Source organism: Aliisedimentitalea scapharcae, assembly GCF_045277565.1.
Classification (GTDB): Bacteria; Pseudomonadota; Alphaproteobacteria; order Rhodobacterales; family Rhodobacteraceae; genus Aliisedimentitalea; species Aliisedimentitalea scapharcae.
The window spans coordinates 3,447,181-3,504,851 of the sequence record NZ_CP123584.1; the positions used below are offsets into that span (position 1 = coordinate 3,447,181).

A 57,671-nucleotide genomic window follows, 5' to 3' on the forward strand; every position below is an offset into this window, starting at 1 on the left:
CTGGGGTTGGTGGTGGTGGCCTATGTGCTGACCAAGATCCTGCCGATTGCGGGATTGTATGACCATGTGGAATGGCCGGTTGTGGTGTTGTTGGGCTCAATGATCCCGCTGGGGGCGGCTCTGGACAGCTCGGGCGGGACGCAGTTGATTGCCAATGCGTTGATCGGACTGACCCAGGGGTTGCCGGCCTGGGCAGTTCTGACCGTGCTGATGGTGGTGACCATGACCCTGTCGGATGTCTTGAACAACACCGCGACCACTATTGTCGCGGCCCCGGTCGGCATCCAGATGGCGACCACATTGGGCGTGTCCCCCGATCCGTTTCTGATGGCGGTGGCGGTGGCGGCTTCGGCGGCGTTTCTGACCCCGATCGGGCACAAGAACAACACCCTGATCCTGGGCCCCGGAGGGTATCAGTTTGGCGATTACTGGCGTATTGGCCTGCCGCTGGAGGTGCTGATCGTTGCGGTGTCGATCCCGGCCATTCTGGTCTTTTGGCCGATGTAGAACACCGTCTTAATTCAGAATTCGCCGCTTGCGGGTTTCGCTGGGGCTTTCGCCGAACCGCGCGGTGTATTGCGCCGAGAACCGGCTGAGATGTGAAAACCCGGCCGCACCGGCGATGCGGGCGATGGTGTCATGCGGGGGGCTTTCCTGTAACAGGAACCGCGCCAGATTCAGCCGCAACAACCGCAGGTATTCCAACGGCGTCATGCCCAGGCATTGCTTGAACGCCAGTTGCAGGTTGCGCGGCGAGGTCCCCACCGCGCTGGCCACGTCGGTCACGCTGAGCGGATCAGCCAGATGCGCACGCATATGGTCCTGCGCCCGTTTCACATAGGGCGACGGTGATTTCAGCACCGGATGGTCCAGCAGCGGGGCAATATTGCTGGGCTGGGAGTAGATAAGCCCAGCGATCAGTTCATCCTCGACCACGGCCTGGGTCAATTGGTGATCAAGGCCCAGCAATTGACCACGATCCACCGCCGCCACAGCAGATTGGAACAACGTCAACCAGCGGCGCATTTCGTCCCGGCGGCCGTCAATCTGGGGCAGGAACCGCACAGGGGCCGTCAACGCAGTGCCCGAAATCCGTTCGGCCACCCGTGTCAGCTGGTCCCGGTCGATCTGTAACAACAGCTGTTCACAGCCCGCATGCCAGCGCATGGCCGTGTGGCGATCCGGGTTCAGGATTGACGCCACACCCGCGCCGGTCTCGACTTCGTCCAGCCCGTTGCGCACCAGCGCATGGCCGGTCAGCGGCACCTGGATCAAATAAAAAGACCCCAGCTCGCCGGGTTCGATTTCCACATCGGCACCATAGCGGATGTAGTTATAGGACAACGCCTGCCCCTGGGCCCGGTTCTGGCAGGCGTCGAATTGATCCCGCGCCGATTGGCGTTCCAGCCGGTGACCGCAGAAATTGCGCGCCACCAGATCGCGCGCCTGATCCAGATCACCGGTCTGGAATTGGCAATACGCGTTCAAGGGGGCGCTCAATGGGGCTGTCGTCATCTCTGTTCGCATGGTTCGCAGAATGGCCCCCAAACCCCGAATTCACAAAGCGTTTCGTCTTCTTTACCATAAAACATGTGCAGAAAATTTCGCTTTTCGGATATTCGGGGGCCAAATCCCTGCCTAGCCTGATTGAAAAACCAATCCATAAAGGAGAACAGGGAAATGCAAATGGACGCGGGAATCACCGCCACGGACGCCGGAGTAGACGGCAAATCCTGGAATGTGGTCGGTCACATCTACACCCCGAAACTGCACAGCGACAACGCGATGCTGTGGCATGCGGTCATTCCGGCCGACACCTTTGTGCCGCCGCATGTGCACCCGACGCAGGACGAATGGATCTATATGCTGGAGGGCAACATGGAGGTCGACTTCGGCTATGAGAGCGGCAATGTCGTCGCCCACAAGGCCGGACCGGGCGACATGATCCAGATGCCGCGCGGCGTGGCGCATGGGGTGTTCAACCGATCAGGTGCCGAGGCGAAATGCCTGTTCGGCGTGGCCCCGTCGCGCAAGCTGTTTGACCTGTTCATCGCGCTCGATGGTGTGACCGACCCGGCCGAGCTGGTCCGCCTGTCGGCCCTGCACGAGGTCGATTTTCTGCCCCCTCCGGCAGACGCATAAGCCGGGAGAACAACGAAATGGTAAAACGCAAGAACGTCGCCATCATTGGCGGCGGGGTCTCCGGCTTGGCTGCGGCCAAGGCATTTGATGAACGCGGACACCGGGTGTTCGGGTTTGAACGCACCCATGATTTTGGCGGTGTGTGGGAGCTGTCGCGCTCCTACCCCGATGTGCAAACCCAAAGCCCCAAGGATCTGTATTGTTACACCGATCATCCGATGCCGGACGAGTATCCCGAATGGCCCAAGGGGCCACAGGTGCATGCCTATCTGCATTCCTATGCGGCCAAACATGATCTGACCCGGCTGTTCCAGCTGAACACCAACATTCTGTCGATGGACCGTCGTGCCGATGGCCAACCGGGCTGGACCCTGACCATCGACCGGGCGGGCAGTGTCAGCAGCGAAGATTTCGACTTTGTCGCAATTTGCACTGGCCAGTTTTCCGACAAGAACATCATCTCCCACCCCGGTCAGGACGCGTTCATCGCGAACGGCGGTCAGGTGATGCATTCGTCGGAGTACGTCGACAGCGCCATCGCCAAGGGCAAGAATGTGCTCGTGCTGGGTGGGTCGAAATCGGCCACCGATCTGGTGGTGAACGCGGCCAAGAACGGTGCCAAATCCGCCACGATGGTCTATCGCGAAAACGTCTGGCGGGTGCCGTATTTTGTCGGCGGCATCAACTTTAAACGACTGCTGTACATGCGCGCGCAAGAACAGCAGTTCAATCAATGGGGCAAATCCCCGTTCCAGCGGGTGATTGCGGCGGTGTTCAAACCGCTGGTCTGGGCCAACTTTCGTGGGCTCGAAACCCTGCTCAAGGCGCAATTGGGTCTGAAAAAATGGAACATGGTGCCCGACAGCCCGATCGAAAAGGAAGCCTGTTGTTCGCTGCCGATTGTGACACCGGGGCTGTTCGAAGGGTTCCGGGACGGGTCAATCAAACCCATTCAGGGCACGATTGATCACTATGAACCGGGTCACGCGGTGCTGACCACCGGCGACAGGATCCCCTGTGATCTGTCGGTTCTGGCCGTGGGCTGGAAGCTGGGGATTCCCTATCTGGCGCAGGAATACCGCGACAAGTTGATCGAGAGCGACGGCCAGTATCGGGTTTATCGACTGTCGGTGAACCCGGATCTGCCGGATATGGGGTTTGTCGGGTTCAATTCGTCCTTCTGCACCATCCTGTCGGCGGAAATGGTCGCCAATTGGCTGGTGCGCTATGCCGATGGTCAGCTGGCGCAACAGCCCAGCGCCCAGCAGATGAACGAGAATATGGAGATGATGCTGAACTGGCGGCGCAAGGAACGCCCCTCGGCCCAGGTCTATGGTGGGCTGTGTTCGGCACCGTTCCATTTCAAACATTTCGACGAATTGCTGGCCGACATCGGCGCAACGAAACGCAAGCGGGACAATCCGCTGGCCGAGCAATTTTCCTACCCGGATGCCAAATCCTATGGTGAATTCCTGGCCTCGGCCCCGCAATACAGCGCGGCCTGACCGCTTTCCCCCCGCCCAATCCGGTCGGGGGGAAATTTATGCCGCCCAGAGCGCAGGCCAGAGCACAAACCTGAGCACAATGCCCGACCGCATATACCGGCGTTGAGAAGCCAAGACTTGGGATCTGATCTGGAAGAATGGGACGCGAACTCAACACTTCTTGATCCAAGCAGTATCTCGCACAACCCCGACGCAAATGCGCAGGAACAGTCGCTGTGAGCTATGGTTCACAGGATCAGCAAGGGAGAGCCATCAGGTTGTTGGACCCGAAAGGTCGGCGTACTGTGGCCCAGGGCCGCCAACAGGACGCGTTGGACGACCCCCTTGCACTGGGGCGGCAGGTCGGCGGAACAGGTGATGCCTTTCCCGCCGAGATGGGCGACATGACAGCGGTGGAGCATCTGTCCACCATTGCGCTGTCTGACACCACCTACGTGACCGAAGTGACCCTCGGACCGCACCGCTCACCCTATCAATAAGAACCTTTAGCCCTTTAGCCGGCCAACTCTTCCAACACCCGGTCCATCATCGCATCACAGGCCGCCAGCTGGGTTTGCTCCAGATATTCGTCGGGCTTGTGCCCCTGCCCTTCCATCGATCCGGGGCCACAGACCACGGTGGGAATGCCCAGCCCGTCGAAATAGCCAGCCTCGGTGCCATACGGAACTTTGGTCACGTCGTTGCTTTGGGCCAGACGCTGGGCCAGCGAAACAACAGGCGCGTCGCCCGCGACCGACAGACCGGGATAGGCGTTGTATTGGTCCACCTCAATCCGGGCATCCGGAAATTGGCTGCGGTGAGCGGTCGCCACCTGTTCCGCCGCCGATTGGATGCGGCCCAGAATATCGGCTGCCTTGTCAGCGGCCAGATGGCGATATTCGAAATCCACAACCGCCTTGTCCGGCACGATATTCAGCGCCATGCCCCCGGACAGCTTGCCCACATGCACAGTTGAATAAGGAATGTCATAGGCGGCATCGCGCGCGCCGTTGATCATGAAATCCTGCTGCAACGCGCGCAGTTCAGCCACGAAATCCGTGGCCAGATGCAGCGCGTTCACAAACTGTGGGGCCAGCGCAGAATGGCCGTTCTGCCCAAAACAGGTTGCGCGCAGAGCAGCCTTGCCTTTGTGGCCCACGGCGACCTGCATGTCGGTTGGCTCACCCACGAAACAGGCGCGCGGCAGGCCAATCGTGCCGTCGAGCGCGCCGATCATATGTTTGATCCCGACCACGCCAATTTCCTCGTCATAGGAAAAGGCGATTTTCAGCGGCTCTTTCAGATCCCGTCCCGCCGCCCGATCGGCCAGCGCCATGACAGAGGCGACATAGCCCTTCATGTCGGTTGTGCCACGCCCATAGACACGCCCATTGTCGCGGGTCAGGCGGAACGGATCACGGGTCCAGTCCTGTCCTTCGACCGGCACAACATCCGTGTGCGCCGACAACAGAATCCCGCCCGGCCCAGACGGTCCCAGCGCGGCAAAAATCCCGGCCTTTTCGCCGGTGCCATCCGGTACCCGGTGCACGGCAAAGCCGCGCGCGGTCAGAAAATCCTGAATATAGTCGATGATCGCAAGATTGCTGTTGGCACTGACCGTGTTGAAACCGATCAGACGGTCCAAAATTTCAATCGTGTCTGTCATCTTGTCCAAAGCCCACTCAGATTGCCGCCGTTTCCCACTCAATACGAACATTGCGCCCCAGACAAAAGACAGGCCTGCCCAAGCAGTGGTTAGAGGCAGGCTAAGATCTCTGTCAGACGTCGCGACGGCTGCCTTCGGGGCCCATGCGGATGCCCGGCACGCTGTCGCGGGTAATCCGGGACCGACAGTGTTCGATGAACGCTTTGACCGTGCTGGTGCCATCGGCTCCGCGTGCCATGATCAGCCCCATGCACATCGGGCGCACATCGCCGGTCAACGGAATGAACTGCAAGGTGCCCCCATCGGGGGATTGATTGGTCAGGGGCCGCACATTGGCGATGGAATAGCCATAGCCATTGGCGACCAGGCTGCGCATCACCGCCATGTCACGGGTGCGTTCCGCGATTTTGGGTTTGACCCCGGCCTTGGAAAAGAACGACAGGAAGTATTCGCCGCTCATCGGTAGATCCAGCAGCACCATGGGGTGATCGCGCAGTTCTTCGACTGAAACGGCCGGAAGATGCGCGATGGGATGGGTTTCGGCGGCCAGAACATAGGGCGGCAGTTCCACCAGCCGCACAAAATCCAGGTCCGCGGGAATATCCAGATCATAGGTCAGAGCGATGTCCAGCTCGGCCCGGCGGATCTGAGAGAAGATCTCGGTCTGGTTCAATTCGACCTGGTTGATGCGGACATCGGGGTATTGCGCTTCGAATTCACGGCGTACCTTGGGCAGGACAAATTGGGCAAATGTCAGCAGACACCCGATGGACAGCGGCCCCTGCACGTTCCCGGAAATATCCCCGGCAATCGAGTTGAGCATATCCGCCTCGCGCAGGATCTTTTGCGACTGTCCCAAAAGGCGGATCCCGGCCTTGGTCAGCGACAGACCCTGGGCGTGTTTGCGTACAAACAGCGACAGACCGAATTCCTCTTCGAGCTGGGACACGGCGGCAGAGATCGACGGCGACGACACATTCACCTTTTCGCTGGCCGCCGCGATAGAACCGCATTCGCCCACAGCAACGAAATATTCCAATTGTCTTAGGGTATAGCGCAGCGTCATGGCAAAACTATCCTCTGCGCCTGACCGGTTTTCAAGCCTGATAGCGGCTTTGATCAGATTTGGGAATGCCCCCAATGAGGCTGCATCCCGTTCACACAGACCCGTCAGGCCCGCGCCATCGCCCGTCCTGACAACCACAGCGAGGCCAACCCCGAACAGGTGATCACACCCAGCCCAATCAGCCCCAAGGCGTCCGGCAGGTCCGAAAACACAATCCATCCCACCATTGTCGCGGCCAGCAGCTGGCTGTAAACCAACGGGGCCACAACGCTGGCCGGGGTTGTCTTGTTGGCCACCACCAACAGATAGTTTCCCGCAGCTGACCCCAGCGCGCTGACCAGGATCAACCCCGCATCCCCCCAACCGACCCCTGCGGGCCATCCCGTCAGGGCCAGCGGCAGCAGTACGATTGCGCCAACAAACAACTGCGAGAACATCAAAAAGCCGGAACGATATTGCCCAGCCAACCACCGCGTTGCCACCAGAAACGAGCCGTGGAAACACCCTGCTGCCACCGCAAAACCCAGCCCCACGGTCATGCCGAACCCCGGCTTGACCACCAACAGAACACCCGCAAATCCGATCAGCAACAGAACCGCCCGGACCGATGTCACCCGTTCCCCCAACAGCACTGCAGACAGCACAAAGGCAAGGATTGGTCCGACAAAGAACCCGCCGAACACATTGGCAATCGGTTCGGTTCGCAACGCGGTCAGGATCAGGCTGATCCCCCCCACGATCAGGCAGGCCCGCAGGATGATGCGCCAATCCAACAGCTGTGACAGCTCGGCCCGGTGCACCCGAAACGTCGGCAACAACACCACCAGCCCCACGGTAAACCGCGACCAGGCCACAAAAAACGGGCTAAAGCCATTGGCCGTCAACAGCTTTCCAGCTGCATCACCAATGACAATCAGGCTCATCGCGCTCACAACAAGGCCAAGCGCAGGGAGGAGACGGCTGTGCATATTTCCGGTCCCTTTCGCGGATCAACCCAGCCAGTCCTTGCGGGTAACGGCGTCGTTCAATGCCAACAGATCCTCACGCAGCTGATCCCGTGACACCGGGCCACCCAGGCAAACACGCATGGCCTCGGGAGGTGTTCGACCCACGGCAAACGCATCGCTGGGCATGATGCCGATCTGGCGATTGCCCATCCGCCCCATAACTTCGGCGCGGCTGGTGCCATTTGGCAGGGTCAGCCACACATTGAAGGCCTCGGGCGCAGCGTGCAGGTCACATTGTTTCAGGACCGTGGCGGCGATCTCCTGTCGGGCGGCGGCCTCGGACCGGACAAAGGTCTGGATGTGCCCGGCAGTGCCGTCTTCGATCCAGCGGCTGAGCAGCGCCAGGTTCAGTGGCGAAGCCATGACGTTCATGGACCTCAGCGCCTGGGAAAACTGCCCCATCACCCCGGCAACGGGTACGCTGGTATAGGCCAATCGCAGGCCAGCACCAAAACATTTGGACACACCCGCGATATGCCATCCCAGTTCCGGCACCAGCTGTGAAATCGGCTGCGGTGCCTGTGCGGCGACAAACCGATAGGCGTCATCTTCGATCAGCGGCAGCTCATGGGCGCGCAGCACCGCCGCAATCTGTTCGCGCCGCTTTTGCGGGATGGTGGCGGTCGTGGGGTTCTGCAAGATTGGATTCAGATAGAGCGCCACGGGGCGATCCTGACGAATGGCCTGATCCAGCGCATCGGGTAGAATGCCATCCGCATCGCCGGGCAATCCGACCAGCCGCAGCCCCAGCCGCGCCGCGATCGAACGGATACCGGGATAGGTGAGCTCCTCGCACAGGAGGGTCAGCCCCGGTTCGGCCAGCACCGTCAAAATCGCATAGAGGCTGGCATGGGTGCCCGCCGTGACGGCCAGCCGGTCAACATCACAGGTCACACCCTGTGCCTGCATCCAATGCGCTGCAATTTCGCGGTCCTGGACGCTACCGATCACCGATTGATAACGCAGCAAGGCCACCAGATTGGCCGACACATGTGACATCCCCTGCGCCATGCGCGTCAACAGCGCCGGATCATCCGGTTCCGGTGGCATGTTCATCATGGGGTCTTCTTCCTGGGCCCGGCGCGGGTCCGGGGCTTCTGGTACCTCTGGCGGTTCTGCTGCGGCCCGAACAAAGGTGCCCCGTCCGACAAAGCTCTCGATATAACCGCGCCGCACCGCTTCGGCATAGCCCCGCGAGACGGTCGACAAATCAATCCCCAGCCCCTGCGCCACTGCACGTTGTGGCGGCAACCGATCTCCGGCGGCCAGAACCATTTTGTCGATATCGGATTTGATCGCCTCGGCGATTTCCACATAACGCGGGTGACCGGTCGGAACGAGCGTTGGGATCCACTGTTTCATGTCAGCCTCTTGCCTTGTGGGGGTGCCGGACCGGGCCCGACAAAATGGATCATTACGGGGGATTGCGTCACATTGCAATCACTTTGCATTCAATTTGATTGCAATCAATTCTGAAACACTCTAATCGACTGGCAATCCACGGAGACACGCGCCATGACCGATTCCCTTGCCCAGACCACCGAAGAAGACCGCCCCATGAAACCCGCCATCCTGAACGGGTTGCGCCTGAAGTGTCCCAATTGCGGCCAGGGCAAGCTGCTGCACAGCTATCTCAAGGTGAATGACACATGCAGCCACTGCGCCCAGCCGCTGCACCACCAGCGGGCCGATGATGGCCCCGCCTATCTGACCATCCTGCTGGTGGGTCATATCCTGGGGTTTGCGCTGCATTTCGTTTACACCACCTGGCGCCCCGAGCCTTTGACCCTGGCGCTGATCATGACCGCGGTCACTGTCACCGGGGCGCTGGCCCTGCTGCCTCGGATGAAGGGGCTGGTGGTCGCCTATCAATGGGCCAAACGGCTGCACGGCTTCTAACGCTTCTTCAACACAACGCCTCCAGACACGCCCGCCATTAGGTGGGCGTTTTTTCTTGCGCCAGTGCGAAATCGCCCCTAGCTATACATCTGTATAATTAGATTCCCACTTCAGGACCGCGCGCGTGACCTCTGCCCCTCGCAAATTCAACCGCATCACGCCCGATCAGCGCAAACTGGCCCTGATCGAGGCCACATTGGCGTTGGTCGGTGAAAAGGGCGTACAGGGTGCAACTGTGCGGGCCATTGCCGACCGGGCAGATGTCACCCAAGGTTTGATCCGGCATCACTTCTCCTCCAAGGAAGAGCTGATTTCTGCCGCTTATGATCACCACATGACGACGTTGACCACGCTGGCGCAGGCCACGGTCGATCCGACAGCAGACACCGCCCGGAGCAGATTGGCGGGGTTCGTGCGGGCCACGCTGACCCCCCCGGTGGTTGACCAGAGATCGCTGGCGCTGTGGGCTGCATTTCTGAACCGTGTGCAACAGGACGCGGCCATGCGGGCCATACACCAACGCACGTATATGGTGTTTCGCGACCATCTCGAGGGGCTGATCCACGCCGCCCTGACCGAATCCAACCACCCTGCCCCCCAGGATCGGACCCGACGTCTGGCCATCGCTTGTAACGCGGTGCTGGATGGGCTGTGGCTCGAAGGGGGGGCGTTGCCCAACCTGTTTACACCTGATGAACTGTCCGAAATCGGCCTGGCTTCGGTCGGAGCATTGATCAACATTGACCTGAAACAAAAGGCTGAATGAACATGAAAACAGCTGCGATTACAGACCGGTTGGCCGGGCTGGGTGGAGCCAAGTGGAACCTGTACCAAAAGGCACGCGATATGGTGGCCAAAGGGGCTGACATCGTCGAAATGACCATTGGCGAGCCGGATGTCCCCACCCCCGCATCACTGAGCGGTGCGGCGATCACGGCGCTGCAGGCCGGGCGCACCACCTATTCGACAGGCCGGGGGGAAATGGGGCTGCGACAGGCGTTGGCTGACAGTTATTCCGCCAGCCGCGGGCGGGCTTTTGGCCCCGAAAACATCCTGTGCTTCCCCGGCACCCAGACCGCGCTGTATGCGGTGATGATGGGCGTCGCGGACCATGGAGACCAGGTGCTGGTGGGTGATCCGATGTATGCCACCTATGAAGGCGTAATCCGCGCAACGGGGGCCGACATGGTGCCGGTCCCACTGCGCCCCGAGGCCGGTTTCCGGATGCAAGCCGCAGACATTGCCGCCCGCATCACGCCGCGCAGCCGGGCGATCTTTCTCAATACGCCGCATAACCCCACCGGCGCGATCCTGAGCGCGCAGGACATTGCCGACATCGGTGCGCTGGCTTTGGAACATGATCTCTGGATCATCTCGGACGAGGTCTATGAACATCTGGTGTTTGACGGGGCCGGTTTTGCCTCGCCCCTGTCCAATCCGGACCTGGCCGACCGGGTGATTGCGGTGTCGTCGATTTCGAAATCTCACGCCGCGCCAGGGTTTCGCAGCGGCTGGTGTGTGGGACCTGCATCCTTTTGTGATGCGCTGTTGCCAGTGTCGGAAACCATGCTGTTCGGCAATCAGCCGTTCATCGCCGACATGACCGAACAGGCGGTGCGCGCGGGATCCGAGGTCGCCCCGGGCATGCGCGCGCGCTATGCCGCCCGCGCTGCTGCGTTGGCCGACCGGCTGGCGCGCGACACCTGTCTGACCGTGCACCGCCCGGACGCGGGCATGTTTGCGTTGGTCAATGTGGCCGCCACGGGGCTGGATGGCACAGCCTATGGGGCCGATCTGCTCGAGACCGGTGGCGTGGCGGTCATGCCGGGGGTGTCCTTTGGCGCGGGGCTGACCGATTGGGTCCGCGTGGCGCTGACCGTTGATGATGCAAGGTTTGCCACCGCGCTGGACCGCATCGTCGCCCATGCACAGACGCTTCGGACACGCGCGGCGCAGTGAGACGGACCTGGCCGCGCCACCTGGCATCGGCGCTGCCCCACGCCTGAGGCGGCCACAGGTCCCGTCAGCCAGGTTGCCCCCCTGGCATGACGGGTCCGCCCCCAAGTCGACCGGGGTGATACCTGTGACACCTGACGGTTTACTCTGCCACAGCGCAGGCCCCCTGTGGCCGCGCGACCCCGCTGTAGATCGCCAAACCCAATGCGACCGTCGCCAACCCGGCTGCAACCACCAGAGACGTCGAAAACGCATGTGACACATCTGGGACAGCAGCCAGGGAAACATCTCCGGTTCCCAGGACAGTGACAAAAACAGTGGGCATGGCGGATACCCCTGTCATCAGACCCAGGTTGCGCGACAGGCCAAGCAGACCGGAAAGGCGGCCACGCTGATCTGTGTCAGCGTCAACCAGAACGATCGTGTTGTTGGCAGCAAGAAAAAGCTGAAAGGCCGGTGTCAGCATGACAAGCGCCAAGATGTACCCCCCTGCTCCGAACATCCGAGGCAGAAACGCCAGGCACAGCAATCCCAACACCGTCTGCACCAGCCCGATCAGCAGCGCCCGATTTGCACCAATGCGGTCCGTCAATCGCCCCGCCGGAACACCAAAAAGCGCCGCGACAGCAGGGCCAGTTGCCAGCACAAAACCGATGAGCGCCTCGTTCAACCCCAATGAAAACGCCAGAAAGAACGGCCCAACCACAAGCGTCGACATCATGACGGTACCAATCAGCATATTCGTGGCAAAGCCGACGCCGGTTTTTCGATCAGCAAGCAGCTGCATGGATACCAATGGCGCAGATGTTCGCAGTTCGACAATCACGAACAGGATAAACCCTGCGACGGAAGCGGCACACAGCACAATCGGGTGCAGCGGGATACCAGAGACACCGCCGCTCGTCGCCAGCGCAAAGGCCGCAAGCGCAAACACAAGCACAAATGTTCCCGGCACATCCAGGTCCTTGAGCGCAGGCGCACTCCGTTTTGAGTTCCGAGGAATTGCCGTGGCACACAGAACAAGCGCAAGGGCCCCAAACCCTGCGAGCGCCCAAAAGCTCATCCGCCAATCGCCCCAGGCCAGCAACACCCCCCCAAGTGATGGGCCAAGGGCCGTGCCCAGGGCAGAGGTCGTGCCGAGAAGCCCCATCGCCGTGCCCAGCCGGTCTGTCGAGACGTGATCGCGGGCCATCGACATCGGCAACGCAATCAGAACGCCGCCCCCCGCCCCCTGCAGCGCCCGCCCGGCGATCAACACGTTCAAATTCGGCGCAGCCGCACACAGAATTGACGCGCCGACAAAACCAACAAGGCCAGCTGTCAGAACGCGCCGATGACCATAAAGATCGCCCAACCGCCCGGCCGGAACCACGGCAATGGTAGCGAACATGAGATAGATCAAAACCACCCATTTGACGTTTGACACCGTGGCCGAGAAGACCAGAGTCAGTTTGGGAAGCAGGACAGACGCAATACTCACCCCCAGAGAGGCGGCCATTGCCGCTGCGGCAAGCGCAACCAGAATGGAGGTGGATGTCGGGGTCGGCTGGGTTTTGATCATGGTGGTGTCTCTTGTCATAGCTACAGTTGACGACTACCCTGCCACTTCAAGCCAACTTGAGGTCAACCATGGAAGTTCTAGATATTGGTGTTTTGTCGGAACAAAGCGGTGTTCCCCCGTCCACGCTGCGGTATTACGAGGAAATCGGCCTGATTCAATCCGTGGGACGGCGGGGGCTGCGGCGGCAGTTCGAAAGATTGACGGTCACGCAACTCGCCCTGATTTCATTGGGGAAAATGGCCGGATTTTCGCTCGAAGACATCAAGGGCATGTTCGCCAAGGACGGCACCCCGCAATTGCCGCGTGCCGAACTGCACCTTCGCGCAGATATGCTGGAAGAGCAGATTCGCGGCCTGTCCAGACTGCGCGACGCGATGCGACACGTCGCGGATTGTCCGGCAGAAACTCATCTGGACTGCCCAAAATTCCAACACCTCATGAAATTTGCGGCGCGCTCTGCCAATACACAAAAGCGATGATATTTGCGGTCGCCGACACGGTATCGCAAGGGGCGGGATGATGCATGCATCACCCCAGTCCCCGCCGCCCAGCACCCTGTCCCCGGTGCCCCGGTTTCCTCGTCTTGGCCACGCCTGCCGGGGTTCTGCGCTGACCCAGGCCCCATGAGCCGCGGATCATGCCCCCAACCTAGGCTTTGGGTTCTTTTGCGATAACTGTCGTCACAGTCCGCGTCGTCCGGCTTCGGGTGATTGCTATCGCGCCCAACACCAAAACACAGGCGACAATCTGGGGCGTCGTAATCGCTTCGCCAAATGCAAAAAAGCCAACCGCAAACATAGTTGGGAGCTCAATGCTCCCGATGACCGCAGTCTGCGACGCACCAATCAATGGCGAACAGATTGTGTAGATGAGCTGTGGAACAAGCGCCGTGACCAGACCAATTCCGGCGATCAAAATCCAGTCGGCCTGTCCGCTCGGGAGCAGCACAGACGCATCGGCAGTTGCCATCAGCGGCAAGAGCCCAATAACCGACCCCAGAGAAACCGACGCAATGCGTGCCAGCGGCGCGATACGGGACAGCCTGTAGACCAGAACACATATGCCAAAGCCAAAGCCCAAAGGGGCCGCCAGTGACATCAAAAGCGTGGGGATTTGCTGTATCGGAACCGATGCCGGCGACCCAGCTATGAGTGCCGCGACCACAATAAGACCCGAAGCCAGCAGAGCGCGCCGCGTCGGGGCATCGCCGAACAAGACCCAGGCAATGATCAACGTGAACACCGGATAGGTCATATACAGCACGCCCACTGTCGATGCCGGCAATGTCTTTATCGCCGTAACATATCCGATCCATCCCAGACCCATTACCGCCCCGGCCGAAAGCCCCCAAAACACCTCGCGCCACGCCCTGCGGTGCACAATCAGAACAGGAAAGAGCAGAACCGCCGCAACGATATAGCGATAGAATGCGACGGCATAAGGCGCGACCCCCTGTTCGGTCAGCCCCCGGCTGAAATAGGGAACCAGTCCGAAACAGATTGACGCGACAAGCACACCGCCCCCCGCAAGAGCATAGGAAACAGAGGGGCGTGTCTGTGTCGAACGTGTCGTCATGTCCCAGCCCTAACACGGGTTCGCAAATACCAAAGCAGAAAACATGCCCGGCGGGGTTCGTCCCGCAAAATGAATCTTTCGACCCGTTGCCACCTGGCGGGTCTCTGGCCGCATTGAATTGATGTATCGACCAATCAGAGGACGGGCGCTTTCGCTGATTGGTCACTTGGTCATTTCTGTTGGGCGTCGCGCACCAGCGCGGCCAGGCGATAAAAGCCGTGCACCATCTTGGAAAATGGCATCAGCAGGAAAAACGCCAAAACCGTGCCCAGATGCAGGGCCAACAACAGCGGTACGGCAGCGGTGCCAGTGGCGGCGTACAGCACCAAACCCGTCACCGCGACGACGAACAACAGCAGGATAAACGCCATTTCACCACCCCAGACCCGCGTATCCCCCAGCGACCTGTCGCCCTTGGGTTTCAACCAGGCGAGTTTGGCCGTCCCCAGTGTCAGCAAGACACCGCCTGTGATCCCCAGCAGCTTGGGCAGCGACAGCAGATCATAGGGCGCAGGCAGGTCAAAAACATAATGCATCACTGTCGCCGTTGACGTCGCCGCAAAGCACAACAAAAACCCCCACATGGTCAGCTGGTGCCCGATCCGGCGCAGGTGAGTGAACCGGTCCTCGTCTTCGAAATTGCAGCCCTCGCCATGGCCACCAGACAGGTTTTTCAGTTTGGCAGCATCCCCAAAGGCATGTGTCAGCGCGCCCAGCGTCACCTTTTGTCCGCCGATATGCGCCCAATAGCGGCGCAGGCTGATCGTGATCGACAGGACCGGAAACAGGAAGGCGGGGACAAAGATCGCCACCATCGCATTGTGGCTGAGGGTGGCATAAAACCCGTCTCCCCCCGCCGATCCGATGGCCTGCACAGCCAGCAACAACACCATGAAGCCCACAATCACGGCACATGCAATCGCCACGCCAGAGCGGTGAAAGGCCTGTCCCGCGCCACGAGGCCAGGCGTGATCCTGCCAGCTGTCTTGTCGCACCTGCGCCAACACTCCGGGCAGGTTCAGCGCAAATTCATGGGGTTCGGTGTACTGACAGGCGTAATAACACCCCCGACAGTTGTGGCACAGGTTGGCCAGCTGCGAGATGTCACCATCGCCAAAGGTCTTTTGTTTGGTGATCGCCGGGAACACCGCGCAATAGCCTTCGCAATAACGGCAGGCATTGCAGATTTCGATCTGGCGGCGGGCCTCGTCGATGGGGTTCAGGGTTTCGAACGCCTGAGGTGTTTGTTCAATGGACATAGGCGGCGGCCTCCTTGCCTGCGATGCGGCCAAAAACGGTGCCGATGGTCATGCCGAACCCGGCCAAATAGCCTTGACCCAGGATCGACCCGGCCATGGTTTCGCCGGCAGCCCACAGGTTTTGGACCGGGCCCGTGGCTCCTTGGACCTGGGCCTGTGCGTCGACCTTGAACCCGAGATAGGTAAAGGTCACACCGGGGCGCAGGGAATAGCCATAGAATGGCGGGTCGACGATGGGTCGGGCCCAGTTGGTTTTGGGTGGGTCCAATCCTTCGGTCGCCACCCCGTCCAATTCGGTCGGTTTGAAATCACCGTTTTGGCAGGCGGCGTTGAATTCAGCAATGGTGGCGGCCACCGCATCCGGCTCCAGCCCCAGTTTCACTGCCAACTCGGGGATCGTGTCGGCCGTCACCGGCGGGAACACAGACGGCATGAATAGGTCGCGCGATTTTGAATCGATGATCGAATAGGCCACCTGATCGTCTTGGGCAGCCACCAACCGTCCCCAGATCGCATAGCGTTTGGGCCAAACGTCTTCGCCTTCGTTATAGAACCGCTGACCATGGGTGTTGACCACCACGGAAAATGGCACACAGTCCAACCGGGTCACGATGCCGCCGTCGAATTTGGGGGCGCGCCCGTCAATGGCAACCGCATGGCATTGGGTCGGATCCCCAATGGATTGCACCCCCTGATCCAGCAGGTCAAACAACACATCTCCCCGGTTATAGGGCGTGCCGCGGATCAGGAAGTTTTCAGCCTCGGGTCCCCAGGCCGCAACCAACCGTTCGATATTGCCCTGAAACCCACCCGAGGCCACGACCACTGCGCGCGGGGTCAGGCTGTGTGCAGTGCCGTGTTGGGTGAAATCGACCCGTGTGATGCGGTCGCCATCCAGTTCCAGATGGCTCACATGCGCATCATACAGCACTTCGACGCCCAGCGCCGCAGCGGTGCGGTAATAGGCATTCACCAATGCTTTGCCGCCACCCAGAAAAAACGCATTGGTGCGCGACAGGCTGAGCGTACCTGACAGCGACGGCTGAAACCGCACCCCATGGGCCTCCATCCAGGGTTGGCTTTCCTGGCTGCCGCGAATGGCGATGCGGGCCAGGTTCTCGTCGGTGTTGCCCTTGGTGACCAACAGCAGGTCGTTGTAATATTCGTCTTCGCCGTAGCTGCCGGTCAGCACCGACAGCGGGCCATCATGCATGCAGCGGAAATTGCGGGTGTGGCGCGAATTGCCGCCGCGATACTCCTTGGGCGCGCCTTCAAGGATCAGCACCCGCGCACCTGCTTCGGCAGCCGTGATTGCCGCGCACAAGGCAGCATTGCCGCCCCCGACAATCACGATATCGGGCGTTTTATTGGTCATATTCAGGGTGCTCTCTGTCCAGGCGTCGCAACAGGGCGGGCCATTCTTTCCATCCGTGCGGACCGTTTTCCGGCGCGCCCCATTGCAGCAGCGGGTCAAGCGCATCAGGCGAAATCAGAATCGGGTCATCCGTCGCCGCCATCACATCCACCTGTATCTTGCATGACGCTTCGAGGTGATAGTGATACATGAACACCTCTGCCGCCGTCCGGCCCAGCGTCAGCAAACCGTGGTTCTGCAACAGCATCGTATAATTCTGCCCCAGATCCGCCGCGAGCGCCGCGCCTTCATCCGCCACGGCGGTGCTGTCCTGAAACGGGTGTGTCGCCAACGTCCCCAGAACAAATCCCGAATGCTGCGAAATCGGCAATAATCCCTGTGGCATCGCCGACACGGCAATCCCGGCGCGCGTATGGCTGTGCAGTACAAAGTTGACGTCCGGGCGGGCCTGCAAGACCGCTGAATGGATCTCGTGCCCAGCCCGGTTGAGCACCCGCCCCGGTGTCAGCATCCGACCATCAAAGCTGATCTCACACAGCGACGACGCGGTGATTTCATCGAACAGTTCGTCGTGGGCGTTCATCAGATAGGCATCATCACGCCCCGGAATCCGGGCCGAAATATGCGTGCTGGTCAGATCGGTCCACCCATAGAGGTGACACAAACGGTAAAGGGCCGCCAATTGCTGGCGGGCCTCTCGTTCGTTTGTGGGGCGCGGGCAGGTGCTCATGCTTTAGTCATCCGCTTTTTTGAACAGATCCTTGCGCAACGTCATCAGCGCCTTGGGGTCGATCTTGGCCTGAATAACCGTGGTCTCATTGCTGGCGATCGCCTGAACCAATGCATCGCCCAGCGCGCCGGGGCCATCGACCCAGATGCCCTTGCCCCCGCAGAGTTCGGCGAATTTGTCATAGCGTGGCGATTGGATTTCCGCCCCCAGCAAACGCCCGCCATAAAACTCCTCCTGATAGGCCTTTTCCGCGCCCCAGGCTTCGTTATCCAGAACCACCGCCACAATGGGAAGCTTGTTCTGAATGGCCGTTTGGATTTCGATCATCGTGTACCCCATGGCCCCGTCCCCCATGATCGCCACCACCGGGCGCTCTGGCGCGGCGGCCTTGGCACCGATGGCGGCAGACAGGCCAAAACCCACCAGACCAAAATCCAGCGGCGTGATCAGCGACATCGGTTGATAGTGCGCCAGACGGTCAGCACCCTGCAGACAGGTGTTGCCGGTGTCCAGCGTGACAATCGCATCCCGTGGCAACGCACCGCGCAATTCGGCCAACGCCCGACGGGGGTGCATCGGCAGGGTGGCGATTTGGGCCTCTTCAACCCGCTCGGCCATCAGGCTGGCCCAATCGTCCCGGAAGGACGCGCGCCATGCATCGGCGGCAGGCTTTTGCGTCGCGTTGGTCAATGCTTCGGCCGTCAGACGGGCATCGGCCTGCACCGCGATCTCGGCGGGGAAGTAGCGCCCAACGGCTGAACCATCAATGTCCACATGGGCAATGCGGGTGTCTGCCCCCACATAGTCGTTGCTGTGAAAGGTCGAATTGAACCCCAGTCGCGCGCCCAGCACCACCATCACGTCGGCTTCGCGTGTCAGACGGCTGGCCACGCGGTTGCCGCGCGGACCGGCCTGTCCGGCGAACCAGGGATGGCCGTGTTCCATCACATCCGCATGCCCGGTCGATGCCACAACAGGCACCTCCAGCTTTTCGGCCAATGCGGTCAGGGCGTCACGACCCTGCCCCCATTTAAAGCCACCGCCCGCAAAGATGACGGGACGTTGCGCGCCGGAGAGCATCGCCGCGATCGCCTCGACATCTTCACCAGCCGCTGGGCCGGGGCGGGCGATGTTCACAGGTTTGGGGTCATTGGCCGGGACCATGTCGGCAAACAGATCGCGCGGCACATGCAACACCACCGGCCCCCGACGGCCCGAGTTGGCCAGACGAATTGCGTCCTCCAGCATCGCAGGCAGGCGTGCCGCGTCGCTGACCAGTACCGATTTCTTGCTGATCGGGGCGAACAGCGCGACCTGGTCCACCTCCTGAAAGGTGTCCTTGGCATGGTCACAACGGCTGATGGCACCAGCAATCACCACCAGCGGGCTATACGCCAATTGCGCCTCGGCCACGGCAGTGACGATATTGACCACGCCGGGTCCGGCCTGCGCGCCCAGAACGACGCCGGGTTTGCCGGTCATCCGCGCCCAGGCGTCAGCCATATGGCCAGCCGCACGTTCATCGCGGGCACCGACGTAATTGATCGCGCCGTCCTGATACATCGCATCATAGAGTTCAAGCATCGAACCACCCAACAGCCCGAACACAGTGTCGATTCCATTGGCCTTGAGCACGCGATAGGCGGCTTCCCCGCCTGTAATCTTATTGGTCATCTTCAGTCCTCTGAACGGGGGCGCAGGTTCTGCGGGTCAAACACCGCGTCCTCATGCACCGTCACATCGTATTCTGTATTCAAAATCTGCACTTTCAGGCCCTGCTTGGGCGTGCCCTTGCGCACGAACAACCAGCCCAGGCTTTTACCGACGGTATAGCCATAGCCGCCCGACGTGGTCAGCCCGACAATCGCGCCGTTACAGACAATTGGCTCGCCACCGTGGATGTCGATGCCATCGGCGTGCAGTTCACCGTAAAACAGCTCCCATGTCGGGGTGCGATCCATCACTGCGTCGCGACCGACAAAATCCCGGTCGATGGCGCGCACGAACCGGTCCAGACCAACGTCATAGGGGCCGACATCAGTGGTCAGTTCACCCGACGCGCGATAGGCCTTTTCCATGCGCATGCCATTAAAGGCATAGCTGCCCAGATCGACCAGCCCGTGTTTGCCGCCCACCTCGTGCAGTGCGTCATAAAGCGTGCCCATATGTTCCAGCGGGGCGTGCAACTCCCACCCGAGTTCGCCCACGAACGACACGCGCAAGGCATAGACCGGGATGCCAGCCACGGTGATTTCCTGCCCCGACAGCCAGGGGAAGGCCGCGTTGGACAGGTCCGCATCGGTCAGGTCGGCCATGATCTTGCGACTGTTGGGTCCAGACAGCGCTAGCATTCCCCAATCGGCTGTATGATTGACCATCTGCACGTCTTCGCCGTCACAGATGTGGGATTTGATCCAGGCAAAATCCGGGTTGGCGCGGGCAATCGGTGAGCCGGTGAAATAGCGCCCCTCGGCGATGCGCCAGATGGTCACTTCGGTTTCGAAGCGGCCCTTGGGTGTCAGCAGATGGTTCAGGGTCAGCCGCCCGTCACGCGCCGGAATTTTATTGGCCGAAATCCGATCCAACAGCTTGCCCGCGTCGCGCCCGGTGATTTCAAACTGGGCAAAGGCACACAGGTCGATGACCCCGGCCCCGGCACGGGTGGCTTTGGCCTCGGCCAGCGCATTGGCGTGCCAGGCCTGATGCCCCCACCCCATCTGTTCAACCTCGCCCACATCGCCGAAATAACGCGGACGTTCCCAGCCTGCGACTTCGCCGAACACCGCGCCTTTGGCGGCGAGACGATCATACAGAACATGCCGGTTCAACGGGCGCATGGCGTTGAACTGTTTGCCCGGAACCGGGGTGTCATGGCGGCGCATAAATTCGTCTTTGGTCCGTTCGACGATGTAATTGTCGGTCGAAAAATCCCCATATCGGCGCGGATCCATCGACCGGGTGTTGATCTCGGCCTCGCCGTGCACCATCCAATCGGCCAGCACCTTGCCGGCACCCCCGCCCCAGGCCAGCCCAATGGACGACCCACAGGACAACCAGACATTGGGTGCGCCCGACGGGCCGACCAGCATACCGCCATCCGGCGTGTGGGTGATCGCCCCCCGCACCACGCGTTTGATGCCCAATTCCGCCAGGATCGGCATCTTGTCGAATGCCACCATCAGGAAATCGCCGATGCTGTCATAATCGGCCTCGAACAGCTCGTTTTCGGCCTTCCACGGCGCGCCTTCGGGCATGGTCCAGACGGTGGGGCAAACGTGCCCTTCATAGATGCCGATCAGACCGGACTTCTGCTCCTGCCGGATATACCCACCAAAGGAATTATCCCGCATCACCGGCAGTTCGGGACGGTCGGCAAATTCGGGCACAGTATCGGTGACCAGATAGTGGTGCAGGCAGGAAACGGACGGGATTTTCAACCCGAACCATTCACCGACCTGATTGGCATAAGACCCTGCGGCGATGACCACATGTTCGGCCAGAACCTCGCCGTTTTCGGTTTGCAGCAACCACATGTCACCTTTGCGCGACGCCCCTGTGACCTGATTGCGGCGTTCGATCTTGGCCCCACGGGCGCGCGACGCGGCGGCCAGCGCCATGGTGACCGAACTGGGGTCGATGTGACCGTCTTGGAACGTCTGGATCGCCGCCTTGACGTTGTCGACCTTGTAGAACGGATTCACCTTGGCGACCTCTTCGGGGCCGACCAGCTCCATCGGCAGGTCCAGCAAACGCCCGACCCCCATGATGGATTTCATCCAATCGACTTCGTCGTCGGTGGTGGCGATGCGAAAGCCGCCAACCTCGTGCCACCCAATGCTTTGCCCGGTTTCCTGTTCAACCCGTTTGTACAGTTCCAGCGAGGTTTTGTTGATCCAGCCGGCAATGCGGCTGCCAACGGCATGCGCGATCTGGCCCGCAGCATGCCAGGTCGACCCGGAGGTCAGTTCGGCCTTTTCAAACAGGATGGTATCGGTCCAGCCGTTTTCAGCCAATTGCAGCTGGGCCGCGACCCCCATGATGCCGCCGCCGATGATGGCGACTTGGGTTGTTCGGGTCATCAGTTTGATCCTTTGAATGCGAATTTCGCGGGTTTCAGCGAGGCCTTGGCGCTGTAGCGGGTACAGGCGATTTCGACCTCGAACCCGTCAACGATGTCCTGACTGACCAGCGCCTCCAGCGGCGCATCAATCATTGCCAACGCAACCGAGCGGCCAAAGCGATAGCTCCAGGCGGCCGAGGTGATCTGACCCACCACCTGACCATCGCGCCAGATCGGTTCATCATGGATCGGGAGCGCGTCCGGATCGTCAAACAACATAGACACAATGCGGCGTTTGGGTGGGGTCGTGCGGGCGGCCAACAGGGCGTCCTTGCCGACAAAATCGCTGTCCCAGCCAATGAACGCCTCGGTCCCGGCCTCGAACGGGGTGACGCCGGGTGACATTTCGTGCCCCCATGCGCGGAACCCGCTTTCGATGCGCAGTGAGCCGCTGGCAAACAGCCCGGCGTGGGTGGCACCGGCAGCGATCAGCGCCTCATAGGCGGCCATGGCCATATCGGCGGGGATGTAGAGTTCGAACCCTTCTTCGCCGGTGAACGACAACCGCCCAGCCCAGCCGCTGGCCAGCCCGATTTCGACCGGGGCAAAGCGGAAGCGGCCAATATTGGGCAGTTTTGCGGTCGATGCCTTTTGCAGGATTTCCGCCGCACGTGCCCCTGCCAGCCCCAGGATCGCATAGCCCGAGGTCACATCAGTCACTTCGACCCGGAACGACCCTTTGGTTTCGCGCAGGCGTTTCATGTCGCGTACGACCTCGCCCGCGCCAACGATCAGCATATAGGTGCCGGCCCCGTGGCGCTGCACGGTGATGTCGGATTCAATCCCACCGCGCGCGTTCAGGATCTGGCTATAGACTATACGGCCCGTCGGCACGTCCATGTCTGCCGCGCAGACGCGGTTCAGGAAATCGCAGGCGTCCGGCCCCTGCACCATGATCTTGCCAAAGGCCGATTGGTCCAGAATGGCAGCCCCATCGCGACAGGCGGCCACCTCGGCCCCGACCTGATCGCGCCATTTCGGTGCCTCAAAGGTCAACGGCAGGTGGTTTTCGTCACCGCCGAAATGTTCGACCCGTTCCCATCCCGCGCGCGAAACGAATTTGGCCCCGGCCTGTTGCAGGCCCGAATGGATCGGGCTGCGCCGCTGACCACGCGCGGTGTCCATGGAGCGCCCCGGATAGGCAATGTCGTAATGGCGCCCCAGAACTTCGGGGATCCGCGCCTCGAGCGCGCCCAGCACGTTCATTTCGGGGCCAAAGCGGCGAATATCGGCCTCGTTCAGCTCCATCGTCGGTTCGCCTGCCATGATCCATTCGGCCATCGCCATGCCCGCGCCACCGGCCAGCGCGATGCCGGTCGAATTCATGCCGCCCATCAGGAACAACCCCGGCACTTCGGGGCTTTCGCCCATCATGAACTGGCTATCGAGCGTGAAACTCTCGGGCCCGTTTAGCAGCATGCGCACCTCGGCCTGTTCCAGCGCCGGGATACGGTGCAGGGCGTTCTCCATCATCGGCATGAAGTGGTCCCAATCCTCGCCCAGCAAATCAAAGCTGAAATCGGCGGGAAGCTTTTCCATTGGCAGCCCCTTGGCGTGGGGTTCAAAACAGCCGACCAACAGCCCTTCGACATCGTCGCGGGCGTACAGAAAGGCGTCCTGATCGTTCAGCGTCGGCAGATGCGCGCCCTTGCCCAGCGCCTGTACCTGTTCCAGCGGCTTGGTCAGGATGTAGAAATGTTCGCAGGCATAGAGCGGCATATGCGCGCCCGCCATTTCGGCGACCTCGCGCGACCACAGCCCACAGGCGATCACCACCTCGTCGGCTTCGATCACGTGATCGCCGACCTCAACCGCGCTGATGCGGCCGCCCTGTTTTTGCAGGCCCGTAACGCGGGTGTCCTCGAATATCTGAACGCCGCGGGCACGGGCACCCTTGGACAGCGCCAGCGCCACATCCGACGGGTTCACCCGGCCATCAACCGGCGAATAGACCGCGCCGATCACATCGTCGGTGTGCAGCAACGGCCACAGTTCTTCGACCTGCTTGCGGTCCACCACTTCGGCCTCGAGCCCAAAGGCCCGGCCCAGTGAAACCTGCCGTTTCAGGGTGGTCAGACGGTCCTGATTGGTGGCAATCGACAGGCTGCCGGTCTGGGTCCAGCCGGTGCCCTGCCCGGTCTCCTGCTCCAGGTCCTTGTACAGGTCGATCGAATAATTGATCAGCTTGGTCAGCGTCGCGGACGGGCGCAGACGGCGCACCAGCCCGGCGGCGTGCCAGGTGGTCCCGGAGGTGAGTTTGGAGCGTTCCAGAACCACGATATCCTTGCGCCCTTCGCGGGCCAGATGATAGGCGATGGAACATCCAATGACCCCGCCGCCGATGATCACGGTACGGGCCTGTTTGGGCAGAGACGTCATGGGGCAATCACTCCTGCTTCGGTCAACTCGCCGAGCGTTTCGTCAAAAATTTCAATGGCTTCGTCAACCAGTTCCGGGGTGTGGGCGCTGGACGTGACACAGGAGGTGAACGACATGAAGTCCACCCCGCGTTCCAGCAGCCCATTGCGCAGCCCATTGACCAGCGCCGGGGGCACGGTGCGGATCTGCGCCGCTGTCAGCCCGTCGATTGAGCTGCCGCCGAAATAAAGGTGGCACGTCGAACTGTCGCCATAGGCCACCGCCGCCATGCCGCGGTTGGTGAAGCAGGCGTTGATGCCGTCGCGCAGGCGGGCGGCCATGGCGTCGGCCTGTTTCTGAACGTCACCGGTGGACAACAGCTTCATCGCGGCAATGGCACCTGCGGCGACCATGGGGGCAGCGTTGAACGTGCCCTTGTGGCTGACCGGCGGGGCCAGACCGTCGCGGGGTTTGCCGGGATCCAGCAGCTCCATGATATCGCGTCGCCCACAGATCGCACCGCCAGGCAGCCCACCGGTCACAACCTTGGCCAGCGTGGTGATGTCTGGCGTCACCCCGTCGCGCGCCTGACGCCCGCCGGGGGCCCAGCGGAATCCGGTGATCACCTCGTCAAAGATCAGAACCTTGCCGCGCGTCGTGGCCAGGTCGCGGATACCGGACAGAAAGCCATCCGGCAAAGGCACCGAGCCATAATTGGCCCCGGATGCTTCGACAAAAATTGTCCCGATATCGTCGTCCTGATCCAACAGCGCCGCGATGGCGTCAACTGACGGCGGTGCCACCACGGTCAGATCGGTGATCGCCGTTGGCACGCCCAACGACGGTGCCGTGTTGGTGCCAGGTTTGGCCCCTTTGATCAGCATATCGTGCCAGCCGTGGAAATGCCCGTCGATGCGCAGCACTTTGTCTTTGCCCGACCACGCACGTCCCAGACGCAGCGCCAACATGGTGCTTTCGGTGCCTGAACCGGTAAACCGGACCAGATCGGCCGAAGGGTACAGCCGCGCGATCCATTCCGCCCATTCGATTTCCAGCGCGTGACAATCGCCAGTATAGGGCGTTTTGGTCAGCTGTTCGGCCACCGCCTGCATCACCTCGGGACAGGAATTGCCCAGGATCTGGCTGGCAGCGCCCAGTTTGAAGTCGATATAGCGTTTGCCTTCGACGTCCCATTTTTCCGCGCCCAGCGCGTGATCGATATAGATCGGGTGCGGCGCGCGATAGCGCAGTTCATGGCTGACCCCGCCGGGCATCACCTGGCGGGCGCGATCTGCGAGGGTCTGGTTGCGTGTCATGTCAGCTCTCAGTTCGATGTCTCAGTGGTTCAAAACGATGGATTTCGTGGCGCAATAGGCGGCGAGCCCCGCCAACCCCTTTTCCCGGCCGATGCCGCTGTGCTTCATCCCGCCAAACGGCACGGTATCGCCGCCTTGCAGGAAGCCGTTGACAAACACCTGTCCGGCCTCGACCCGGCGGGCAATTTGCAGGGCGCGGGAGGCGTCGGCGGTATAGATCCCAGCGACCAGACCAAAGTCTGAACCATTGGCGAGCGTCAGGGCGTGATCGGCATCTTCGCAGATCTGGGTGACCAGCACCGGGCCGAACACTTCGTCGCGGGCGATCTCGCTGTCAGCAGGGACATCCGTGAAAATGGTCGGGGCATAGAACAGCCCGTTTGGCAAGGCGTCGGGGCGAACCCGATGGCCGCCAGTCACACAACGCAAACCTGCGGTACGTGCGCGATCCACAAAGCCGTCGACTCGCGCGATCTGGCTGGCAGACACCAGCGGCCCCAGATCCGGGTCGTCCAGGGGATGGCCAAATGTCAGCGCCTCGGCCCTTTCAACCACCCGTTCGATCAGCGCCTCATGCACATCACGGTGACAGATCAGCCGGGCACCGGCGGCACAGACCTGCCCGGCGTTAAAGAAGATCCCGCGCACCACGCCATCCGCGGCGGCACCCAGATCGGCATCGGCCAGCACCACCACCGGGGATTTCCCGCCCAGCTCCAGCGTCACACCAGCCACAGGAGCCGAGGCCGCCTGCATCACCCGGCGGCCCGTCGCGGTCGATCCGGTAAAGGTCACATGGGCAATGTCAGCATGCCCAGCCAGCGCCGCGCCCACGTCGCCCGCACCACAGACCACATTGAACACCCCCGGCGGCACCCCGGCCTCCAGCGCCAGTTGCGCAACCATGATGGCAGACAACGGCGTCAGCTCGGACGGTTTTGCCACAATCGTGGCCCCCACCGCCAACGCCGGGGCCGCACCACGTGCAAGGGTTGAGATCGGGTAGTTCCACGGCAAGATGTGGGCGGTCACACCCACCGGTTCCAACACGGTCAATGCTGTCTGATCCGGTCCCAGGGGAATGCTGTCACCGTTCAGCTTGTCACAGCATCCGGCGTAGAACCGGAAATACGCCACGGCCCGGATCACGTCGCGGCGCGCCTGAGACAGGGGTTTGCCCACGTTCGCCGACTCGACCGCGGCCAGCCGGTCGGCCTGTCCCGCGATCAGATCGGCGAGGCGAAACAGCACCTGTGCGCGCGCACCCGGTGCGGTGTCGGCCCAGCCGCGTAATGCTCCCTTGGCGCTCGCCACGGCCTGCCCCACCTGCGTGGGGTCAGCGTCAACAACCGACAGATAGCTCTCTCCCGTCGCCGGATCGATCAGCGCGCGGGGCTGCCCGGCACCGCTGTGGCCCGCCCCATCGATCAGGTGATGCGGCAGTCGATCCAAATCAGTGGGAAAGAGCGGATGCGCAGTCATCAACCGCGACCGATTTGTGCAAAGCTGAGACAGATGTTGAACCGATCCCGCAATTCGGCGTCTTTTTCATTCGAGATATGCGCCGGGAAATGACTGGCCAGCAATTCCCGCGCTTTGTCGCGGGCTGTATCGCCAATCGGGCGCGATCCGTCTTCTTCCCATTCACGCGGCGTGCGCCGGTCGCCCAGATGCGGATAGAAATAATCCGATTTCATCCGGCTGAACGTGTGACGATGCCCCAGATAATGCCCCTCGCCCCGGCAGACATCGGCGATGACCTCGGCCCCGATGTTCTCGGCGTTGACTTCGATCCCACGCACGGTGCGCAGAATGTTGCCCAGCATGTCATTGTCGACCACATAGGCCTCGAGCGAGACCCCCAACAGGCTGGCCTGCATGCCGCAGGATTGGGTGATCAGATTTGACCCCGCATGAGCTGCGGATGACACGGCGAGGTTCTTTTCGCTGCCATATTGGGCATCGAGCGTCTTGGAGTCGGAAATCCCGGCAATCGACGTGGTGGGCAGATTGTAATAACGCCCCATCTGTGCCGCGCCGGCCATCAGGATGGCCTGTTCACCACCGCCCGCACACATAGATCCGGTGCGCAGATCCGCAACCAGCGGCTTGGGGCCAAACAACGCCGCCACATTCGGATCGATCAGACGGGCAAAGACCAAACCGGCCAGGGTTTCGGCCACGGCCTGAACCAGCGACCCGGCGATGGTCGCGGGGCTGGTGGCCCCGGCCTGTCCCGCCGAAATCAACTGAACCGGAAAGCCCGCCAGAATGGCCGCCTCTAGCGTGTCCAGCGCCTCTTCGGCAAACCGCATCGGTGGCACCACGTGACAGACCATGACGGTCAGAAAGGGACGGGCCCGGAACGCGTCTTCGGATCCGGCGAGCGTATAGCACAGATCGGCCAGCTGCTGGAGGTTCTCGGGCTCAGATACCGACACCGATACATGTTTGGAGGTGCCCATCAAACAGGCATAGGCCGTGTTCAAATCCATGTCCGCGACATTCTCGACGTCGCGCGCCACGATCGAGCGGCTGAAATGGTGGATGTTCTCCATCGCGTCGCAAATCCGCGCCGCGTCATACAGATCCTTGAGCGATCCATCGCGATAATGGCCATCGTCGATGTCAAATACCCCCGGCGCCCCCCCGCCCGAGCTCATGTGAACCCGTGCGCCTGACAGATCCAGATCATGTTTGCGGTCCTGACCGTACAGCACCACATCCCGGCGCGCCTCGGCCACGGTTTTCAGAACCAGATCACGGGGGAACAGTAGACGTTTGTCATCCGTATACGTGCCGCCATGGGCACAGACCTTTTCGATCATCGACGGGGTCGCCTGCGACAATCCCAGGGTTTCGAGCAGCATCAGCACTGCTTCATTCACCTCAGCCAGATTATCATCGCTCAGCGGACGAAACGCCCCCCCCGTCAGACCGCCCCAAACCGGAGGCTTTTCGTTGCCCGGGTTCGCGTTGCTTTCAATGCGGGCTTCTCTGCCTCTGCGACCTGATCTGCCAGCCATGTCAAACTCTCAACGTCTGTTTCGGTTGCCATAGGGGTACGCAACCGGGCAGCCCCAAGCAAAAACATGTTTCTCTTGCTATTGGTGAGTCAATCTCATCTATAGTGCCGACATGACAAATCTTCCTTCCCTCCCGGCGCTGCGGGCGTTCGAGGCAGCCGCCCGGTTGGGCAGCTTTCAGGCCGCGGCCGAAGCGTTGGGCGTATCGCCCACGGCGATCAGCCACCATGTGCGCGGGCTCGAGGCGCGGCTGGACGTTCAGCTGTTCACGCGCGGCACCCGCCAGGTCCACCTGACGGACGAGGGCGAGCGTCTGGCACATGGGGCCACCACCGCGTTTCGGGTGTTGGAGGCCAGCGTGGAATCGGTGCTGAACCGCCCGCGTCAAAAGCCCAAAATCCGCATTGCATTGGGGCCCAGTTTCGCCACCCGTTGGCTGTTGCCCCGGTTCGCCGAATTCTGTGACCAATTCCCCGCGGTCGAGCTGGAACTGGTGCAGACCCCGCTGCTGGTATCACCGCAGAACGTCGACGCAGATATCTTTATCACCTGGGGGGATGGGAGTTTTCCCGGAATGATTGCCGAACCATTGGTCAATGTTCTGTCGGCCCCCGTGGCCAGCCCCGGGTTGCTGGCCCGACTGGGACGTCCTGATCGTCCGTCAGATCTGTTCCGCTATCCGTTGATCCACCAACGGGACACACTGGGGTGGAACGCGTGGTTCATGGGCGCGAATGTCACGCCTCCGACCCTGCACGGTCCGGTCATCGAAGACACAAATGTGGTGTTGCAGGCGGCCATTGCCGGTCAGGGCGTGGTCATGGGATGGGTGCCGCTGATCAACGCGGAATTGGAAAATGGCACGTTGGTTCAATTGTTCGATGCCGTGCTGAGCGAAAACCGGGCTTATCATCTGGTGCGCCGCAAATCCGACCCGCGCGAGGCAGAAGTCAGCGCGATCTGCACCTGGCTTCTGGCGCAGGCCGAAATGTGACCCGGCCGCCCCCAGAGCAAAGTCAGGCAGCCCTGTGCCCCGAATTGCTGCGCCAGAGGATAAAGAGCCCCGACACAACGATCAGGCCACAGCCGATCAACATGGCAACGGACAGGGTTTCGCCGAACAGCACCACGCCACAGCCAATCCCGAACAGCAACCGGGTATAGCGAAACGGCGTGACGGCAGACACATCGCCCGTACGCATCGCCTTCATCAGGGCGCTATAGGCCGCAACTCCGGCGATCACGGCCCCGGCCATGATCCCCCATGTACCCGCGTCAGGCAGAACCAACGGGCGGGCCTCCCACAGCGAAAACAACGCCCCCGCGACAATGACGGCAAGAAATCCGTATACGCCCAGAACCGGCGTCCCCAGCGAAGCAGGCGCGGCGCGGCTGGCCAGATCACGACCGGCAAACCCGAACATCCCCAGCACCGCTAAAAGCGACAGGATTGAAAAGCTGTCGGCACCGGGCTGGATGATGACGATAACCCCTAACAGGCCGACGAGAATGGCAGCCCATCGGCGCCACCCCACCCGCTCTCCAAGGAACAACGCAGCCCCGGCCACCACGACGATCGGTGTCGCCTGCAAGATTACGGTCGCAGCAGACAATGGGGTCAGCGCAATGGCCAGAACATAAAACAGCCGCCCCAGTATTTCGAACACGACCCGGATACGCATGGGGCGTGACATCACCGCCCGCGACACCAACGCGTCACCAGTCGCGCGTGCCCAAAGAGCAAAGACAGCCGCCCCTCCGGCCCCGAACATCATCAGGATCTGGCTGATCGACAGAGTCTGTGCTGCAACCTTGAGAAAAACATCCTCGATGGCAAATCCGGCCATGGCCGCAACCATCCACAGACTGCCGATCAGATTGGCCCGGCGGCCATGGTCCACATCGTTCATCCTGCCCGCTCCAATCCGGTCCCGGACTCCGACTGAAACACGGGCCCATCCTGTGGCTTACGCGAAATCCCGCAGCGGGCCAAGATACCACCGCCGACAGACAGAGCCGTCTGCCTGGATGCCGCCCCCGGTTCAGTGGTGCCCGAATATGGCGACACCAATCAGAACAAACACGGCGATAAACACCGTTTCGGCCACGATCAGACCAATTGCCTGTCCGCCTACGTCCAGAATTCGTTTGAGCGAAGTTTTCATTCCCACAGCGGCGATCGAAATCAACAGCGCCCAACGGCTGAGGCTGGACATCCAGTCAACAACCACGGCCGGGATCAACCCCATTGAGTTCAGCGTCGCAAAGATCAGGAACCCGATGACGAACATGGGCAGGATCGGCGGGCGAACTCCCCCCTGTGCAGTGTCATCAGCGTGACGACGCACCATGATCGAAATCACCAACACCACAGGGGCCAGCATTGCAACGCGGATCAGTTTGACCAAAGTGGCAACTTCACCAGTTTCATTCGACACCGAGAACCCGGCACCGACCACCTGGGCCACATCGTGGATTGTGCCCCCCAGAAAGACGCCCGAAACTTCATCGTTAAAGGCGAAAAATTCGGTCAGGATCGGATAAAGGATCATCGCCAGTGTCGACAGCACCGTGACCGAAAGCACGGTGAAGATCAGATTGCGTTCGGAATGTTCGTTTTTGGGCAATACAGCCGAAATCGCCATAGCTGCCGAAGCTCCACAGATTGCAACCGATCCGCCCGTCAACAATCCAAAGCGCCACCCCCGACCCAGCACCCGCGCGCCCAACAGGCCAAACAGGATGGTCACAATCACGCCGATGACCACAACGGCAATCAGCTTGGGGCCCAATCCAACCATCAGTTCAACTGAAATCCGCGCGCCCAATAACGCCACCCCGAACCGCAACACCGTGCGGGCGGTGAATTCGATGCCGGGTTTGCACACACCCTCTTCGGCAAGAAAGTGAAAGGCGATGCCCAACAACAGCGCCATCAGCATTGCCGGGGCACCGTAATGTTCCGAAAGGAACTGGGCCGCCGCTGCGATGACGGCAGACACCAGAAACCCCTGCCCGTTCTTTTGCGTAAATTCGATAAGCCCGGACATCGGGCCGGACGAAATGGTCTGCATCAAGGTCATCCTTTATTGGTCCCGCGCAATTTGGCTGTGTCGCGACCCCGGGGGGTATCGGTGCGCGGCCCCCGCATGTTTCATCTGATCCATACCCGAGTTCCCTGACCTGGTCCTGACTTGGTGCTGACCTGGCAATACCGTGGTCGACATTCCGATGTCAGGCACCTGTCATGGCTCGCAATCTGTGATCACAGTTATGGTATCGCAACCTCTGGGCACCTGCAACATCGGCACCGTCAGCCAGTGCTCTATTTCCGTCAACCTGCACCACGAAAGCGCAATTGCACCCAAAATAAATCGGCTCAGACAGAGACCTTGCGGTCCTCCAGGATCATGTCGCTGGCCTTTTCCCCGATCATGATGGTGGGCGCATTGGTGTTGCCCGACACGATGTCCGGCATGATCGACGCATCCGCAATCCGCAATCCGGCGATACCTCGCACCCGCAGCCGGTCATCGACCACCGCCTGATCATCATGCCCCATCCGGCAGGTGCTGGTGGGGTGATAGATGGTCTGGCTGATATCGCGGGCACATTGCAGCAATTCTGCGTCCGATTGCGGATTGTTGGCGGGAACATGTTCGCGCAGGACATAGGGGCTGAGCGCCTGGGTTCTGGTCATGGCGCGGGCGAATTTGACGGCCCGGACGGCACACAGTTGGTCCGCCGTTGCGGACAGGTAATTCGGCACGATTTTGGGATAGTCCGACGCATAGGGTGTCGCGATGTGGATGTGGCCCCGGCTTTCGGGGCGCAATTGGCACACCGACGAGGTGATGCCGGAAAACGGATGCATTTCAATCCCCGGCTTGTCGGCGCTGAGCGGCTGGAAATGGAACTGGATATCCGGCGTGGCCAGCCCTTGCATGGATTTGGCAAAGATACAGACCTGGCTGGCACCCAGGCTCATCGGGCCCTTGCGGAACAGCACATAGTTCAACCCGATCCCCATGCGGGGAACGAACCGGTTGATGGCATCATTCAGGGTCTGGGCATTCACCTCATAGACCAGCCGGATCTGCAGGTGATCCTGCAAACATTCCCCCACGCCGGGCAATTCGTGGCGCACCTGTACCCCCGCCTTTTGCAAGACGTCACCCCGCCCAATTCCAGACAGCTCAAGGATCTGCGGCGACCCGATGGCCCCTGCCGACAGGATGACTTCGCCACCTGGGTTCAACAGCACATCATACACCTCGCCCTTGCGCGAATACCGCACCCCGATCACGCGGCGCGAGTCATTCCGGTCGAAAATCAGCTGTTCGGTATGCGCATGGGTCACAACTTCAAGGTTGGGTCGTTTCTTGGCCGGGTTTAAAAAGGCACGCGCGCTGGAGCAGCGGAAACCGCCGCGGGCGGTCTGGTGAAAATATCCGACCCCTTCCTGATCGACGCCATTATAGTCTTCATTGCGCGGCACACCCATTTCCACAGCGGCGTTGATAAAGGCCTCGGAAATATCGCTTTTGGCCCGGATCAGCGAGACCGACAGACCGCCGTCTCCCCCGTGATAGTCATCAGCTCCGTTTTCATGGGCCTCGGACCGTTTGAACAGGGGCAGCACGTCGTCATAGCTCCAGCCGCGATTGCCGCGTTGGGCCCAGCGATCATAATCTTCCTTCTGGCCGCGCACATAAAGCAACCCGTTGATCGAACTGGACCCGCCCAGTGTCTTGCCCCGCGGCCAATCCAGCGACCTGTCGCCCAACCCCGGATCTGGTTCGGTCTTGTAACACCAGTCCGTGTTGGGATTGTGCAGCGTTTTGAAATAGCCCACCGGCACATGGATCCACGGATTCACGTCCCGCCCTCCCGCCTCAAGCAGAATCACCCGATTCGCAGGATCTTTGCTCAGCCTGTTGGCCAGAACACAGCCGGCAGACCCAGCGCCTACGATCAGAAAATCGGCTTGTTTCGGTGACATACGGTGTTCCTCCCCGGGCTCAAGTCGCGAGGCGTTCAAAAACTCCTTGCGTCACACTTCAATATGACACTATTAATGAGACAACAAGTCTCAATAATCATCAAACGGGAGGAAATTTGGATGAGTGTTGGTGGAAACCTGCGAGGCATCTCGCGTCGTGATCTGTTTCGTGTGGCAGGTCGGTTCGGGATGAGCTCGACCTTGCTGGCAGCTGGTGGATTTGGCGGGGCGATGTCGCTGGCCAATCTCGCGGCGGCAGCTGAATCGACCTATGAAAAGCGCTATTCCAAACCGGCGAAGCACACGCTCAAGTTTGGTGCATCAGGCTTTAACGCGCAGAACCTGTTGATCGAACGCGCGGGTGCGCTGGAATTCGCCCGTGATCTGGAAAGCCGCACTGATGGCGAGATCCGGATTGAATTCATCGGCAACAACCAGATCTGCGGCCAGACATCCTGCGTCGAGAAAACCCAGCAGGGTATCGTCGACATCTATGCGGCATCGACCCAGAATTCGGCCGGTGGTGCGCCCTATCTGAACGTGCTGGACTATGCCTATATGTTCCCGGGCCGCGCCTCGCAGTATCATTTCCTCTACAGCCCCGAATCCCAGCGTATCCTCCGTGACCCGCTGGAAAAACGTCACGGGCTGAAATTCCTGTTCAGCCATTGCGAACTGCGCGGCATTCAGCTGGGCCTGGGATGGCAGGACAAACCGACTGTGACCAAGCTGGAACAATTGTTCGGCACCAAAAACCGCGTCACCGGCACACAGCTGGGCCGCATCGCCATGCAGGCATTGAACCTGAACCCGGTTCCCGTCGCATGGGAGGAAACCCTGGATGGTCTGAAACAGGGTCTGATTGATGGTGCGGAAACCTGGGCCTCGGCTGTGGCCTATGCCAATATGTCCCCTGTGGTCAGCCAATCCGTCGATCTGAAATTCTTCTGTGGCACGGAACATACCTCGATGAGCGCGAGCGTGTTCGACAGCCTCGAAGGGTATCTGCAGGACGCGGTGATGGAGAGCGCCTATTGGGCCCAGACCCACGTGCAGGCCGCCAACGAAGCGGCGCTGGTCAAGACCGTCGGTCATTCCGATCCACAGATGCCCGGCACCATTTTTGCGGAAAACAACGTCCGCAACGCCTTCCTGGCCGACGACCAGATCAAGATGGCCGAAGAAATGTGTTCGCCCGAGTTCCAACCGCAATTGTGGGAACAGTGGCGGGATCGTCTGAACAATTGGGCCGGTGGCATCGACACCTATCAGGAGATCTATGACATCGCCCGCCAAGTCCCCGCAGACATGAAGCCTGAAAACGTCGAGCCACGCCGGTGGTGGAAAGCCTGATCTGACAGGCAATTTTTCGGGTCGGCGCGTGGTATCATGCGCCGGCTTGTTTGCATTTACCAAGACCGGGCACACCCGGCGCACAGGAGGGGGAGGATCCAATGGCACTCTGGTCCGAGATCAGCGACATTTTCAGCGCCTTTGCGTCCCAGGACAGCTGGGAAATCCGCAACGCACTCAAATCTAACGGAGCCTGGGTGTTCGGTGCCGTAGCGACCGCTCTGGGCGGGCTGGCCGTCATGTGGATCTATAGGTTGGTGCCCTGGCTGGACCGACATCTGGAACGCACCATCATGGTCTATAGCTATCTGGCGATTGCGTTCATCATCTTTTGGGGTGTGATCGACCGGTTCATATTTTCCAATCAACAACCATGGTCCACAACCATTCCACCCTTGCTGTTCATGATCATGGCATGGTTTGGCGCAGCGTTTAACGTGCGGTTGCGCACGCATCTCAGCTTTGCCGAATTTCGAACCATTATGCCGCGCGGTGGACAGATGGCCTGTTTGACGCTGGACGCGGTGCTGTGGTTCATCTTTTCGGTCATCGTGCTGGTCACGACGGCCCGTATGACGGCATTGTCGGCCTCAAACTTTCAGATCGTTCTGGGCACTGACAACGTGATGCAGTGGTGGTTCCTGATCACCGCGCCAATGTCCTTTTTGCTGATGGCCGCGCGGGTATTTGAGAACCTGTTCGAAGACATCGCCAATTTTCGCAGCGGCGACCCGCTGATCAAACAAGCCGTGATCGGGGGAGATGTATGATGACCGATGGAACCTGGGTTACGCTGATCTCTCTCGGGGTCACCATGTTGTTCATGCTGGGGGTGCCGGTGCTGTTGGTCATCGCCTATTGGGTGATCGGCTGTTCGTTTGTGCTGGGACTGACGTTGGACAATATGGGGGCCGAGCTGCTCAATGTGTTCAACAAGGGGTTCGCCCTGTTGGCCATGCCCCTGTTCATCCTGACCGGCGACCTGATCAATCAATCCGGCATCGCCCGACGATTATCCGATTTCGCCTATTCCTGTCTGGGTTGGCTGCGCGGTGGGCTTGCCATGGCTGCGCTGGGAGCGTGTGGGTTGTTTGCCGCCATTTCGGGGTCGAATTCCGCCACGACAGCCACCATCGGCTCGATGTTGCACCCCGAAATGGTCAAGGGCGGATATGACGAACGATTTTCCGCTGCCACGGCCGCAGCGGGTGGCACCGTGGGCATCATCATTCCACCGTCAATCATCTTTATCGTTTACGGGTTCCTGATGAACCTGCCAATTTCGGATCTGTTCGTGGCCGGCATTCTGCCCGGCGCGCTGATGGTGATCGGCATGCAACTGGCCTGCTGGATCATCTGCCGCATCAACGGTTGGGGCTACCTGATCCCGCTCCAGCTGAACCGGGTGCTAAAGACAGCCTTTGGGGCCTGGCTGGGATTCTTTGCAATCGGGCTGGTGCTGTGGGGCATCTATACAGGTAAATTCTCACCTACCGAGGCCGCCGGGGTGACCGTCGGGTTCTGCGTGATCGCGGGGCTGGTCAGCTATCCGCTGAACCGGATGATGGGATCGAACCCGGACAAACCCGTTTCGGACAAAAGCTACGCCGAGATGTTCGTCGTCGAAGGGTTCACCCCGTTTCAGATCCCGTCGATCGTGGTGCGTTCCGCCCAGATCAGCGGTATCCTGGCACCGCTGATTGCGATTTCGGTGGTCATGCAGCAGATCCTGTCACTGCTGGGAGCACAACAGACCATCGGCGATTTCGTCACCTCGATGGGCGGCTATCATGCGGTCTTGTTTACTTCGATGGTGATCGTGTTCTTTTCCGGCATGGTCCTGGAAAGCCTGCCTGTCACCATTATCCTGGCTCCGATCCTGGCCCCGATTGCGGCCTCGGTCGGGATTGATCCGATCCATTTTTCGGTGATCTTCCTGGTTGGTGCGTCGATCGGCTTCATCACGCCGCCCTATGGTCTCAACCTCTATGTCGCATCGGGTGTGACGGGCGTTCCCTACTTCCGTCTGCTGCGCTATACAGTGCCCTACCTTGCAGCCTTGATCGGCGTTTGGGTGCTGGTATCGCTGGTGCCGGAGCTCGCGTTGATCCTGTTGCCCAACAGATGAACGTGATGCGATGCCCGACCCGACCCTGGACAATGCGAGCCCGGAAAAAGAGGCGCAGATTCCCACCAATCTGCGTCTTCTGCTGCTCCTCGAAGAGGTCGCCCGCCTGGGCACCGCCGTCAAACCCGGTCAGCTGATCGGCACCATGGGATTGCCCAAGCCGACCATCCACCGGCTGCTGCAAACCGCCGAGGCCGAAGGGTTCCTGCAACGCGACCTGGACGGGCGGTCCTATGGGCCGGGGCCACGGCTGCGGGCGCTCGCGGTACATACGATGTCCTCCGAACATCTGCGCACCGCACGGCTCGCCATTCTCAAGGCCGTCGCCGAAGAAATCGGCGAAACCTGCAATCTGGCCACGCCCGACCGCGAAGGCATGACCTATCTGGACCGGGTCGAAACCAAATGGCCCCTGCGCATCCAATTGCCCATCGGCACCCAGGTGCCGTTTCATTGTACCGCCAGCGGCAAGATGTACCTGTCCACCCTGCGCCCGGCCACGCTGCGCGGCGTGCTGTCGGCCCGGCCACTGGAACGTCAGACCGGTCGCACCATCACCGACCCCGACGCGCTGATCGACGAACTCGCACGGACCCGCGCCCAAGGTTATTCTACCGACGATGAAGAATTCATGAACGGCATGGCGGCAATCGCGGTGCCGATCCTGGACGGTCAGAACCGATTGCTGGCCACCCTGTCGGCCCACGCCCCCGTCCAGCGCCGCACCCTGGATGACATCAAGGCCTTCCTCAGCCCGCTCAAAACCGCAGCCCACAAAATGGCCAAATTGCACACCGACCCGACGTGATGCACGAAAAATGCCCACCTGTTTCCAGGTGGGCATTGTCGTCTGTCCGGTATGGTGGCGGATCAGGTCGTAGCCGCCGCCAATTCGCGCTTCTCTTCACGGGCAAAGAAGATCAGATAGAACACCGGCGCAGCCACCAGGGTCAGGATCGTGGCAAAGGCCAAACCACCCATGATCGTCACCGCCATCGAGACAAAGAACGCATCCCCCAGCAGCGGCACCATGCCCAACACAGTGGTCACCGCGGCCAGCATGACGGGGCGCAGACGTGACACGGATGCCTCGACAATCGCCTCGCGCAGCTGTTTGCCGTCAGCGCGTACCAGGTCGATTTCCTCGACCAACACAATGCCGTTCTTGATCAACATCCCCGACAACGACAACAGCCCCAGCAACGCGGTAAAGGTAAACGGCAGCCCGGTTCCCAACAGGCCGATCACCACCCCGTTCACCGACATCGGCACCAACAGCCAGATAATCACCGGCTGGCGGATCGCATTGAACAACAGCACCGAAATCAGCACCATGATCAGCGCCGACAGCGGCAGTTGTTTGCCCAGGCTTTCCTGAGCTTCGGCTGAATCTTCGATCTCGCCTCCCCACGCCATCTTGTAGCCCGGCGGCAACGGCATGGTGTCGATGCTCTCTCGGATCTCGGCCATAACAGAGACCGCTGTCAGATCCGGCGGAATATCGGCGCCAACGGTCAGCGTCGCAACCCGATCACGGCGATGCACCAACGTGTTCTGAACTTCGGTTTCCACACCGTCGATCATCTGTTCCAACGGCACAACAGTCCCCGCCGAGCTGGAAAACACCATCTGATCCATCAGGTTATAGTCGCCGTCGCGTGGGCGTCGAATAATGATCGGGATCAATCGGTCGCGCTCACGGAACACACCCCCGACGATGCCGTCAGTCGAAAACAGCAACGTATCGGCAATGTCCTCGCGGCTGATGCCAGCCGTCTGCGCCCGGTCAGTGGCATAGGTCGGTTTCAACACCAGTTCCTGTTCGCGCCAATTGTTGCGCACATCCAGAACGTTGTCCGATGCGGCAACCAGCCGGTTGGCGGCTTCTTCTCCCAGTTGGCGCAGCACCTGCGGGTCCGGGCCGGAAAACCGCACCTGGATCGGATCGCCGCCTCCGGGGCCAAATACCAGGCGTTTGGTGCGGAATTCACCCTCGGGGAACCGTTCCTTGCCAAAGCGTTCCAGATCGGCCTGCAGCGCGGGAATGTCATCAATGGTTTCGGTGCGAATGATCAGATGGCCATAGCTGGGATTCGGCTTTTCCGCCGAATAGGTCAGCATAAAGCGGCTGGCCCCCTGCCCGACAAAGCTGGTCACGGACACCACGTCATCGCGGTCTGCCAGCCACGTCTCATACACACTCAGATGGGACGAGGTGGTGGCGATGGCGGTACCTTGTGGCAGCTTGTAGTGGACAAAGAACAATGGCGTGTTCGAGTTGGGAAAGAACTGTTGTTTCATCAGGCCAAAACCCGCGAAGCAGACAACCGTAACCGCCACCAGACCAATCACCACCAGCCAGCGCAGCTTCAGTGCCAGCCTCAGCATGGAACCATAAACGCGGAACAACAAACCGTCATAGCTGCCCGCATCCCCGCTTTTGCCCTGTTTAAAGAAGTAATGCCCCAACAATGGCGTTGCGGTCAGCGCCAGCACCCAACTGAGCAACAGCGAAATACCGATCACTGCAAACAACGAGAACAGGAATTCCCCGGTCGCATCCGGGCTGAGCCCGATCCCGGCAAAGGCCATGATCCCGATCACAGTGGCCCCAAGCAGCGGGATTTGGGTTTTCGAGGCGGCTTCGTCCGCGGCATCGCGCGAAGATTTTCCCCGCAGCATCGAAATCTGCATACCCTCGGCAACCACGATGGCGTTGTCCACCAACATCCCCATGGCAATGATCAGCGCGCCCAGCGAAATCCGTTCCATTTCGATGGAGAACAGGTTCATGAACATCAGCGTGCCGACCACGGTCAGCAACAGCGTTGCCCCCACCACGATGGAGGCCCGCCACCCCATGAAGATGGCGAGCACAGCAACCACGATGGCCACAGACATGGCCAGATTCACCAAAAAGTCGTTCGACGCCTGTTCCACCACCACATGCTGTTGGTAAATCGGTTCCAGTTCGACGCCATACGGGATCTGCGGCCCCAGTTCGGCCAGCTTGGCGTCAACGCGTTTGCCCACATTGACGATGTTTTCCGTCGCCAGGCCGGCAATCCCAAGGGTAAAGGCCTCGGTACCGTTGAACCGTACGATCAACGCGGGATCTTCCTTGCGGGCGCGATACACATCCGCCATGTCGATCACATTGATGACCTCGCCCTGGGCACCGACCGACAGACCGGCGATCTCGGACACGCTGTCAGAACCATCCGGAACCTGCAGGATCGTCTTGGCCGGACCGGCATCCAGCGCCCCGGCAGAACGTACCGAATTCGAAGTGGCAATGGCGTTGCCAATCGCGGACATCGGTACATTCTGATTGATCGAAATCGCCAGATCCGGCTCGACGAAAATCGCCTCTTCGGGCAGGCCAGAGACTTCGACATCGGCCACACCATCCACGGTCAGCAATTCGCGCCGCAAAAAAGTTGCCAGTTCGTGTTTTTCGGCGTCGGTATAACCATCGGACGTGACCGCGTAAAACAGGCCGAACACGTCACCAAAGCTGTCATTGACATAGGGCTGCCCGACACCATCCGGCAATCCGCGCGCAGCGTCACGGATACGGGCGCGCAGTTTGGTCCAGATTTCAGGTAGTTCGGTACCGTCATAGGTCGATTTCACCTCGACCTCGATCAGCGAACTGCCGGGGCGGTTGATCGAGGTGATCAGCTTGACCTCGCCCATTTTCTGGATCGCTGATTCCAGCGGTTCGGACACCTCCAATGCCACCTGTTCAGCGGTGGCTCCGGGGTATTGGGTCGCAATGACCACCTGTTTGATGGTAAAGGCCGGATCTTCGAGCCGCCCCAGCGACAAAAACCCCCATATGCCGCCAAACAGGGCGATCAGCATGATCAGCCATGTGATCAACGGCCGTTCAATGGATGCGCGTGCAATGTCCATGATCGCAGCCTCAGTTCGCAAAACCGGTAAAGCGGCGCACCGCTTGACCGTCTTTTAAGGCGTTGCCCCCCACCAGGACGATTTCCTGCCCGCCGGTCAAACCGCTCAGCACCTGAAAGGCACCCTTTTGGGTCGGCTGTATTTCGACAGACGTCCAGGTCACAGTGCCTTCGTCTGCGCCCATGGGGTCAAAGACCATCACGCCGATGTCACCGCTGGGCTTGGTGACCAAAGCGGTGGGTGGCAATGTGATTGCAGTTTGGTCGGTGTTGACCCGAACTGAAACGGTCGTCGACGACCCCGGATAGATCTCGAACCCGTCGGGCGGGGTCAGGGCGAATGTCACACGAAAGGTCTGACCGACATTGCTGGCTTCGGCGTCGAATTCCAGAATGCGCAACGGAAATTCTTCGTCCCGGCCCGGAAAGGTCGCGGCAATGTCGAACCCGCTGTCACCATCGGTACGCTGGAACAGGATTTCGGGTACGTCGACTTCGATGTGCAGTTCGGACATGTCGTGCAGACGCACAATGGGCGTGCCAGCCGATACCGTTGAATAGATCGCCACTTCGCGGCTCGAAACCAACCCGTCGAATGGCGCGTTCAGGGACGCATGTTTCAGGTCGTATTCGGCATTGCGCAGGGCAATGGCTGCCAGCGCGGCCTGGGTTTCGGCGTCATCTATCGAAACCTGGCTGACCGTGCCCTTGAGCCGGGTCAACCGTTCGACTGTGCGTTCGGCCTGTTCCAATTGCAGCCGGGCCTGGTCCAACTGCAACTGGAACTGCTCCAGATCCAGTTCGGCGATCAAATTGCCCCGGTTGACGATGAATCCTTCGGTCACCGGGAACAGGACCACCTGCCCCCCGACCTGAAAAGCCAGATCAACCGTATCCTTGGCCGCGACCTGACCGTAAAACTGGCGTTCCACCGCCATGCCGCCTTCTTGGGTGGTCATCAATTTGACCGGTTTCAACACCTCCTGCGCAAGGGCCGGATGGGCGGTGGTAATCAGGGGGATCATAAGCGCCAGAAAGGCAGTTCTCATTCGCATTTTGCGAGTCCTTCGGGAAAGCTGTTGCGCATAACATTGTCATGGATCTTGTCTGCCAGTTCGGCAAAGATCCGGGTTTCTTCCGGCGAAAGACCGGCGGTGGCGCGGAAGAGTTCCCCGGCCGTCTGTTCCATTTGGCGGCGGCGCTCCCATCCGGCTTCGGTCAGCTGCAACAGCCAGGCGCGCCGGTCTGCGGGATCGCGTTTGCGTTCGATGTATCCCAGGTTCTCCAGGCTATCGGCTGCGGCAGTGATCGCGGACGGCACCGTCAACATCAGCCGTGCCATCACCCCCATCCGGCGCGGTTCATCCAACCGGATGATCATGTGGCATTCCTGATCTGCCAGCGCCGGTTCGACATTGATGCTCTCGATGCCTTCATCGAGCTTCCAGTAAAGCGCGAACACCCCCATCATCGCCCGGATTTCAGGCGTCAGGGTTTTCAGCTCGTCATCGGATTCATCCAGGGCCATGCCAACGCTCCGCATAGGGTTGCGAGCTGATATACTTCTGAATTTGAACTATTCAATAGGCAAAGCAATGGTTTTTTGTGCACCCAGCGCGCACAATTGGGCAGCTGCGCACAGGCACAGCCGCGATCACAACCGCGATTTGGCTGACACAGTGTCGCCGCCCTATTGATTATCGGATCACAAAAACCGATTGCGTCGCGTGTCGGGCAATACGTGCGGCATTGGGGCCTATCAGATAGTCCTGCAATTGCGATTTATGGGCACCAACGACAATCGCATCGGCCCCGATGATTTCGGCTTCCTGGAGGACACGGTCGTAGATGGTGCCCTGATCCACCAGGAAATGCACCTCGGGCAGGTCGGCGAACCGGTCCTTGCCCCATGTCTCCAACGCGGTGCGCGCCTCGGTCAGGATTTTCTTGGAGTGTCCGGGCCCAAAGAACGACCCGACAATGGCCATGCCATAATCGGGTACCACGTTCATGACGTGTAGCGCGCTGCCGTCGGCTTGCGCCATCTGCATGGCCACTTCGGCGGGGCGTTCGGCCCCTTTGAAATCGTTGACGTCAACCGTCAGCAGGATTGTCTTGAACATCTTGTCCTCCCTCAAAAGGCGGGTTGCGTGGCGCGCGGACGCTGGATCAACACCAGCCCCGCAAGCAGCAACAGCGCCGGGATAAAGAACAGCTCCTTGGGCAAGCGATCATTTTCAACCTGCACCTGGGCAATGACCACCGGGCTGTCGCCGTAGAAATCATATTCGTTGCCCAAAGCTTCGAAATGCGGCGTGCCGGGGAAGGGTTCGTCCAAAAGCAGGGTGTCACCCTCTTCGATCACGCTGAGCCCCTGGTCCGACAATGCCGTCACTGCATCCCCCGCCACGGCGGGGATTACCACGGTGGTCGGACGGATCTTGCCCGTGTCAAAATCGGGTCCTTCGATCAACAGCCGAATGTTATTGCCGCTGGCCTGATCCGTCATCAGGCTCAAGGCCGCAGGCCCCGAAGATGAAGCGTATTTGTCCGACACCTGATCCAGGAAGAAATCCGGCCGAAACAGCATGAAGGCAATGACCAACAGCAGCGCGCTTTCCCATTTGCGGGATTTGGCGATGAAATACCCCTGGGTCGCAGCCGCGAACAACAGCATGGCAATCAGCGCAATGACAAACACCAGCACCGCCTTGAGCGGCCCCACGTCGATCAGCAAAAGGTCGGTGTTGAAGATGAACAGGAACGGCAACAGCGCCGTGCGGATGTCATAGCCAAAGCCCTGAATGCCGGTTTTGATCGGATCGCCGCGCGAAATTGCCGCCGCCGCATAGGCCGCAAGCCCCACAGGGGGCGTGTCATCCGCCAGAATGCCGAAATAGAACACGAACATATGCACCGCGATCAGCGGCACCACCAGGCCCGATTGCGCCCCGACCGTCACGATCACCGGCGCCATGAGCGAACTTACAACGATATAGTTCGCCGTGGTCGGCAGCCCCATGCCCAGCACCAGGCTCAGCACCGCCACCAGGAACAGCAGGATCATCAGGTTGCCACCCGAAATCACCTCGATCACCTGACCGATCACCTGATGGGCCCCGGTCAGGCTGATGGTTCCGACGATGATACCCGCAGCCCCGGTGGCAACGCCGATACCGATCATGTTGCGCGCGCCCATGATCAGACCCTGAACAAAGTCGCCCCAACCGGCGCGGCCCTCGCCACCGATATCGCCACCGCGAAAGAACGCCTTGAGCGGGCGATGGGTCAGCGCAATGATGATCATGAAAATGGTAGCCCAAAACGCCGACAGCGCCGGCGACAGCCGGTCCAGGCTTTCGGTGCGCACCATCAGATTCCATACCAGAATGAAAATCGGCAGCGCGTAATAGGCCCCACCAATCAGCGTCGGCGTCAGGCGTGGCGCATGGGGGACGGGCGCGTTGGGATCATCCACCGCAATATCCGGGTACCGCGCGGCCACGGCCACCAGAAACACATAGAGCACCGCAACAATGGCCACGGCGGCATAGACCGTTTCGCCCATCATCGGCTCCAGCAGCATCCGCACGCCAACCATCAGAAACGTCGCCACACCCAGAAAGATGAAGCCGGAAAGGAACAGGATCAGGATCATCAGAACGCCGATCTTGCGGCCATCCTTCTTCAACCCTTCCAGACCCATTTTCAGGCTTTCCAGATGCACGATATAGAGCAGCGCAATATAGGAGATCACCGCCGGGAGAAACGCGTGTTTGACCACGTCGATGTAGGGAATATTGACGTATTCCACCATCAGGAAGGCCGCGGCCCCCATCACTGGTGGCGTCAGCTGACCATTGGTCGAACTGGCGACTTCGACCGCGCCGGCCTTTTCCGCCGGAAAGCCAATGCGCTTCATCAGCGGGATGGTAAAAGTGCCGGTGGTCACCGTGTTGGCAATCGAGCTGCCCGAAATCATCCCGGTCATCATCGAAGACAGGACAGACGCCTTGGCCGGGCCACCGCGCAGCGCGCCCAGCAGCGCAATCGCCACCTTGATGAACCAATTGCCCCCGCCCGCACGGTCCAGCAATGCACCAAAGAGAACGAACAGGAAAATCATCGTCGTGGACACGCCCAAGGCAACGCCGAACACGCCTTCGGTCTGCATCCAATAGTGCCCCAATGCCTTAGTCAAAGAGGAACCGCCGTAGTTGGTGATATTGCGGATCCATTCGCTTTCACCGCCAAAGAAGGCCAGCAGCAAGAACGCCGAGGCAATACAGACCAACGGCAGCCCAAGCGAACGGTAGACACAAATCAGCAGCACGATCAGACCGATCGCGCTCATCACGACATCAGATGTGCTCCACAACCCTGGCCGGTCTGCAATCTGGTAGCGAAAGAAAATCAGGTAGAGACAGGCGCTGACCCCGAGGATCAGCAAAGCCCAGTCATACAGCGGAATCCGGTCCTTGGGTGAATTCTTGAACAGGGGAAAGGCCATTGTCGCCAACGTGATGGCAAAGGCCAGGTGCACGAACCGTGCCTGCGCCACGATATTGGCAAAGTCGGAAAATCCGGTGGCCAGCGCCAGAACCCCCGGCAGTTTGGAGGCGATATACAGCTGAAACAGAGACCACAGGATACAGATCGCAATGATCGCCCGCCCCTGAATGCCGGATGGATTGCGTGCACCGGTGTCCGCTTCGGCCACCATGGCGTCGGCTGTGGCGGTGCCATCTGTCTGATGATCTTGTGCCATATCACTCCCCTATGTTCTTTTTGGATGCGCCCCTCGTTTGGTGGGGGCGCATCGCATCATTCAAACACCCGTTGGGAAAAGGTTACTTCAGACCCAATTCCATATAGGCTTTTTCGGCCCCGGGATGCAGCGGTGCGCTCAGGCCGTCGCTGACCATTTCTTCGGCTTTCAGATTGGCGAACGCCGGGTGCAGCTTGCGGAAGTCTTCGATGTTTTCCATCACCGATTTGGCAACCACATAGACAACGTCATCCGACACAGCGGCCGACGTCACGAATGTTGCGCCCACACCAAAGGTGGTGGTGTCGCCATCGGTGCCCTTGTACATGCCGCCGGGAATGACCGCCGTGCGGTAGAACGGATTGTCGGCAACCAGCTTGTCGATCTCGGGGCCGCTGACCGACACCAGTGTTGCGTCACAGGTGGTGGTGGCTTCCTTGATCGCGGCGGCGGGGTGACCGATGGTATAAATCATCGCGTCAATATTGCCATCACACAGCTGTTTGGCCATTTCTGACCCTTTGTATTCGGTTGCCAGCGCCAGATCACCCATACCGATGCCAAAGGCGTCCATCACCACTTCCATGGTTGCGCGCTGACCGGATCCGGGATTGCCCACATTGACCCGCTTGCCTTTGAGATCGCCAAAGCCTGCGATGCCGCTGTCGGAGCGCACGATCAGCGTAAAGGGTTCCGGGTGGACCGAGAACACGGCGCGCACATCCGGGAACGGGTTGTCCTTGAATTTGGAAGTGCCGTGATAGGCATGGTACTGCCAATCGGACTGGGCAACGCCAAATTCCAGCTCTCCGGCCTTGATGGTGTTGATATTGTAAACCGACCCGCCGGTGGACTCCACGGCGCAGCGAATGCCATGTTCCTTGCGGCTTTTGTTCACCAGACGGCAGATCGCGCCACCTGTGGGATAATAGACCCCGGTGACACCGCCGGTGCCAATGGAAATGAACTCTTGCGCAGTGGCTGCACCCGAGAATGTCATGGATGCGATCAATGCCGCACCTGCCAATTTAAGTTTCGAAATCATCTGTACTCCCCTTTTCTAGTATAGCGATGATCATATTTCGGTCGGCGTTTCGTGTCCGATCACCCGATCTCTGCGCGGGCCTTGGGTTGGATCCCAAAGTCCCGGAGCACCGGGTGCATACCTGCAAGCATATGCCGCCATATTCTGGACCAGCTGCCTTTCCTTTCGGTTCAGTGCCAAGACCTTGGACGGAGCCAACCATGAAGGCCCACAGGCGTAACGGAGAAAAAAATCAAACTCTCGTCACCAGAGCCGTTTTGCTCAAAACTGCCCCACACCCAAATTCGGCTTGCATCGCTCACCGCGACCGGCACCAAACGTGAGAACCCTCACGATAGCACATCATCCCGGTATGCGGTGACTGACTTGCATCACCTCGTCCACGAATCCTCCGATCGCAGTCAAAGGATTTCACTTGGTGTGCCATGCGTCAACATCAGGCTCCGTAACGTCACCCTGGCGAAATCCGTTTCGGATCAATGTTTTCAACGATCCTGTTCACCAAACAATGCCCGGTGGGCCGAGCGCAAAGACAGACGCCGCCCCCTGAGGGACGGCGTCATTTTCATCACCCGACGGGACAATCTACAATGGTCGGCTCTATTTTGCAGGTGCCTCCATCGCGGCCCGAACACCATCCTGCAGGATATCGAACATCTGGTTGATTTGCGTTTTTGTTATGATGAGGGGGGGAGAAAAGACGCACATGTTTATGATAGGTCGCAGGATCAGGCCGTTTTTCTGGCAATGTGCATCGATAATGGTTCCGAGTTGATAGTCGTTTTCCAGGGATGTTTTGTCACCCATTTTGCATTCGACACATCCCATCAGGCCCATTCCGCGTGTATCGGCGACGATGTCCAGCTCAGACAGCGCGTGCAGTCGTTCCTGGAACAGCGGTGTGACCTCACGCACATGATCCAGGATGCCTTCGGATTCGATGATTTCGATATTCTTCAGCGCGGCCGCGGCGCTGACCGGATGGCCCGAATAGGTAAACCCGTTCGAAAATGTCGCCCCCTGCGCGGCGGCACCGGATACCTCGTCAATCAGCCGATCCGAGATAATGCAGCCCCCCATTGGCACATAGCCTGATGTCATGCCCTTGGCGCAGGTGATGATGTCGGGGGTGATGCCGAACACCTCCTCGGAGGCGAACCAATGTCCCAAACGGCCAAAGCCGGTGACGACCTCGTCGGAGATGTACAAAACATCGTGGCGGCGACAGATTTCGAGGCAGCGTTTGTGATAGCCCGGCGGCGGTACGATCACCCCACCAGAGGCCAGAATGGGTTCTGCGATAAAGGCCGCAACCTTCTCTGCGCCCAGGTGCAGGATCGCCTGTTCCAGATCCTGCACCTTCTGGTCCAGAAAATCCTCCATGCTGGTGCCTTCGTCCCGGTGCAGCGGGTTCACATCCGGCAGGAAATGCGCCAGCCCCTCAGCCTTGTCCAGCCACAGCCGGTCACGCTCCTTGCCGCTGACGCTGGCCGCCAGATAGGTAGAGCCATGATAGGCTTTGTGCCTGGAGATCACGATCTTCTTTTCCGGGTGTCCCAACAGGTTATTGCGGAATTGAATGAACCGCAGCGCGCTATCGACCGCCGTGGACCCGCCGGTGGTAAAGAACACATGGTTCAGATCCCCCGGCGTACGGGCGGCAATTTCACGGGCCAAACGCGCAGCGGTCGAATGGGCATTGTTGAACGGCGAAAAATAGGCCATCTGACGGGCCTGATCGGCCATGGCATCGGCCATGTCATCGCGCCCATAGCCAATCTGGACACACCACATGCCCCCCGGCCCGTCGATCAGACGATCGCCTTTTTCGGTGACCACATAGACGCCTTCGCCCCCTTCAACAAAGGTACGCTCGTTGTGACCAATCGCCTCCATCCCCTCCCAGGGGTGGACAAAATTCTCATTGTCCCAGCGGTTCATCGTGGCGTGATCATTGTATTTCAGCATGTCATACCCCCATCAGACGACATTGGCGCGTGGGGCCGGACGGGTCATGGTGTCGGCCTCAAAAACGATGTCGAATTCGCTGCGCACCTGGGCATCTGCGGCCCCAAAATAATTCGGGAAATGGCTGTTCAGGATGGCGTCGGATTTGACCCTGGCCCGCTCCAGCAGGTCGGTCTTGCCTTCGGTTTCCCAGGTGTCCGTGCGTTCGCGGTCCATCAGCTTGGGATAGACATATTCGTTGTTCATATAAGACAACGTATGCGGATTGCCCAGGAAATGCCCCGGATCGATCGCGCAAGTGTGGATGACGTCAACGGCCAGGGTCTCGTCCGACACTTCGATGCCGCGCAGAGTGCGCAGGATCATGCCGCCTGCTTCATCATCAATCACCATGCTCTCGAAACTGCACCCCATAAGGGATCCGATCATGCCGCCAAATTCGCACAGTCGATTGGCCCCGGCATGGGCCGCAAGCGTAAAGGTCAGCGCCTTTTCCAACCCGTATTGCGCATCCGGGATCTTGGCATCGGTCATGCCCGCGCCCACCGACGTGGGCAGGTTATAGAAATTGCCCATCTGAACCGCGGCTGCGCCGATCAGCGCCTGTTCTCCGCCACCGCCGGTGAAGGATCCGCTGCGCAGGTCGGTGATGAAGGGCCAGGCCGCAAAACATACCGGGCACCCCGGATTGATCAGATTCACAATCGCCACACAGGCCAGGGTTTCGGCAACGGCCTGCGCCAACGTCCCGGCCAAAGTCGCGGGGGCTGTAGCCCCGGCCTGCGGCGGGACGGCCAGATCGACGGTCAGCCCCAATTTGGCCGTGTCGATCATCAATTCCAGGTTTTCGCGACCAAAACGCAGCGGCGACACCACAGGGCAACCGCCAAAGATCACCGAAGGTTTCTTTAAAAAGCTCCCTTCGCCACCCGAGGCCAGATCGAACATGCGGATCGCATGGGGCAGATGGCTGCGATCGCGGAAGGTCAGACAGGCGGGTTTCTGACTGCCCGCAAGAATGGAATAGGTGACATTCATGTCATGGGCCAGATCGCCCGTCACATCGGTGGCCAATACCGTGTCACCCAGCATGTGGATGTTTTCCAGCTGATCGACCAGCCGGGTAAAATCATAAACGTCCCGCAGGGTTGATGGGCGATAGGATTTGGTCTCGGCGTCAAAGGTGGTAACCGCCGTGCCCGAGTTCGAGAAATAGACGCTTTGCGCGGTGCAATGCATGTCGTCTTTGCCAGCGCGCTCGCCCCGCGCATGGACATAAAATTCGCGCGCCGCCCCAGCCAGCAGATCCTCCATCAAGGCGCGGGGGAAACACAGCCGGTTATGCGCATTCAGCACGGCCCCCTTTGGCAGCACCAGATCCAGCAGCTCGGGCGTGTGATCGGACAGGCCGGTTCGGTCCAGAATGGTCAGCGCCGCATTGTGGATGCGCTCCATGTCGGCATCCGACAAGGGCTTGTAGCGCCCCCCGCTCAACCCGGCGCGCACCGCTTCGTTGCCGGTGGTTTCGGACTGGGTCACAAGGCGGGCCTGACGCCCTCCGCTGCGGCGGCTGGGGCGTCTTGCGGACATGTTGGGCATTAGATTTCCCCTTCTTCAAGGTCGATGATTTCACGGCGGAACCAGTCGCGGTCCACCTCTGTGTCTGAGCGTTCAAAATTCCTGGCAGCCATATGTCCGCTGTATGTCGCGTCTGCGATGAGCGCCGGGGCGGCGGCGTCCCCGATGAGCTGGAGAGTTTTGAGCCCCTTGGTTTGCAAACCGGTGTAAAGCGCCGTTTCGCGGGTGCGTTCGGTGACCAGCACCGCAGACCCGCAGGGAAACTGGGTGGGACGGCTGGTAAAACTGCAGACACTCTGCACCGTGGCCGCGTCCACCCCGGCCAGGATCTGATTACAGCGGATGTCCACCCCCAGCTCGATCAGGCGGGTCTGGATGCGGTGCTGTTCCAGGGTCAGCCCGGTAAAGGACGACACCAGCGGTTCGGGGGTGACAAAGGTCACCGCATGCCCGGCCACGGCCAGCTGTTCGGCGATCACCCCGGCGATATAGGCGTGATCATCATCATAAATCACCACCGGCCCATCGGGCGGCCGGATCCCGGCCATGATGTCATCCGGGGTCAGGATCACCGCGTCCGGTGCAATCGTGGGACGCGCGCGCAGCGTGTTGCGCCCGACACCATCGGCGCGCCACTGGGCCCCGGTGGCGACAAAGACATTGGGAATACCCAACTCCAGCACCTGGGCGGCATCAAGGCGGCTGTCCGTATAGATCTGCACATTGGCGCGTTGGCGCAGGTCGTGCAGACGGTAATCGGCCACCCGGATCCAGGCCCCCAGGCCAGGCAGCCGGCTTTCGCACAGCACCCGCCCGCCCAGCTCGGCGCGCGCTTCGGCCAGGGTCACCTGATAGCCGCGCCGGGCCAGTTGCATGGCACATTCCAACCCCGCAGGACCGGCCCCGATCACCAGCGCATCCTCCTCCTCGCCCTTGGCAGCGATCTGTTCAGGATGCCAGCCGCGGCGCCATTCCTCGCCCATGGTTGGGTTCTGGGTACAGCGGATCGGAACCCCGGCGCTGTCGGCAGCAACACAGATGTTGCACCCGATGCATTCGCGGATCTCGTCCACTCGACCCTGTTCGATCTTGGTCGGTAGGAAGGGATCGGCAATCGACGGGCGCGCGGCACCGATAAAATCGACAATCCCCTTGCGCACCATCGACGCCATCATGTCAGGTGACGTCAGCCGCCCGACCCCGACCACTGGTTTGGAAGTCACGGATTTCACGAACGAGATATAATCGTTCTGATACCCATCGAGCGGCTGGAACCGTGTGGTGGCGGAATCATTGGCCCAACTCGTCACATTCACGTCCCACAGATCCGGCAGCTCTGCCAGCATCTCGACCACGGCGCGCCCCTCTTCGGCGGCCTGCATGCCATCCGCGCCCAGCATTTCATCGACAGCAAACCGGAATGCCACCGCACAGGTGTCACCCACCGCGTCATGGGTCTCTTCCAACAGCTCGCGGGTCAGACGCAGCCGGTTTTCCAGGGATCCGCCATATTCATCCGAGCGATCGTTCATATGCGGTTTCAAAAAGTGATGCGCCAACGTCATGTCATGCCCAGCATAGACATACACAATGTCAAACCCCGCCTCGCGTGCCCGCAGCGCCGCCGCCCGATGCCAGCGGCGCAGATCGCGAATGTCGGATTTGTCCATGGCACGGGCCTGTTTGGGATAAACCAGCTCCAGCGACATGTCCGAGGGGGCCAACACCGGAGCCCGGCTCAGCAGGTTCTGGGCGTGGCTGCCATTATGGGCCAGCTCAATGGCGGCCAGCGACCCTTTGGCGTGCACGCCTTCGGTCATCAGCCGCAACGCCGGAATGTCGCGGGCATCCCACAGCCGATTTTCCGCATAAGGCGACAGATCCGAGGTCGGGTGGATCTCGGTCTCCTGATTGCAGACCACAGCCCAGCCACCTTCGGCCTTCATCGCCCGCATTGCCGCCTCTGCCCGGGGGCGCAGATGGCCCATGCCATTGCAATGAGGCACCTGAAAGAAACGGTTGCGCGCGGTCACCGGACCGATCTGCACCGGTTCAAAAAGCACAGAATATGGGTTCGCCTCTGACATGAGAACGCCTTTTTGTCGGGTGATTGTCGGGGACCCCATATGGAGCCCCCGGTGTTGGGGGTGTTTAGAAGCCGGCCTTGATGCGCTCGAATTCCTTGAGCATCTTGGCTTCAAGCTCGGGTGTGACCGCGTCAAAGAACAAGCTGCCTTCAAAGAAGGATTTGGGGTCGTCAAACCCGTATTGCGCAATCAGGTCCTGATCCGAGATACCAAAGGCCTCGGCATTGGCATGCGGATAGCCCCAGCTTTCGATGATGTATTTGCCGCTGGCCGCATCCGAGAGCGCGTTCAGGTGATCATAGATCTGATCCACCGGCGTGGTTGACGATTTCAGGTGCACATAGCCGCAAACCCAGGTGGCAATGCCCTTGTCGATGTCGCGCATCATCTTGGCCGGGGTTTCATTCCAGATCAGGTTCAGCTCGGACTGGTTCCAGGCCCAGCCCATCTCCAGCTCACCTGACGCCATCGCCTGGTCCATCTGCCCTGCATCCGACCAGTAGAACCGCACATTGGGATGGATCGAACGCAGGAAGTCAGAGGCCTGTTGGAACTGTTCATCGCTGAGGCTGGTGTAATCAGCGCTGTTGCCCGTCGCCAGGGATGCCAACGCATAGGCCGACGAGGCCGCGTCCGGGATCGAGATCTTGCCCTGATAGGCCGGATCAGCCAACAGCTGCAGTGCGATCTGTTCATCCGTGATCTTGTCCGTGCGATAAATCAGACCGGTGTTGCCCCATTCAAACGGCAGCATGTACAGCTTGCCATCCAGCATGATGCCATCGACATCCTTGATTTCAGGCAGCATCGCGTCCCAATTGCTCAGCTTTGCGGGATCCAGCGGCTGGATCAGATCAGCTGCCACCCATTTGCGGACCGCATCCGAACAGGGATGCGCCAGATCCGCCGCAAACCCGGACTGAAGCTTGGTGAACGCCTCTTCCTGACTGCCAAAGAACGTATAAGACGGGGCCGCGCCGTATTTCTCCATATAGGCCCCAAAAAACCCCTGATCCTCGTAGCCGGACCAGTCAAACACCGTCAGCGCCGATCCATCGGCCAAGGCCGTGTTGGCGGTCAGAACGGCCGAAATGGCCAGTGACCCGAATGTTGTAAATTTCATCTGTATTCTCCCTGAGTGATTATTGGTTGCGGTCCTGATCGGCCCCCGGATCAGGCCCCAGATCAATCACCGAGGCGCTTTGCACCCCCAGCCAGACCTGATCGCCGGGCCTGTGATCGACAGTGTGGAAGTAATTCGGAACCGAGGCCGCAATCGGCCTGTCGATGCCCGCCACCTGCACATGGTAGTGAACATTCTCTCCGTAAAAGGCGACATCGCGGATGGTGCCCTGCACGGTGGCGTCATAACCGTCGGGCCGAGTGCCCGAGATCTCCAACTGTTCGGGGCGGATCCCGACCGAGATCACCCGCCCGCCCGGGCGGACATTGGGATTGCGATCAATGGGCAACAGACCAAAACATGGGGTTGTCACGGTGATCCGATCCCCGTGGTCGTCGGTGATTTCAGCGGGCAAGAAATTCATCTCACCAATGAAACTGGCCACCTCGCGGGTGCCGGGTTTGGCATAAAGCGTCTGGGGTGCATCAACCTGTACCAACTCGCCGTTGAACATCACCCCGATGCGATCGGACATGGTCATCGCCTCGTATTGGTCATGAGTGACCATGACGAATGTGATGCCCAGGCTTTGCTGCAGATGACGCATCTCGAACTGCATCTGCTCGCGCAGCTTCTTGTCCAGCGCAGACAGCGGTTCATCCAGCAACAGCACCTTGGGCCGCATCACCAGCGCGCGCGCCAAAGCCACCCGCTGGCGCTGACCACCCGACAATTCGGTGGCACCGCGGGTTTGCAAGCCGCCCAGCTCGACCATCTCCAACGCCTCGCTGACGCGGGCCTCAATCTCGGATTTGGCAATCCCGCGCCCGCGCAGACCATAGGCCACATTGTTACCCACGTTCAGATGCGGAAAGATCGCATAGCTCTGGAACACCATGTTGGTGGGCCGCTTGTTGGCCGCAATCCCATCCATGTCCTGACCGTCAATCAGAACCTGACCCGCTGTCGGGTCCTGGAACCCCGCGATCATCCGCAACACCGTGGTCTTGCCACAGCCCGAGGGGCCCAACAGCGAGAAGAATTCACCTTCGCGCAGGTTCAGAGACAGATCCGATACCGCCTGGAAGGTGCCGAACCGTTTCTGCAGGCCCTTGATTTCGATAATGTTCTTCTGGTGCACGGGCGGCCTCATGATGCTGTGGATCGGGCAGATCTGGTCGAGCGGGAACGGAAGTATTCGGCCACCACCAACAGCAGCACCGAGGCCAGCAGCAGCAGCGACCCCAAGGCCAGCGTATTGGGCAACTTGGCCGGAAAGCGGATCTGGCTCCAGATATAGACCGGCAGCGTCGGCTGGTTGCCGGACAGAAAAAACGCCAGAACAAATTCATCAAAGCTGACCGTGAAGGTGACCAGAAAACTGGCGACAATCCCCGGAGCCACAATGGGCAACGTCACCCGGCGAAAGGTCTCGACCACACCACATCCCAGATCGTATGACGCCTCCTCGAACGAGACATCAAAATCGTCAAACGCCGATTTCAGGATCGACACGGAAAACGGTAGCGCCAAAAACGTATGCCCCAGCATCACAGCGGTCAGCGACGGCTTCAGCCCCATCGAGATGAACAGAACCAGCATCGAAGACGCCACGATGATCCCCGGAATGACCAGCGGCAACATCACCAGCGCCTCCGACGCCTCCTTGCCCCGGAACCGGTAACGCACATAAGCCCGCGCCGCGAACAACCCCATCGAGGTGGCCATCAACGCCGTAACCATCCCCACCAGCAGGCTGTTGAGCAACGCCTGGATCAGCGTCTCCTGCCCGCCCAGCTGGCGGTACCATTCCAGCGTCCAGCCCTTGATCGGAAAGGCCACGATGGTGCCGTCATTGAACGAAAACAGCGGCAGAAACAGCACCGGCAGGTACAGAAACGCCAGATAGGCCACCGCATAGATCGTCAGCGCATTGAACCGCTTCATTTGATGCGTCTCCCCAATCCGGTTGCCGACAACACAAACAGAACCGCCACAAACCCCACCGCCAGCATCGCAAGCAACGACAACGTCGCACCCAGCGGCCAATTGTTCGCCGCGCCGAATTGAACCTGGATCAGATTGGCAATCATCTTGCCGTCCGAGCCCCCCACCAGCGACGGCGTCACATAATCGCCCACCGTCGGGATAAAGATGATCAGACAGGCGGCAATGATGCCCGGAATGGTCAACGGCAGCGTCACCCGCCAGAACCGCTCGGCTGTGCTGGACCCCAGGTCCCGCGCCGCCTCCAGCAGCGAGGGATCTATTTTTTGCAACGACACATAAATCGGCAGGATCGCAAACGGTGCCCAGGCATGGGCCAGCGTCAGCACCACCGCAAATTCATTGTACAGCAGAAACGTCAGCGGCGTGTCGATCACACCCAACCCCAACAGCGCCGAGTTCAACACGCCGTTGAACCCCAGGATCAGCTTCCAGGCAAACACCCGCAGCAGATAGCTCGACCAGAACGGAATGGTGATCAATAGCAACCACAACGTCTGACGCCGCGCCCGCAACGCAATGAAATAGGCAATCGGATAGGCCAGCGCCACCGTCACAATCGTCACGGCCCCCGCAATCAGGATCGACCGGATCATCAGATGACGCACCAGTGGATCATGCAACGCCTCGACGTAGTTGGCCAGCGTCACCGTCCTGTCAATCGACACATATGTCTGCGTCCACAGCGAATAGGCCACCAGAATGACCAAAGGCGCCGCAACCAGGAACCCGACGTAGACCGTCGCAGGCGCGCTCAGCGCCACTCCCCGTCCCGTTTCGCTTCGCAGATTGAACACTTCGCCCTCCCGGTCGGGGTCTACCAAAATCACACCCACTAATGGACGATCGTTCATTAAGTATTGCCCGCATGCCGCGTTTCTGTCAATCTCGCAGACAGATAATCTCGCCGCTCAACCCATTTGAGGATCTCACGACCTTGAAAACGAACACAAAAAAATCCGACAGCTCAGATCAAAAACGCACCGCGCGAAGGAATCCAAAGGCCAGCAAGGAAACTCTCATCCGCGCAACTCTCGACACAATCGCTGAAATCGGAATCACAGACACAACAGTCTCCAAAATCATTCAAAAGGCAGAGCTGTCGCGCGGCATGATCCATCTGCATTTTGGTGGCAAAGACCAATTGCTGGTTGCGGCAGTTCATTCCACAAGCATCGAATACTATCAGGAAGTCGACCGGCGGGTTGCCATGGCCGGGAACAATCCGGCCGATATCGTCATGGCCGTGATCGAGGCAGATCTGAGCGAAACCCTGCTCAATGAGCGGTCGGTCCGGATCTGGCACGCCTTTCGGGGGGTCGCCAGAACAAACCCGGAAATCGCACGCTACAGCAGCACCCGGGATCGCCGCCTGCGCGACATGATCCGGGGCGCATTCGACACATTGGCCGAAGGTGGCGATCCCGACGAGGCAAGAGTTCTGGCCCGTGATGCGACATCGGGAACCCTGGCGCTGTTGGAAGGCATGTGGGTGGACTTCATGTCCAACACCGACGATTTTTCCCGCCCGGTCGCCGTTTCAATCGTGTGCAGATTTCTGGCCGGGCTATTTCCGTCCCATTTTGAGAACAGGCGTCAGCCCGAAACACCCTGACGCCCGCTGTCAGGTGCGGTGGCACGCCTGGTTTTTCTGTGGTGCAAACCCGCCATGTTCCCCCCTGCTATCGATTATTGAGTTTGCACGGGCAAACACATCACTTGGGCCAGGGCCTCCGCCCTGAACCGATGGCCTACATTCTGCGAGCGACATGAAATTGCCTACGGATGCCGCTCCCGGACCATGGGCGATCCGGGAGCCTGATAATTTTGGTTTCAGGATTGCAACGGAGAAGCTGTATGAAAATCGCCCGCATCGAAGTTTACTCGGTGACTTTGCCCTATGCTGGCGGCACCTACCGCCTGTCAGGGGGGCGCAGTTTCACAGCCTTTGCGGCCGTGTTTACCCGGGTCATGACCGAATGCGGACTGGAAGGATGGGGCGAAAGCACGCCGTTTGGGTCGACCTATATCGCGGCCCATGCTGGCGGTGTCAAAGCTGGCCTGGCCGAACTGGCTCCGGCGCTGATCGGGATGGATCCGCGCCACCATGACCGGATCTATGACGCGATGGACGCCGCCCTGGTTGGTCATGCCC

47 protein-coding genes (2 of these 47 only partly in view) are annotated in these 57,671 nt (G+C 60.2%); 15 read left to right on the plus strand and 32 right to left on the minus strand.

The window, feature by feature from the left end; all coding sequences use genetic code 11:
• A protein-coding gene (locus tag QEZ52_RS16125; RefSeq protein WP_406645484.1) for an SLC13 family permease crosses the window boundary here: on the plus strand, positions 1-507 show its 3' end. It extends 1,266 nt beyond the left edge of the window; only the last 507 of its 1,773 coding nucleotides appear in the window; its start codon lies off the left edge, out of view; it ends in the stop codon at positions 505-507.
• 9 nt (positions 508-516) lie between these two features.
• Here QEZ52_RS16125 and QEZ52_RS16130 read toward each other — a convergent pair whose 3' ends face one another.
• The gene (locus QEZ52_RS16130; protein ID WP_406645485.1) at positions 517-1,515 is read right to left on the minus strand and encodes a helix-turn-helix domain-containing protein; all 999 of its coding nucleotides are present in this window, start codon (positions 1,513-1,515) and stop codon (positions 517-519) included.
• 165 nt (positions 1,516-1,680) lie between these two features.
• On the opposite strand from QEZ52_RS16130, the gene QEZ52_RS16135 reads away from it, so the two are divergent.
• The 3 genes from QEZ52_RS16135 (at position 1,681) to QEZ52_RS16145 (ending at position 4,126) form a co-directional block, all read left to right on the plus strand.
• The gene (locus tag QEZ52_RS16135; protein WP_406645486.1) at positions 1,681-2,142 is read left to right on the plus strand and encodes a cupin domain-containing protein; all 462 of its coding nucleotides are present in this window, start codon (positions 1,681-1,683) and stop codon (positions 2,140-2,142) included.
• A 17-nt stretch (positions 2,143-2,159) separates the two neighbouring features.
• Positions 2,160-3,647: a flavin-containing monooxygenase gene (locus QEZ52_RS16140; protein WP_406645487.1), complete on the plus strand. Its 1,488-nt coding sequence runs from the start codon at positions 2,160-2,162 to the stop codon at positions 3,645-3,647.
• A gap of 257 nt (positions 3,648-3,904) precedes the next feature.
• Positions 3,905-4,126, plus strand: a complete 222-nt coding sequence (locus QEZ52_RS16145) for a hypothetical protein (protein WP_406645488.1) — start codon at positions 3,905-3,907, stop codon at positions 4,124-4,126.
• 14 nt (positions 4,127-4,140) lie between these two features.
• Here the strand turns inward: QEZ52_RS16145 and argE are convergent, their stop codons facing one another.
• The 4 genes from argE to QEZ52_RS16165 form a co-directional block, all read right to left on the minus strand.
• On the minus strand, positions 4,141-5,292 hold the full coding sequence (gene argE, locus QEZ52_RS16150) for an acetylornithine deacetylase (protein WP_406645489.1): 1,152 nt from the start codon (positions 5,290-5,292) through the stop codon (positions 4,141-4,143).
• Between the two features lie 112 nt (positions 5,293-5,404).
• Positions 5,405-6,358, minus strand: a complete 954-nt coding sequence (locus QEZ52_RS16155) for a LysR family transcriptional regulator (protein ID WP_406645490.1) — start codon at positions 6,356-6,358, stop codon at positions 5,405-5,407.
• A 104-nt stretch (positions 6,359-6,462) separates the two neighbouring features.
• On the minus strand, positions 6,463-7,326 hold the full coding sequence (locus QEZ52_RS16160) for a DMT family transporter (RefSeq protein ID WP_406645491.1): 864 nt from the start codon (positions 7,324-7,326) through the stop codon (positions 6,463-6,465).
• A 21-nt stretch (positions 7,327-7,347) separates the two neighbouring features.
• Positions 7,348-8,727, minus strand: coding sequence for a PLP-dependent aminotransferase family protein (locus QEZ52_RS16165; protein WP_406645492.1), 1,380 nt, complete (start codon positions 8,725-8,727; stop codon positions 7,348-7,350).
• 153 nt (positions 8,728-8,880) lie between these two features.
• Here QEZ52_RS16165 and QEZ52_RS16170 point away from each other — a divergent pair, with 153 nt between their 5' ends.
• The 3 genes from QEZ52_RS16170 (at position 8,881) to QEZ52_RS16180 (ending at position 11,223) form a co-directional block, all read left to right on the plus strand.
• Positions 8,881-9,264, plus strand: a complete 384-nt coding sequence (locus QEZ52_RS16170; protein WP_406645493.1) for a DUF983 domain-containing protein — start codon at positions 8,881-8,883, stop codon at positions 9,262-9,264.
• Between the two features lie 124 nt (positions 9,265-9,388).
• Positions 9,389-10,030, plus strand: a complete 642-nt coding sequence (locus QEZ52_RS16175) for a TetR/AcrR family transcriptional regulator (protein WP_406645494.1) — start codon at positions 9,389-9,391, stop codon at positions 10,028-10,030.
• Between the two features lie 2 nt (positions 10,031-10,032).
• On the plus strand, positions 10,033-11,223 hold the full coding sequence (locus QEZ52_RS16180; protein ID WP_406650529.1) for a pyridoxal phosphate-dependent aminotransferase: 1,191 nt from the start codon (positions 10,033-10,035) through the stop codon (positions 11,221-11,223).
• A gap of 139 nt (positions 11,224-11,362) precedes the next feature.
• Here QEZ52_RS16180 and QEZ52_RS16185 read toward each other — a convergent pair whose 3' ends face one another.
• Positions 11,363-12,781 (minus strand): MFS transporter, encoded by a 1,419-nt coding sequence (locus QEZ52_RS16185; RefSeq protein WP_406645495.1) that lies wholly within the window; start codon positions 12,779-12,781, stop codon positions 11,363-11,365.
• Between the two features lie 68 nt (positions 12,782-12,849).
• On the opposite strand from QEZ52_RS16185, the gene QEZ52_RS16190 reads away from it, so the two are divergent.
• Positions 12,850-13,260: a helix-turn-helix domain-containing protein gene (locus QEZ52_RS16190; protein WP_406645496.1), complete on the plus strand. Its 411-nt coding sequence runs from the start codon at positions 12,850-12,852 to the stop codon at positions 13,258-13,260.
• A 169-nt stretch (positions 13,261-13,429) separates the two neighbouring features.
• On the opposite strand, the gene QEZ52_RS16195 is transcribed toward QEZ52_RS16190, so the two are convergent.
• The 10 genes from QEZ52_RS16195 to QEZ52_RS16240 form a co-directional block, all read right to left on the minus strand.
• Positions 13,430-14,356 carry a DMT family transporter gene (locus QEZ52_RS16195; protein WP_406645497.1) on the minus strand — a complete coding sequence of 309 codons (927 nt, stop codon included), beginning with the start codon at positions 14,354-14,356 and terminating at the stop codon, positions 13,430-13,432.
• 170 nt (positions 14,357-14,526) lie between these two features.
• Positions 14,527-15,615: a tricarballylate utilization 4Fe-4S protein TcuB gene (gene tcuB, locus QEZ52_RS16200; RefSeq protein ID WP_406645498.1), complete on the minus strand. Its 1,089-nt coding sequence runs from the start codon at positions 15,613-15,615 to the stop codon at positions 14,527-14,529.
• Positions 15,605-16,990: an FAD-dependent tricarballylate dehydrogenase TcuA gene (tcuA, locus tag QEZ52_RS16205; RefSeq protein WP_406645499.1), complete on the minus strand. Its 1,386-nt coding sequence runs from the start codon at positions 16,988-16,990 to the stop codon at positions 15,605-15,607. Before tcuA ends, tcuB begins: the two co-directional genes overlap by 11 nt.
• Positions 16,980-17,720, minus strand: a complete 741-nt coding sequence (locus QEZ52_RS16210) for a class II aldolase/adducin family protein (RefSeq protein WP_406645500.1) — start codon at positions 17,718-17,720, stop codon at positions 16,980-16,982. Before QEZ52_RS16210 ends, tcuA begins: the two co-directional genes overlap by 11 nt.
• A gap of 3 nt (positions 17,721-17,723) precedes the next feature.
• A complete protein-coding gene (locus QEZ52_RS16215) occupies positions 17,724-19,394 on the minus strand; it encodes a thiamine pyrophosphate-binding protein (protein WP_406645501.1) in 1,671 nt (556 codons plus the stop codon).
• 2 nt (positions 19,395-19,396) lie between these two features.
• Positions 19,397-21,799, minus strand: a complete 2,403-nt coding sequence (locus tag QEZ52_RS16220; protein WP_406645502.1) for an FAD-dependent oxidoreductase — start codon at positions 21,797-21,799, stop codon at positions 19,397-19,399.
• Positions 21,799-24,219: an FAD-dependent oxidoreductase gene (locus QEZ52_RS16225; RefSeq protein WP_406645503.1), complete on the minus strand. Its 2,421-nt coding sequence runs from the start codon at positions 24,217-24,219 to the stop codon at positions 21,799-21,801. The genes QEZ52_RS16220 and QEZ52_RS16225 overlap by 1 nt, the downstream gene beginning before the upstream one ends.
• Entirely contained in the window at positions 24,216-25,514 is a 1,299-nt protein-coding gene (locus QEZ52_RS16230; RefSeq protein ID WP_406645504.1) for an aspartate aminotransferase family protein, read from the minus strand. The genes QEZ52_RS16225 and QEZ52_RS16230 overlap by 4 nt, the downstream gene beginning before the upstream one ends.
• A gap of 21 nt (positions 25,515-25,535) precedes the next feature.
• The gene (locus tag QEZ52_RS16235; RefSeq protein ID WP_406645505.1) at positions 25,536-26,996 is read right to left on the minus strand and encodes an aldehyde dehydrogenase family protein; all 1,461 of its coding nucleotides are present in this window, start codon (positions 26,994-26,996) and stop codon (positions 25,536-25,538) included.
• Entirely contained in the window at positions 26,996-28,540 is a 1,545-nt protein-coding gene (locus tag QEZ52_RS16240; RefSeq protein WP_406645506.1) for a trimethylamine methyltransferase family protein, read from the minus strand. Before QEZ52_RS16240 ends, QEZ52_RS16235 begins: the two co-directional genes overlap by 1 nt.
• 112 nt (positions 28,541-28,652) lie before the next feature.
• On the opposite strand from QEZ52_RS16240, the gene QEZ52_RS16245 reads away from it, so the two are divergent.
• Positions 28,653-29,534 carry a LysR substrate-binding domain-containing protein gene (locus QEZ52_RS16245; RefSeq protein WP_406645507.1) on the plus strand — a complete coding sequence of 294 codons (882 nt, stop codon included), beginning with the start codon at positions 28,653-28,655 and terminating at the stop codon, positions 29,532-29,534.
• 22 nt (positions 29,535-29,556) lie between these two features.
• On the opposite strand, the gene QEZ52_RS16250 is transcribed toward QEZ52_RS16245, so the two are convergent.
• The 3 genes from QEZ52_RS16250 to QEZ52_RS16260 form a co-directional block, all read right to left on the minus strand.
• A complete protein-coding gene (locus QEZ52_RS16250) occupies positions 29,557-30,450 on the minus strand; it encodes a DMT family transporter (RefSeq protein ID WP_406645508.1) in 894 nt (297 codons plus the stop codon).
• 132 nt (positions 30,451-30,582) lie between these two features.
• Positions 30,583-31,590 carry a YeiH family protein gene (locus QEZ52_RS16255; RefSeq protein WP_406650531.1) on the minus strand — a complete coding sequence of 336 codons (1,008 nt, stop codon included), beginning with the start codon at positions 31,588-31,590 and terminating at the stop codon, positions 30,583-30,585.
• Between the two features lie 329 nt (positions 31,591-31,919).
• Positions 31,920-33,542 carry a GMC family oxidoreductase gene (locus QEZ52_RS16260; RefSeq protein ID WP_406645509.1) on the minus strand — a complete coding sequence of 541 codons (1,623 nt, stop codon included), beginning with the start codon at positions 33,540-33,542 and terminating at the stop codon, positions 31,920-31,922.
• A 120-nt stretch (positions 33,543-33,662) separates the two neighbouring features.
• Here QEZ52_RS16260 and QEZ52_RS16265 point away from each other — a divergent pair, with 120 nt between their 5' ends.
• From QEZ52_RS16265 to QEZ52_RS16280, 4 genes are all read left to right on the plus strand, one after another.
• Positions 33,663-34,895, plus strand: coding sequence for a TRAP transporter substrate-binding protein (locus tag QEZ52_RS16265; RefSeq protein ID WP_406645510.1), 1,233 nt, complete (start codon positions 33,663-33,665; stop codon positions 34,893-34,895).
• 101 nt (positions 34,896-34,996) lie between these two features.
• Positions 34,997-35,665: a TRAP transporter small permease gene (locus QEZ52_RS16270; RefSeq protein ID WP_406645512.1), complete on the plus strand. Its 669-nt coding sequence runs from the start codon at positions 34,997-34,999 to the stop codon at positions 35,663-35,665.
• Positions 35,665-37,023, plus strand: coding sequence for a TRAP transporter large permease (locus QEZ52_RS16275; protein WP_406650533.1), 1,359 nt, complete (start codon positions 35,665-35,667; stop codon positions 37,021-37,023). Before QEZ52_RS16270 ends, QEZ52_RS16275 begins: the two co-directional genes overlap by 1 nt.
• Before the next feature lie 10 nt (positions 37,024-37,033).
• Positions 37,034-37,831: an IclR family transcriptional regulator gene (locus tag QEZ52_RS16280; RefSeq protein ID WP_343211951.1), complete on the plus strand. Its 798-nt coding sequence runs from the start codon at positions 37,034-37,036 to the stop codon at positions 37,829-37,831.
• Between the two features lie 62 nt (positions 37,832-37,893).
• Here QEZ52_RS16280 and QEZ52_RS16285 read toward each other — a convergent pair whose 3' ends face one another.
• The 13 genes from QEZ52_RS16285 to QEZ52_RS16345 form a co-directional block, all read right to left on the minus strand.
• On the minus strand, positions 37,894-40,941 hold the full coding sequence (locus QEZ52_RS16285) for an efflux RND transporter permease subunit (protein ID WP_406645513.1): 3,048 nt from the start codon (positions 40,939-40,941) through the stop codon (positions 37,894-37,896).
• A gap of 10 nt (positions 40,942-40,951) precedes the next feature.
• Positions 40,952-41,995, minus strand: coding sequence for an efflux RND transporter periplasmic adaptor subunit (locus QEZ52_RS16290; protein ID WP_406645514.1), 1,044 nt, complete (start codon positions 41,993-41,995; stop codon positions 40,952-40,954).
• Positions 41,986-42,468, minus strand: a complete 483-nt coding sequence (locus tag QEZ52_RS16295; protein ID WP_406645515.1) for a MarR family winged helix-turn-helix transcriptional regulator — start codon at positions 42,466-42,468, stop codon at positions 41,986-41,988. The genes QEZ52_RS16290 and QEZ52_RS16295 overlap by 10 nt, the downstream gene beginning before the upstream one ends.
• Positions 42,469-42,637: 169 nt before the next feature.
• Positions 42,638-43,063 carry a universal stress protein gene (locus tag QEZ52_RS16300; protein ID WP_406645516.1) on the minus strand — a complete coding sequence of 142 codons (426 nt, stop codon included), beginning with the start codon at positions 43,061-43,063 and terminating at the stop codon, positions 42,638-42,640.
• Between the two features lie 11 nt (positions 43,064-43,074).
• Positions 43,075-45,708, minus strand: a complete 2,634-nt coding sequence (locus QEZ52_RS16305) for a TRAP transporter permease (RefSeq protein ID WP_406645517.1) — start codon at positions 45,706-45,708, stop codon at positions 43,075-43,077.
• An 82-nt stretch (positions 45,709-45,790) separates the two neighbouring features.
• Positions 45,791-46,753 (minus strand): TAXI family TRAP transporter solute-binding subunit, encoded by a 963-nt coding sequence (locus tag QEZ52_RS16310; RefSeq protein ID WP_406645518.1) that lies wholly within the window; start codon positions 46,751-46,753, stop codon positions 45,791-45,793.
• A gap of 600 nt (positions 46,754-47,353) precedes the next feature.
• Entirely contained in the window at positions 47,354-48,721 is a 1,368-nt protein-coding gene (locus QEZ52_RS16315) for an aminotransferase (protein ID WP_406645519.1), read from the minus strand.
• A gap of 12 nt (positions 48,722-48,733) precedes the next feature.
• A complete protein-coding gene (locus tag QEZ52_RS16320) occupies positions 48,734-50,320 on the minus strand; it encodes a trimethylamine methyltransferase family protein (RefSeq protein ID WP_406645520.1) in 1,587 nt (528 codons plus the stop codon).
• Positions 50,320-52,386: an NAD(P)-binding protein gene (locus QEZ52_RS16325; protein WP_406645521.1), complete on the minus strand. Its 2,067-nt coding sequence runs from the start codon at positions 52,384-52,386 to the stop codon at positions 50,320-50,322. Before QEZ52_RS16325 ends, QEZ52_RS16320 begins: the two co-directional genes overlap by 1 nt.
• Positions 52,387-52,450: 64 nt before the next feature.
• A complete protein-coding gene (locus QEZ52_RS16330) occupies positions 52,451-53,509 on the minus strand; it encodes a PotD/PotF family extracellular solute-binding protein (RefSeq protein WP_406645522.1) in 1,059 nt (352 codons plus the stop codon).
• Positions 53,510-53,528: 19 nt separating this feature from the next.
• On the minus strand, positions 53,529-54,650 hold the full coding sequence (locus QEZ52_RS16335; RefSeq protein WP_406645523.1) for an ABC transporter ATP-binding protein: 1,122 nt from the start codon (positions 54,648-54,650) through the stop codon (positions 53,529-53,531).
• A gap of 8 nt (positions 54,651-54,658) precedes the next feature.
• Positions 54,659-55,456 carry an ABC transporter permease gene (locus QEZ52_RS16340; protein WP_406645524.1) on the minus strand — a complete coding sequence of 266 codons (798 nt, stop codon included), beginning with the start codon at positions 55,454-55,456 and terminating at the stop codon, positions 54,659-54,661.
• Positions 55,453-56,370: an ABC transporter permease gene (locus tag QEZ52_RS16345; RefSeq protein ID WP_406645525.1), complete on the minus strand. Its 918-nt coding sequence runs from the start codon at positions 56,368-56,370 to the stop codon at positions 55,453-55,455. The genes QEZ52_RS16340 and QEZ52_RS16345 overlap by 4 nt, the downstream gene beginning before the upstream one ends.
• An 83-nt stretch (positions 56,371-56,453) precedes the next feature.
• Here QEZ52_RS16345 and QEZ52_RS16350 point away from each other — a divergent pair, with 83 nt between their 5' ends.
• On the plus strand, positions 56,454-57,131 hold the full coding sequence (locus QEZ52_RS16350) for a TetR family transcriptional regulator C-terminal domain-containing protein (RefSeq protein WP_406645526.1): 678 nt from the start codon (positions 56,454-56,456) through the stop codon (positions 57,129-57,131).
• A gap of 242 nt (positions 57,132-57,373) precedes the next feature.
• Positions 57,374-57,671, plus strand: the beginning of a protein-coding gene (locus QEZ52_RS16355) for a mandelate racemase/muconate lactonizing enzyme family protein (RefSeq protein WP_406645527.1). Its footprint extends 833 nt past the window's final position; 298 of the gene's 1,131 nt are visible here — the first part of the coding sequence; the start codon lies at positions 57,374-57,376; the stop codon falls past the right edge of the window.

What these genes read in the sequence shown, in the direction of transcription:
- QEZ52_RS16130 (WP_406645485.1), bottom strand. Translation starts at nt 1,515, where the DNA reads ATGACGACAGCCCCATTGAGCGCCCCCTTGAACGCGTATTGCCAATTC.
- QEZ52_RS16135 (WP_406645486.1), top strand. Translation starts at nt 1,681, where the DNA reads ATGCAAATGGACGCGGGAATCACCGCCACGGACGCCGGAGTAGACGGC.
- QEZ52_RS16140 (WP_406645487.1), top strand. Translation starts at nt 2,160, where the DNA reads ATGGTAAAACGCAAGAACGTCGCCATCATTGGCGGCGGGGTCTCCGGC.
- argE (WP_406645489.1), bottom strand. Translation starts at nt 5,292, where the DNA reads ATGACAGACACGATTGAAATTTTGGACCGTCTGATCGGTTTCAACACG.
- QEZ52_RS16155 (WP_406645490.1), bottom strand. Translation starts at nt 6,358, where the DNA reads ATGACGCTGCGCTATACCCTAAGACAATTGGAATATTTCGTTGCTGTG.
- QEZ52_RS16160 (WP_406645491.1), bottom strand. Translation starts at nt 7,326, where the DNA reads ATGCACAGCCGTCTCCTCCCTGCGCTTGGCCTTGTTGTGAGCGCGATG.
- QEZ52_RS16165 (WP_406645492.1), bottom strand. Translation starts at nt 8,727, where the DNA reads ATGAAACAGTGGATCCCAACGCTCGTTCCGACCGGTCACCCGCGTTAT.
- QEZ52_RS16170 (WP_406645493.1), top strand. Translation starts at nt 8,881, where the DNA reads ATGACCGATTCCCTTGCCCAGACCACCGAAGAAGACCGCCCCATGAAA.
- QEZ52_RS16180 (WP_406650529.1), top strand. Translation starts at nt 10,033, where the DNA reads ATGAAAACAGCTGCGATTACAGACCGGTTGGCCGGGCTGGGTGGAGCC.
- QEZ52_RS16185 (WP_406645495.1), bottom strand. Translation starts at nt 12,781, where the DNA reads ATGATCAAAACCCAGCCGACCCCGACATCCACCTCCATTCTGGTTGCG.
- QEZ52_RS16190 (WP_406645496.1), top strand. Translation starts at nt 12,850, where the DNA reads ATGGAAGTTCTAGATATTGGTGTTTTGTCGGAACAAAGCGGTGTTCCC.
- QEZ52_RS16195 (WP_406645497.1), bottom strand. Translation starts at nt 14,356, where the DNA reads ATGACGACACGTTCGACACAGACACGCCCCTCTGTTTCCTATGCTCTT.
- tcuB (WP_406645498.1), bottom strand. Translation starts at nt 15,615, where the DNA reads ATGTCCATTGAACAAACACCTCAGGCGTTCGAAACCCTGAACCCCATC.
- tcuA (WP_406645499.1), bottom strand. Translation starts at nt 16,990, where the DNA reads ATGACCAATAAAACGCCCGATATCGTGATTGTCGGGGGCGGCAATGCT.
- QEZ52_RS16210 (WP_406645500.1), bottom strand. Translation starts at nt 17,720, where the DNA reads ATGAGCACCTGCCCGCGCCCCACAAACGAACGAGAGGCCCGCCAGCAA.
- QEZ52_RS16215 (WP_406645501.1), bottom strand. Translation starts at nt 19,394, where the DNA reads ATGACCAATAAGATTACAGGCGGGGAAGCCGCCTATCGCGTGCTCAAG.
- QEZ52_RS16220 (WP_406645502.1), bottom strand. Translation starts at nt 21,799, where the DNA reads ATGACCCGAACAACCCAAGTCGCCATCATCGGCGGCGGCATCATGGGG.
- QEZ52_RS16225 (WP_406645503.1), bottom strand. Translation starts at nt 24,219, where the DNA reads ATGACGTCTCTGCCCAAACAGGCCCGTACCGTGATCATCGGCGGCGGG.
- QEZ52_RS16230 (WP_406645504.1), bottom strand. Translation starts at nt 25,514, where the DNA reads ATGACACGCAACCAGACCCTCGCAGATCGCGCCCGCCAGGTGATGCCC.
- QEZ52_RS16235 (WP_406645505.1), bottom strand. Translation starts at nt 26,996, where the DNA reads ATGACTGCGCATCCGCTCTTTCCCACTGATTTGGATCGACTGCCGCAT.
- QEZ52_RS16240 (WP_406645506.1), bottom strand. Translation starts at nt 28,540, where the DNA reads ATGGCTGGCAGATCAGGTCGCAGAGGCAGAGAAGCCCGCATTGAAAGC.
- QEZ52_RS16245 (WP_406645507.1), top strand. Translation starts at nt 28,653, where the DNA reads ATGACAAATCTTCCTTCCCTCCCGGCGCTGCGGGCGTTCGAGGCAGCC.
- QEZ52_RS16250 (WP_406645508.1), bottom strand. Translation starts at nt 30,450, where the DNA reads ATGAACGATGTGGACCATGGCCGCCGGGCCAATCTGATCGGCAGTCTG.
- QEZ52_RS16255 (WP_406650531.1), bottom strand. Translation starts at nt 31,590, where the DNA reads ATGTCCGGGCTTATCGAATTTACGCAAAAGAACGGGCAGGGGTTTCTG.
- QEZ52_RS16260 (WP_406645509.1), bottom strand. Translation starts at nt 33,542, where the DNA reads ATGTCACCGAAACAAGCCGATTTTCTGATCGTAGGCGCTGGGTCTGCC.
- QEZ52_RS16265 (WP_406645510.1), top strand. Translation starts at nt 33,663, where the DNA reads ATGAGTGTTGGTGGAAACCTGCGAGGCATCTCGCGTCGTGATCTGTTT.
- QEZ52_RS16270 (WP_406645512.1), top strand. Translation starts at nt 34,997, where the DNA reads ATGGCACTCTGGTCCGAGATCAGCGACATTTTCAGCGCCTTTGCGTCC.
- QEZ52_RS16275 (WP_406650533.1), top strand. Translation starts at nt 35,665, where the DNA reads ATGACCGATGGAACCTGGGTTACGCTGATCTCTCTCGGGGTCACCATG.
- QEZ52_RS16280 (WP_343211951.1), top strand. Translation starts at nt 37,034, where the DNA reads ATGCCCGACCCGACCCTGGACAATGCGAGCCCGGAAAAAGAGGCGCAG.
- QEZ52_RS16285 (WP_406645513.1), bottom strand. Translation starts at nt 40,941, where the DNA reads ATGGACATTGCACGCGCATCCATTGAACGGCCGTTGATCACATGGCTG.
- QEZ52_RS16290 (WP_406645514.1), bottom strand. Translation starts at nt 41,995, where the DNA reads ATGCGAATGAGAACTGCCTTTCTGGCGCTTATGATCCCCCTGATTACC.
- QEZ52_RS16295 (WP_406645515.1), bottom strand. Translation starts at nt 42,468, where the DNA reads ATGGCCCTGGATGAATCCGATGACGAGCTGAAAACCCTGACGCCTGAA.
- QEZ52_RS16300 (WP_406645516.1), bottom strand. Translation starts at nt 43,063, where the DNA reads ATGTTCAAGACAATCCTGCTGACGGTTGACGTCAACGATTTCAAAGGG.
- QEZ52_RS16305 (WP_406645517.1), bottom strand. Translation starts at nt 45,708, where the DNA reads ATGGCACAAGATCATCAGACAGATGGCACCGCCACAGCCGACGCCATG.
- QEZ52_RS16310 (WP_406645518.1), bottom strand. Translation starts at nt 46,753, where the DNA reads ATGATTTCGAAACTTAAATTGGCAGGTGCGGCATTGATCGCATCCATG.
- QEZ52_RS16315 (WP_406645519.1), bottom strand. Translation starts at nt 48,721, where the DNA reads ATGCTGAAATACAATGATCACGCCACGATGAACCGCTGGGACAATGAG.
- QEZ52_RS16320 (WP_406645520.1), bottom strand. Translation starts at nt 50,320, where the DNA reads ATGCCCAACATGTCCGCAAGACGCCCCAGCCGCCGCAGCGGAGGGCGT.
- QEZ52_RS16325 (WP_406645521.1), bottom strand. Translation starts at nt 52,386, where the DNA reads ATGTCAGAGGCGAACCCATATTCTGTGCTTTTTGAACCGGTGCAGATC.
- QEZ52_RS16330 (WP_406645522.1), bottom strand. Translation starts at nt 53,509, where the DNA reads ATGAAATTTACAACATTCGGGTCACTGGCCATTTCGGCCGTTCTGACC.
- QEZ52_RS16340 (WP_406645524.1), bottom strand. Translation starts at nt 55,456, where the DNA reads ATGAAGCGGTTCAATGCGCTGACGATCTATGCGGTGGCCTATCTGGCG.
- QEZ52_RS16345 (WP_406645525.1), bottom strand. Translation starts at nt 56,370, where the DNA reads ATGAACGATCGTCCATTAGTGGGTGTGATTTTGGTAGACCCCGACCGG.